Below are 57,671 nucleotides of genomic sequence, written 5' to 3'. Positions count from 1 at the left end.
AATAATTGCAAAACCGATAATTGCCATTACTATTGCCAATGTTAATTGTGCATCACCATCAAATGAAAAGGGAGAAATACTTTGTTCTAACAATGGTTTTATTTCTTGATGACTGTCTAAATACGTTGAAACTGTTTTTTTCCAAGGCCAAACTTTATTCAAAGAACCTAGCATAATTCCTGTTAAAACTACCAACATTTCTTGTTTATAATGTGCAAATAACCATTTTAGCAATTTTGAAAATGATAACAAACCAATAATTACACCAATGGCAATTGCTGATAAAATAGTGATATTTCTCTCCGTAATTGCTGTCATAACAACAGGATAAATTCCAATTAGCAATAAAATATATGAACCAGAAATTCCTGGTAAAATCATGGCACAAGAAGCAATTGCCCCTGAAAAAATTAAAAAAACATAGCTAATATCAGAAGTATTTGTTGCTGGTAAAATGGTAATCACATATCCAAAAACAACACCTATTATTCCTAAAATACCTATTTTAAAATTCCATTTTTCAATTTGCTTTCCAATATATAAAATACTAGCGAACACTAATCCAAAGAAAAAAGACCATAACAAAATTGCCTCATTTTCTAACAACCATTTGATAATTTTTGATAAGGATACAATACTTATAAAAATTCCTGACAACAATGCTGCTAAAAAATTTCCATTTACTTGTCTCCAAGCAGCTTTGATACCTTCGTTTTTCAGAGTTTTAACTAAGCCAAAGTTCACACTACTTATGGTACCTAATAATTCTTCATAAATCCCTGATATAAAAGCAATTGTGCCTCCGGAAACACCTGGAACAACATCTGCAGCACCCATAGCTATTCCTTTAAAACCAATTACTAAATAATCTTTAATTGTTCTACTCATCCTGTATTTTTTGGCTACGAATATAGTTGATTTTAAAGAAAAGTTAACAATGAACTTCTGAGAATATTGGTAGTATAGAAAGAAAAATAAATCTATCAATGTAATTCAGTTGGATTGGTATCCAAAAAACTAATCAGAGAATTATTCTGTAGCTTTCTTAAAATCAGTAATTAACTTGTGAATTTTTAGATTTTCAATGAGAGTTGGAAACAATTCGTTCAAAACTGAATGATATTCAAAATCAATTTTTAACGCATCTATCAAATGTTTCTTCCCAAATTTTTCTTTATTTAAAATAAAGAATATTCCTGCTAATCTATATTCGATTTCTGCAAAATCTTTATAGATTCTTTGGGCTTTGAAAAGTGTTGAAAGAGCTTCATTAAAATCTCCTAAAAACAGTAAAACATCAACTAAAGCAATATAAATTGTAATGTCATCATCGTTCAACGCCAAGCAATTTTCATATCCTAAAACAGCTTCTTCAAATAAGTTTAGTTTCAAATTAATTTCGGCATATTTTCTCCAATACATTGGATTGTCTTCATCAATCTTCAACGCTTTTGCAATGTAATAAGCTGCTTTTTGATAATTTTCTTGCAAAAAATAGAGATTTGTAATCAAAATCCAAGCTTTATCCAACAATGGATCTTCTTGAACCGCTTTTTTGTAATAAGAAATTGCAGCATCGTATTTGTGCAATTTTTCATAACATTCTCCAATTCTGACTAAAGCAAAAGCAGTTGGATCATCCAAATCTAACGTCACTAAATAATGATCAATTGCTTCTTTATATTGCTTTAATTCCTCTAAAGTTTTGGCTTTTTCTAAATACCCACCAATAAATGATTCGTCAATTAAAATGGCATAATCAAAAGCTGTTAATGCTTCTTGAAACATGTCCAACATAAAATATTGTCTTCCCAATTGATGCCAAGCAACTTCACAATAAGGATTTTTATCAATATAATTATTCAAAAACGGAATTGCCAATTCACTTTCATTGCACATATCATAACAATAAATGATGTTGTATAACGCAGAATAGTCTTCTTCATCTTCAATCAAACACTTTTCAAAATAAGATCGAGCGTTTGAATAATCCTCTAAATACAAATATTCCATGCCTAAAAGCGACCAAACATCTAAATTATCATCTGTGTAAACCAATGCTTTTTCTAGATTTTGAATAGCTCCTTCATGGTTTCCTCTTTTTGATAAAATAGCTGCTTTTTGGATAAAAACCTCTTCATTATGAGGGTCAATTTTTTCAATTTTATTCAATAATAAAGTAGCTTTATCCAATTCATCTTCAAATACATACAGCTCCACTTGTAGCAATTTTAAATCTACAGATTGTGGGTGTTGTTCTAAACCTAATTTTACTGCTTTTTTAGCCAAAGAATGTTTACCTGCATCTAAATAATGAATGATAATTTCTTCGAATTCAACCAAATCAAAAAAGTAAACGCTGTTGGTTTTCAGCATAGATTCAAATTTCAATAGAGACATAGCTAATAGAATTGAATAATATCAATAAAAATACTATAACTAACCCTTTTGATTTTGAGCTTCATTTTTTGTTTTCAACAATTTAATTAACAACCAATTTTTAAATTCACACTTTTAAATTTTGCGCATACATTATTTATCCCTAATTTTGATTTTCAATACTATCAACTAAAATTTGGTAGGTTTCTTATGAGCAAAAAAACACTTCTTAACTCAAAAGATATTGAAATAATTCTCCATAGATTGGCTTGCCAATTGATTGAAAATCACAATGATTTTTCGGATACTGTTTTAATTGGTTTGCAACCAAGAGGATCTTTTTTAGCAAACAGATTAGTACAACTTCTTGAAAATGAGTACGGTATTAAAGAATTGAAACTAGGTCTGCTCGATATTACTTTTTACAGAGATGATTTTAGAAGACGTTCAGAGCCTCTTGCAGCAACTTCAACAAAAATCAATTTTTTGATAGAAGATAAAAAAGTAGTCATCATTGATGATGTTTTATATTCTGGAAGAAGTGTAAGAGCCGCATTAACAGCCATTCAATCTTTTGGAAGACCAAAACAAATAGAATTATTAGTGTTTATTGACAGACGATTTAGCAGACATTTGCCCATTCAACCTGATTATAGAGGAAGACAAGTGGATGCGATTAATGAAGAAAAAGTATTGGTAACTTGGAAAGAAACACACGAAATAGACGCAGTTTACTTAGAACAAAAATAACATGAATCATTTAAGTGTAGAACATTTATTAGGCATAAAATATTTAAAACCATCAGATATTGAGCTTATTTTTAAAACTGCAGATCATTTTAAAGAAGTCATCAACAGACCCATCAAAAAAGTTCCTTCCTTAAGAGATATCACCATTGCCAATTTATTTTTTGAAAATAGCACACGAACAAAACTGAGTTTTGAATTGGCAGAAAAAAGACTTTCTGCTGATGTTATCAATTTTTCTGCATCTCAATCTTCTGTGAAAAAAGGAGAAACGTTGATTGATACTGTCAACAATATTTTATCCATGAAAGTGGATATTGTTGTGATGCGTCATGCACATGTTGGTGCAGGTGTTTTTTTAGCAAAACACGTAAACGCAAAAATTATCAATGCAGGTGATGGCACTCACGAACATCCTACACAAGCTTTGTTGGATTCTTATTCGATAAGAGAAAAATTGGGTTCTGTAAAAGGTAAAAAAATTGTCATTATTGGTGATATTTTGCACTCTAGAGTTGCTTTATCAAATATTTTTGCGCTCCAAATGCAAGGTGCTGAAGTAAAAGTTTGCGGTCCAACTACTTTGATTCCAAAATACATTACAAGTTTGGGAGTCACTGTAGAAACCAATTTGAAAAAAGCATTGGAATGGTGTGATGTTGCCAATGTTTTAAGAGTTCAAAACGAACGAATGGATATTAATTATTTTCCATCAACAAGAGAATATACGCAACTTTTTGGCATCAACAAAGAGATATTAGATAATTTGGATAAAAAAATTGTGATTATGCATCCTGGTCCTATCAACAGAGGAGTTGAAATCACAAGTGATGTTGCAGATTCTGACCAATCTATCATTTTACATCAAGTTGAAAATGGAGTTGCAGTCAGAATGGCAGTGATTTATTTATTAGCGGAACAAATAAAAAGATAAGTTTATGAACATCAAAAAAAAGAAAAAATACACTCTTATTTCTTCGGATGAAAATTCATTTTCTGATTTTTATACCTTATTTTTATCCCATAAAAATGATTTTGAAAAGGAACATTTGGTATTGGTAATTTCTGATGCTTTGAAAGTTTCTAAAAAAGAATTTTTACAGTTTTTAGATTTTTCAGAACATAAAAAGGAAAACGGCACATCATTTGTGATTGTTAATTCAAATATAAATATTGATGATTTCCCTGAAAATTTCAATATTGTACCTACTTTACAAGAAGCAGAAGACGTTTTGGAAATGGAAGCAATTGAAAGGGAATTAGATTTTTAAAAAATAGTATATGATTAAAAAATTACTTTTTATTTTTTTCTTTTTAACAATTTCAATCGGTTTTTCTCAAGAAAAAACAATTGAAAAATTATCTGCTGCCCCAAATCCATTTTCTAACTCAACAATTATCACTTTTCATTCAGAAAGTGATTCAAAAACGACACTAACTGTAAAAAATATTTTAGGTAAAGTAGTGTATCAAAAAACTGTGGAAACTATCAAAGGAAACAATTCACTTACTTTTTTAAAAGGCGATTTAACTGCCGGAATTTACATTTATACCATTCAAAATAAAGAAAATAGTATTTCTAAACGATTGGTTATTCAATGAGTTTACGTTTAACTATTTTGGGTTGTCATTCAGCAACTCCTCGTGTCAATGCTTTTCCAACTTCGCAATATTTAGAAATCAATGATCGACATTTTATCATTGATTGTGGCGAAGGTACACAACGCCAAATGAGAAAATACAAAGTTGGATATTCAAAAATCAATCATATTTTTATTTCGCATTTGCATGGAGATCATTTTTATGGTTTGATTGGATTGCTTTCAACATTCGGAATTTTAAATAGGGAAAAAGAATTGCATGTTTTTGGTCCAAAAGGTATCAAAGAAGCCACAGAAATGTTATTGAATATTTCTCAATCTCATGCCAAATACGAACTGATTTTTCATGAATTATCATCAACAAAAAGTGAACTTATTTTTGACGATGAAAAGGTTTCTGTGCATACAATCCCTTTAAGACATAGAGTTTATACAAATGGTTTTTTATTCAAAGAAAAAGAGAAACCAAAAAAATTGCACATGCAAAACATTGGGAATTATCCCGAAATTGACAAAGCAGATTATTTGAATATCAAAGCTGGTAGAGATATTGTGTTGCCATCTGGAGAAGTCATTTCAAATGAAGAATTGACTATTGCATCTGAGAAACCAAAAAGTTTTGCCTATTGTAGTGACACCTGTTTTTTGCCATCTATAATTCCAATTATCAAAAATGCAGATTTGTTGTATCACGAAGCCACATTTTTATCTGACAAAGAAGATTTGGCTAAAAAAACATTGCATAGCACTGCTTCACAAGCAGCAACAATTGCGAAAGAAGCGAATGTAAAACAACTTATTTTAGGACATTATTCTGGTAGATATAAAAACACAGAATTATTTCAAGAAGAAGCAAAAACTATTTTTAGCGAAACACTTCTTGCAGAACCAGGGAAAATAATTGAGGTAAATTAAGTCGTTTTAGTACTCATCAATCGATATCAACACTAACGTACAAGCAACTTCTGCCTTGATGTTGTTGGATTCTAAAAGCCTAGCAAATTCATCATTCTCAGCACCAGGATTAAAAATAACTCTTCTCGGTTTTAGAGAGATGACATATTCATAAAAATCTTTTTGCCTTTCAGGATTTAAATACAGTGTAACAGTATCAATATCTTGATAATCTTTTTTTTCATCATCAATTGTTACTCCTAAAACTGTTCCTTTTTTTTGACCAAGTGCAACTACAGAATATTTTTTATCAAGCAATCTTTTGATAGCAATATTCGAATATCTATTTGGATTTAAAGAAGCACCTAGAACTAATGTTACATTTTTCATACTGTTAATAAACCGTTAAACAATTAAAATACTTGTAACAAATATACTAAATAGCTTGTCTATAAAACATCAACCAAAAAACAAATTTTATCTAATGAAAAAATTAGTATGCTTTGTTATACTTGTTATAACATCCACCATTTCTTTTGCACAAATGCCAAAATCAGCATTGTCTAAACCTGGCTCTATTTCAGGAAAAGTGATTGACAATGCCACCAAACAAGAATTGCCTTATGTGAATATCGTTGTAAAAGACATGTCAAAAAAAATCATCACAGGAGGAATCACTGACGAAAAAGGTGTTTTTGTTGTGAAAGATTTGCCCGAAGGAAAAAGTTTTGTAGAAGTACAATTTATCGGATATAAAACTTTTGATAAAGAAATTTCAATAACTGATAAAAACAAAAACATCAACCTAGGAACAATTTCACTTTCCGAAGAAAGTGCTGAACTTGATGAAGTTGTTATCAGATCTGAAACATCTACCGTTGTTCAAAAAGTTGACCGAAAAGTGATCAATGTTGGAAAAGATTTAACAGCTGCAGGAACCACAGCTTCAGAATTACTAAACAATATTCAATCTGTGAGTGTGGATAGCCAAACAGGGCAAATTAGCTTGAGAGGAAATTCGAATGTTAGAGTTTTAGTTGATGGCAGACCAACAAATGTGCCAATTGCGCAATTATTAAGACAAATTCCGTCAACTTCTATAAAAAGTATTGAATTGATTACAAATCCATCAGCAAAATACAATCCTGATGGAATGAGTGGAATTATCAATATTGTGCTCAACAAAAATGCAAATATGGGATTTAACGGCTCATTAGATTCTGGAATTACTGCAGGACATTATGTACGTTATAATGCTTCAACAAACATGAACTATAAAACTGGAAAAGTGAATTTTTTCATGAATTACGGACATAATAGTGGCGATAATTACAACTATGGTTTTGTAGAAAGACCTGGAGTAAACAACCAAGATTTTATTTTTGTGAATGACAATCGTTCTAATTTGATAAAATTTGGCGCTGATTTATTTATCAATGAAAAAAATACACTTTCAGTATATACAACTCAAAACTGGTTTAATGGATTTGCAAGTGGTAGAGCATTGATTAGAGATGTGAATGGAAATGTAATAATTAACGCACCAAATACTCAAGAAAACACCTCTCCAACAGGAACTTACAACCTAAATTATAAAATTGATTTTGCAAAAAAAGATCACAATTTAGAGTTTGAAGCAACGTATTCTAATACGGATGGCACCAATTTTTTGAACAATTTGAACTTACTTCAAAATTCAACAGATTTTGACTATGAAGTGTATAATTATTACAATAATATCAATACAAAAAATAGCAATTCTCAGATAAATATTGATTATACAAACCCTTTGTCAGAGAAAACAAAATTGGAATTGGGATTGGAATTCAGAGGTGATAATACTGATAACATCAATTTAACCAATCAAGAAATGTATTCAATTAATGGTACAGATTTAATAGGAAGTTCTGATTTTGATTTTAAAAGAAAAATTTACTCTGCTTATACCAATTACGAAACTAGCTTTGATAAATTCACCATGCAATTAGGTGCACGTTTAGAAAATTTTGTAATTGATGGAGTTTTTAAAAGATATACTGACGAAACAAGAAATACATTACAAGATACTGAAAATGTTTCTCAAGATTTATTGAATTTTTACCCATCAGCATTTTTCACATACAGTCCATCTGAAAAAAATCAATGGCAATTAAGTTATAGTAGAAGAATTGACAGGCCAAATATTCAGCAAGTAAATCCAATCAGAGAATGGAGCACACCTTTAATTGTTTCTGTTGGGAATGCTGATTTAAGACCACAATTTACCAATTCATATGAATTAAATTACACCAGACAAATCAAAGGTGGGAATATCACATTAGGAACTTTTTACAGAAAAATAAACGATGTAATTTCAAGAATTACCAATGAAGACCCTGCAAATCCTGGTGTAGGACAAATATTGAGTTTTACAAATTTTAGTGATACGGATGCTTATGGAGTTGAATTTTCGGCAAATTTTAAAATGAATAATTGGTGGAGAGTCAATTCGAGCATGGATTTTTATTCACAAGAACAATTAGGAAACATTAATAATTTAAATGGAAATCCTCAACAACTTTCAGTTCAAAATAATGTTTTTAATGCTAGAATAAGCAACAGTTTTACAGCATCAAAAAATGTCCGTTTTCAATTATTTGCCATGTATAGAGGACCACAAAAAGACATTCAATGGGATGTTGAAAATATGTGGATGATCAATGCTGGTGCAAGTTGGACTGTTTTGAAAGGAAAAGGAACTGTAAACTTTAGAGTAAATGATATTTTTCAGGGTATGAAATTTGCTTTTAATTCAGCAAATCCATTTGTTCAAAATGGTCGTTTTCAGTGGGAAAGCAGAACCACTTTCTTAGGGTTTAATTACAATTTTGGTGGCGGAAACAACAAAGCAAAACAGCGAAGAAATAGAGATTCTAATGAAAAAGATGGTGGTGGTGGATTTTTTTAATATTTGAATTAATTAAAAATTCCGAGATTTTCATCTCGGAATTTTTTTTATTTATGTAAATCCTTTTTACCAACGAATTACCACACTTCCCCAAGTAAAACCACTACCAAAAGCAGCCAAAATAACCAAATCATTGTCTTTGATTTTTCCTTGCTCCCAAGCTTCTGTCAAAGCAATAATTACTGATGCAGCAGTGGTATTTCCATATTTCATGATATTGTTGTGGACTTTATCATCTGATAATTGAAATTTTTTCTGAATAAATTGTGCAATTCTCAAATTTGCTTGATGCGGAATCAACATATCAATATCTTCTTTTTTCAAATTGTTTGCTTCCAAACCTTCTTCAATCGCTTCAGCAAAACGAACTACTGCATGTTTAAAAACAAATTGTCCATTCATATACGGAAAATAAGACACATCTTCAGGATCATTTTCTTTCAATATTTCAGGAACCCATCTCCCTGTTGAAGGACCATCTAACATCAATTCTCTAGCATATTTTCCCTCTGAATGCAAATGTGAAGATAAAATTCCTTTTCCTTTTTCCTCACTTCTTGATACGATTGCAGCTCCTGCTCCATCTCCAAAAATTACAGTAACATTTCTTCCTCTTGTAGAACGCTCTAATCCTCCAGAATGATTTTCGGAACCAATCACCAAAATATTTTTATACATCCCTGTTTTGATAAATTGGTCAGCAACAGACAACGCATATACAAATCCCGAACATTGATTTCTGATGTCTAAAGCCCCAATTGTAGGCATATCTAACATATCTTGCACACGAACTCCTCCTCCAGGAAAATACATATCAGGACTCAATGTTGCAAAAATGATAAAATCGATATCATCTTTAGTTAATCCAGCTCTTTCAATAGCTATTTTTGCCGCTTTTGCTCCCATTGAAGAAGTGTTGTCACCAGTTGCTGGATCAATCCATCTTCGTTCTTCAATGCCTGTTCGTTCTTGAATCCATTCATCCGAAGTTTCCATGAAGGCTTTTAAATCATTGTTGGTAACAATGTTGTCAGGAACGAAGTAACCAAGACCAGTTATTTTTGAATTATACATAGTATGTAGGTGTAAAAATTTGGTTATTAATAATTTGTAACTAACAAAAATAGTAATAAATTAACAGCTTTACAAAAAGACATCAATTACAATTAAAATTAGTTTACAATGAACCGAAAAGATTTCTTGTCACTTTCCACAAAAGCAGCATTGTTTTTAGGATTTTCTACCAATGTATTAGCCAAAGAGGAGACCTTAGAAAAAACAAACTTCTTGCTGAATAAAAAAGCAAAGGGAACTGCTTTTGGATTAAAAGCCCCAAAAATAGACAATGTTAGAGTTGGAATTATTGGTGCAGGAAATAGAGGTCAAACCTTAATCCAAATGTTTGATTGGTTGGTAAAAAATAACAATGCAAACATTATTGCTATTGCAGATTTACGCAAAGAAAAAACAGACAAACTAAACGAACATCTTCAAAAAACACATAATACTAGAGCAAAAGCCTATTATGGGAATCAAAATGAATGGAAAAAATTAGCGGACAGAGATGATATTGATTTACTAATTATTGCTACTCCTTGGGAAATGCACACAGAAATGTGTTTGTATGGAATGGAAAAAGGAAAGCACGTAGCCTCTGAAGTTCCTATTGGATATACCTTAGACGATTGTTGGAAATTAGTTGAAACCGCAGAAAGAACTCAAAAACATTGTATGATGATGGAAAACTGCTGTTTTAATGGTGAGGAATTATGGATATTAAACATGATTAATCAAGGTGTTTTTGGCGATTTAACACATGCTGAAGGTGCTTATATTCACGATTTAAGAAAACATTTGTTAGATAAAACCTATTATGAAAATCAATGGCGCATAAAACATCATTTAAAAAAAGATGGTAATTTTTACACCACTCACGGTTTGGGACCTATCAGTCAATATATGGATATTGGTCGTGGAGATACATACGACCACATTGTTTCGATGAGTTCACGTGAAAAAAGTTTGAGTGATGCTGCAAAAAAAGCCAACTTGCCAGAATTCCAAAATGTAAAATGTGGTGATATGAATACCACACTGATTAAAACCAAATTAGGTAAAACCATTATGTTACAATTTGATGTACATTCTGGCAGACCTTATGATCGCCTAAATACAGTTGTTGGAACAAAAGCGGTACATGAAGGATATCCTTCAAAATTATATATTAATGAAGAAGAATTGGCTTGGTGGGGTCACAAATGGTTAGATAAAGAGAAATATAATGAATACAGAGAAAAATACAATCATCCTTTGTGGGAAAAACTAAAAACACAAATTTCTGATAATTCAATAGGTCATGGCGGAATGGATTTTGTGATGATTTACAGATTAATTAAGTGCTTAAATAAAGGATTACCCTTAGACATCAATGTTTATGATAGTGTTTTATGGAGTGCAATTACGCCTCTTTCTGAGCTGTCTGTTGCACAAAATAGTGCGTCTGTAAAAGTCCCTGATTTTACAGGAGGAACATGGAAAAACAACAATACAACTGAAATGCTAAGAGAAATCTAATTTTTAGTTTTGGGTGTTGAATTTTGAGTAACTCAAAATCCAATACCCAAAAATTCTGACATCTTGTCAGAATAAACCCTTTGGTATTTTTTTTGACTATCCATATTGAAATTTTAATTAATTAAACAACATATATCATTATGAGTAAAGGAAATATCAATGTATCAGTAGAAAATATTTTTCCACTGATTAAAAAATTCTTGTATTCTGATCACGAAATCTTTTTACGTGAATTGGTTTCTAATGCCACTGATGCCACAACCAAATTAAAACACCTCATTTCTATAGGTGAAGCTCAAGTAGAATTGGGTGATGCAAAAATTGAAATCAGCATTGATAAAAAAGCAAAAACCTTGACTATCAAAGATCATGGTTTAGGAATGACCATGGAAGAAGTTGAAAAATACATCAACCAAATTGCTTTTTCTGGTGCTGAAGAATTTTTGGAAAAATACAAAGATGACAAGAATGACACAGGTGTCATTGGTCATTTTGGTCTTGGTTTCTACTCCGCTTTTATGGTGGCAAAACAAGTAGAAATTTTCACAAAATCATACAAAGACGAACCTGCTGCGCATTGGATTTGTGATGGCTCTCCAGAATATACCTTAGTTGAACACGACAAATCTGACAGAGGGACAGAAATCGTGTTGCACATTGCTGATGATTCAAAAGAGTTTTTAGAAGAAGGAAAAATTAGAGGTTTATTAAATAAATACAATCGTTTTAATCAAGTGCCCATCAAATTTGGAACTAAAAAAATAAACGATCCAAACCACGAACCAGCAACCATTACTGATGCTGATGGTAAAGAAACCAAAGAAAAGCAAAAACAACTTGAAGTTGATGACATTATCAACAATACAACTCCTGCTTGGACCAAAAAACCTGCTGATTTAGAAGACGAAGATTATAAAAATTTCTATCGCGAATTGTATCCAATGCAATTTGAAGAATCATTATTTCACATCCATTTGAATGTTGATTATCCTTTCAATTTAACTGGAATTTTATTCTTTCCTAAGTTGACTCAAAACTTAGACATGCAAAAAGATAAAATACAATTGTATCAAAATCAAGTATTTGTAACAGATAATGTAGAAGGAATTGTACCAGATTTCTTACAAATGCTAAAAGGTGTGATTGATTCTCCAGACATTCCTTTGAATGTTTCTCGCTCGTATTTGCAAGCTGATGGTGCTGTGAAAAAAATCTCAGGGTATATTACTAAAAAAGTGGGTGACAAATTGACTTCACTTTTCAAAGAAAATCGCGAAGATTTTGAGAAAAAATGGAATGATATCAAAGTGATTATTGAATACGGAATGTTATCAGAAGACAAGTTTTATGACAAAGCGAAAAGTTTTGCTTTGTATCCAACTGTTGACAACACCTATTTTACGTTTGATGAATTGATTGAAAAAACAAAAGATTCTCAAACAGACAAAGACGGAAATCACGTTTTATTATATGCAGCCAACAAAAATGCACAACACAGTTATATTGAAGCTGCCAAAGCAAAAGGCTATGAGGTATTGATTTTAGATTCTCCAATCATCTCTCATTTGATGCAAAAATTAGAAACTTCTGGAGATGGAAAAGTAAAATTCTCAAGAGTTGATGCAGATCATGTTGATAATTTAATCAAAAAAGAAGATACTGTCATTTCTAAATTATCAGACGAAGAAAAAGACATATTAAAACCAATTATTGAAGCTGCTGTTCCATCTCAAACGTACACAGTTCAACTAGAATCTTTGGATTCAAACGCATTTCCATTCATGATTACTGTTCCTGAATTTATGCGAAGAATGAAAGAAATGAGTGCTACTGGAGGAGGAATGTTTGGTATGGGAAGTTTGCCTGACATGTATAATTTAGTTGTCAATACCAATCACGAATTGATTTCTACGATTTTAAACAACAATGATGAAGCTGAACAAAAACGCCTGATTTCACAAGCATTTGATTTGGCGAAATTGTCACAAAACCTATTACATGGTGAAGAATTGACAAGTTTTATCAAACGTTCTTATGAATTGATCAAATAGTAACAAGACATTTTAAAGATATAAAGCCTCAACGTTGTTTTGAGGCTTTATTATTTTGGTGGATAATTGCTCAAAACTTTAGGAACAATCAGTTGAAAATAAGCTTCTTTCTCTTGTGGTAAACGTTTTTCTTTTACTGTACTTTCTAAAGAAGCTTTCCAAAAAAGCTGCTCATTTATCGGAGTCAAAAATTCAATAATTAGTATTTCTCTGTATTTTTTAGATCCAATAGGAATTCCACCAGAAACCCCAAAAACGCTATTTACTCCCGCATTTCCAAAACCAACAGCTACAGTGTTTCTTGGAACTTCAGCTGATTTTGTAATTGTAAAATCAATAAAAAAATCAGGAGTTTCACTAAATATCAATCCCTTTTGTTGCAATGTTGTATCTATAATTTTAATCAGTCTTTTGATATCTAAATCGTTCAAATCTTTACCTACATTTTCATAAAATCCATAAGTTTTGAATTTTCCAAAATCGGTAGTATCATCAAAATCGCTGACAACTTTTGGAGAAGAACAACCCATCAATACAATCAAAAAAAGAACTAAAAATGGTTTCATCAATTTATTTTTTTTCTTCAATAACTACTCTTGTTGGTGTATCAATTCCTTTAATAATACTTTCTGTTCCTTTTGCAACTGCTTGAATTGTTTGGGTAATCACAGTCATATTCAACGTAGTTGCTTCATCTGAAGCTTGATGATATTCTTTATCAACATCAATAGGTGTTGTTGAAAATGTATGGGATGGAACGCCCAATCTTGCTAAAGAAGCATTATCTGATCTAAAAAATAAATTGAAATTTGCGTATGGATCAGGAAATAATTGATAGCCTGTTCCTACTAAATTTTTCTGGATAATTTTACCAAAATCAGATCGCTCAAATCCTGTTAACCAAGCAGTATTGGGACCAAAACTCGGGGTTTTTCCTATCATTTCTAAATTGATTCCTGCAACAAATTTGCTAGCATCAATGCCTTTTCCAAAATGAGTGGAACCAATCAAACCCATTTCCTCAGCTGTAAAAGCAACAAAAACGATGGTTCTTTCATTGGAATTTTGTTCTTTAAAATATTTTGCCAAAGCCAAAACTGCAGTCACTCCTGAAGCATCATCATTAGCACCATTGTAAATACTATCTAATTGTCCTTCTTTTTTGATGATTCCCAGATGATCATAATGTGCAGAAATAATTACAAATTCATCTTTTTTTGATTTTCCTTCTAAAACACCAATAATATTAGCACTTGTGATTTCTTCTTTGGTTCTTCTGTTTGTAAAAGTGAACGTTTGTCTGTAAGAATCCAATCCTTCAAAAGTTTTTAATCCCAAATTAGAAAACTCATTTTCAATGTATTGAGCTGCTTTTTCAATTCCTTGAGTTCCAGGTTTTCTGCCTTCCATTTCATCAGAAGCTAAAGTGTATAAATGTTTTTTCACCAAAACTGAATCAATAAAAAAAGTATTATTAGCCTTCTTGGAATTTTTAGTTTGTGCTAAAATGTTGGTTCCAATGGAGGAAATTAAAATAAATAATACCAAAAGAAAGTTCAATTTTTTCATAATTTTGAAATTTAAGAGTTGAAAGATAGCAAATATAATTTTGTACTTTTACAGAAATTTTCATCAAAATGATTTTAACAGAAATTCCACAAATAAAACACACAAACGCAAATAATTTTTTCTTACTATCAGGACCTTGTGCAATTGAAGGAGAAGAAATGGCATTGAGAATTGCAGAAAAAATAGTTGCAATTACCGATAAATTACAAATTCCATACATCTTCAAAGGCAGTTTCAAAAAAGCAAATAGAAGTAGAATTGATAGTTTTTCGGGAATTGGCGATGAAAAAGCATTGAAAATATTACGAAAAGTATCAGAAACATTTCACGTGCCAACAGTGACAGATATTCATGAAACTTCGGATGCTGAAAAAGCGGCTGAATATGTAGATGTTTTGCAAATTCCAGCATTTTTGGTGCGTCAAACAGATTTGGTAGTAGCTGCAGCACAAACTGGCAAAGTTGTCAACTTGAAAAAAGGACAATTTATGAGTCCTGCTTCCATGAAACACGCAGTTCAAAAAGTAAAAGATGCAGGAAATCACAAAGCATGGATTACTGATAGAGGCACCATGTTTGGCTATCAAGATATGATTGTTGATTTTCGTGGAATTCCAGAAATGCGTCAATTTGCACCTACCATTTTAGATGTTACGCATTCTTTACAACAACCTAATCAAACAACAGGTGTTACAGGAGGAAGACCAGATATGATTGAAACCATTGCTAGAGCTGGAATTGTAAACAATGTTGATGGATTATTTATTGAAACTCATTTTGATCCTGCAAATGCAAAAAGCGATGGCGCAAATATGTTGCATTTGGATAATTTGGAAAAATTATTGTCAAATTTGGTAGCGATTAGAAAAACGATAAATCAGTTTTAAATTTTAAAACTCACTATAAACTACAATGAGAGAAATGATATTTTCTCTCATTTTTTTTGATAGAAACCCAGATCTTTTCTGTTTTTAATTTCGCTCAAAACAGCAATTAAAATTTCATTATTTATCGATTCTAATGTTTTGTATCGAAGAGATTTTACAACTTTTCTGTTCTCAGAAACCAGAAATTCGTCATACTTTGATACAAAATCTTGCATCCATAAACCAACATCTACATATCCTTTTTTTTCAACACAATTCAAGTAACAAAACGGTTTGTTATCAATTGTAAAAAAAGGAATTTTCCATTTGAACTTTAACTCAACTTCTGGAAAATGATATTGAATTACAGATTGTAAATGCATTAAAATTTCACGAAATGGAGTTGAATGCTTTAAAATGTAATTTTCTGCAGGTTTCATATTTTATTTTCTGAATGAATCAATTTTGTATCTTAGCGAAAGTTATTAATTTTTTATGAATTCAAAACAACCATCATCAAACTTTGCATTGAAAGGATTTACCAGCATCCAAATTGGATTGTATTTTTTGTTATCTTCTTATCTTATAAAAATAATTTTAGAAGGATTTTTGATTGATGACAATCCAATGGGAATGTTGTCTGCGGAAATTTTAGAATATATGATTACTTCAATTTGTATAATTCTTTTTATATTTTCATCATTGGCACTTTTTTTTAGTGCCAAAAGACGCGCAAAAAAACAAGAAATACCTTTATGGAATTCAAGTTCAAAAAGTATTTTTTGGAAATATTTGGCAAGTTTTTTAGTGCTATTTATTGCATTAATTTTTCTGATGAATCAAGGTTTTATTGATGTTATTACTCCTATTTTTTTGATTTTTTATGGATTCATATTGTTGTTAATCAATCCAAAAAGCAATCAAAATATCCAAATTATTGCTGGAATTTGCTTGTTATTAGCCGTCATTTGCTTTTTAATTCCAAATTATTGGTACGCTTCTATTTGCATTTTGGGAATTGCACATATTACGTATGGAATTGTAGGGGACAAATAATTTAAACTATTTTATTGTTTATTTAAAATTTATTCATTTACTTTGCAATTCAAAGTTCTTTAAAGATGAGTTCAAAAGATTATTTAAAAGACATATCAGAAATCAAAAACCTAATGAATAAATCATCCAAATTTATTTCATTGAGTGGTTTATCTGGCATTCTAGCAGGAATTTACGCATTAATTGGTGCAGGATTTGCATATTGGTTAGTGCAACAAAGTGGTAGAGATTACCTAATTTTAGATGGCAAAGTTTTTAGATTGATATTGTTTGATTTGTTAATTGTAGGTGCATTAAGTATTGGAACTGCCATCTTTTTTACTACTAAAAAAGCCAAAAAAAATGACGAAAAAATTTGGGATTCATTAACAAAAAGGCTGCTAATTAATTTTCTAGTTCCATTAGTTGCTGGTGCAATATACATCATCACTATTTTAAATCAACAAAAATATGGACAAACAGGGGCATTAATGCTTTTGTTTTATGGCTTTGCTTTATTAAATGCTTCAAAATATACATTAGGAGACATTAGATATTTGGGGTATACTCAAATAATATTAGGCCTACTTTGTGCATTTTATCCAGGATATGGTTTTTGGTTTTGGGTCATAGGATTTGGATTTATGCATATTATATATGGGGCTTTAATGTATTTTAAATACGATAAAAATAATTGATTTCATTAATTTAAAAAAGTGGTTTGCAAAACATCATTCATAATATAAACAAAGCTTTTGATCATAGAATTAGACTTGGAATCATGTCAGTTCTAATGGTAAATGACAGTGTTGACTTCAATACACTAAAAGAATTACTTGGTGTAACAGATGGAAATTTAGCAAGTCATACAAAAGCATTGGAAAAAGTAGATTTTATAAAAGTAGAAAAACAATTTATTGGACGAAAACCCAATACTAAATATTATGCAACAAAATTGGGGAAAATTGAATTCAAAAAACATATTGACGCTCTTGAAAAATTAATAAACACTAAGAAATAAAAAAATTTAACCTTATACTTTGTTTTTCAAAGTTCTTTTAATATTAAAATAAATAAACACTTAAACACAAATTCAATAATTATGGAAACACAGAATCAACAAGAATCAAAATTTGGTAAATGGATCAGAGAATCTATCACAGCAAGAATGATAATGGTAGGGTTTTTAATCATCATTTTAATGATACCTCTTTCATATATTAAAACTTTAATTCAAGAAAGAATGCAAAGGCAACAAGAAGTCGTAGATGAAATAAACCAAAAATGGGGAGAAGAAGTTTTAATTTATGGACCCATTTTAAAAGTTCCTTATAAAACTTACAAAACAAAGAATACATACATAGAGAAAACTAAAACATGGGAAAAAGAAGAAATTGAATATCTAAATTTCGCCTATTTTTTTCCAGAAAATTTAACGATTGCATCAACAATAAATCCTGAAGAAAAAACTAGAGGAATTTATAAAACTGCTGTTTATCAGAGTAATATTTTGATAAATGGAAAATTTACCAAGCCTGATTTTACTGAAATTGATGCAAATGAAAAGGATATTTTATGGGATAAAGCCAAAATAGTTTTACAAACATCTAACTTAAAAGGCGCTAACAGTTTGTTCAAAATTAAATTTAATAAGAATGATTATCCAATGACATCATCAAAATTTATAAAAGAAAATCATACTAATTTTAAAGATTATAATGAGGTTACTTTAAATGAATTAGAAACTAAATTTATTAAAATTGAAGATATTCCAAACACCAAAGAAACTACATTTTCAATGGATGTAAAAATGAAAGGAAGTGAGCAAATTCGATTTATTCCAATTGGAAAACAAACAGATGTTACTGTAAAATCTAATTGGAAAACTGCTAATTTTATTGGTGAATATTTACCATATAATTCTGAAAAAATAACTGAAACAGGATTTCATGCAAAATGGAAAGTATTAGATATTAATAGACCTTTTTCTCAGCAATTTTTTAAAGAAATACCAAATTTAAATCAATTTTCATTTGGGGTTAATTTTATGATTCCTGTTGATGAATATCAAAAAAGTGAGCGTTCAGCAAAATATGGCTTTCTGGTAATTGGTTTGACATTTTTGATATTCTTTCTAATTCAAACGATGAGTAAAATTACTATTCATCCATTTCAATACTTGATGATTGGTGTAGCTTTAACAATGTTTTACACTTTATTAATCTCAATTTCAGAGCATAGTAGCTTTTTAAAAGCATACCTTATTGCAGGAACTTCTGTTATTATTTTAATATCATTGTATTCAAAATCAATCTTGAAAAATATAAAATTTCCTTTATTAATTGGAATTTCATTAACTGCAATCTATTCATTTATTTTTGTAATTATACAATTAGAAAACTATGCGCTTTTAGTGGGAAGTATTGGATTATTTATTATTCTAGCATTAGTAATGTTCACCTCTAGAAAAATAGATTGGCAAAATGATTAGTTTAATATAATTGGTTAATTTTGAGCAAAATCTCATACAAATAATGAGATTTTGCTCATACTTTTAAAAAAAATATGAAATTCAATTTAAAATATTTTATATCTTTTGCTTTACTTCTCACTATTGAAATCCTAATTGCGATTTATGGAAAAGGATTTATTAGACACACTTTTGGTGATTATTTGGTAGTGATACTTTTATATGCATTTTTTAAAAGTTTTTTAAAAACAGCAACAAATAAAGTGGCATTCATTACTTTATTGATTTCATATTTTGTTGAATTTCTTCAGCTTACCAATTTAAAAAACATGTATCCAAATCAATATTTAAAAACCTTTCAAATATTATTAGGAACTTCATTTAGTTTTTGGGATTTATTAGCATACACTCTTGGATATTTATCAATTTTGATTCTAGAAAAAAAAATTAGTTTTTCCTCCTAATTTCTCGAACCAAATCTTCTAAACCGTTCAATTTCAATTCATACACCAAGCCCAATTGTTGCCCTAATTTTCCAGAAGGAAATCCTTGATTTTTAAACCAAACTATATAATATTCAGGCAAATCAATCAAATACTGATTTTTGAATTTCCCAAAAGGCATTTTTGCTTTGGATAATTCTAGCAGAAATTGTTGATTTTGTATGTTATTCTCTTCCATTTTTGCTTTTGGCTATTTTCCTCAAAACTTTGAATTTTAAATCTTGAATTTTAAACTAAATCCCATCAACATACTCTTGCAAATACGAAAAACGAGGAGTCAATTTTCCGTTTTCAGTAATTTTTGCACGACTTAAAATCCCATTTTTGTCTCCATCAAAAAAAGCTGGAATGACGTTTTCAAGAAACATTTCGCCAAAACCTTCACTAGCATCTTTGGGCAATTCACAAGGCAAATTATCAACAGCCATTACTACAATGGCATGTTCATCAGTAAAATCAACTTCTTTTTCAGTTATTGGATCATATCCATAAATAGGATTTTCAATAGTTGATGCACGAATAGTACTGGCAATTGGACCATCAATATCACAAGAAATATCGGCTAAAAATCGAATTTTATTTTCAGGATGTTTGGCATTTTCTTTTGAAAATAGGATTGGAGACCCATCACCAAAAAAATGTCCTGCAATAAAAAAATCAGTCACTTTTGCAAATCGAAAAAAGTTAGATTCATACGCTTCTGGATGATTATAAAAATCATAAACGTCCAAAAGTTTCCCATCTTTTCGTTTGTTATAATCCAATACATCAATCATACAAAATACTGTTTCTGAGAAGTTTTCTTCCAAATATTCAGTAACAGAAACTTGTTTGATATGCATAGCATCTAACATTTCTTTTGCTCCAAAAGCTACTTTTCCACTACCAGTCAATAAGATTTTGAGATTGGGAAGATTGATTTTTTGTAGCTTTTCAATCAAAGCATTTTGATTGGCTAAAGTAGATGCTTTTGGCAAATGAAAACTATTGTTTTTCAATCCAATAGCTCTAAAACCATTATATGTTCCAACAATTCCAGCATATCTTCCAAAACCAATTAAACGTGCTCCATTTTCTTTTACAATCGTTTCATGGTCATACAATTCAATATTTTTAGCCAAAATAGCTTGCAATAATTTTCGATTATAGGATTGTTTTTTGATGGTGTGACTAAAGAAAAAATATTTTTTATTTGGCAATAACGCATCAACAGGAACTTCTTTTACACCTAATAAAATATCGCAATCAGTTACATCATTCACCACTTCAAAACCAGCAATTTTATATGCTTCATCAGAAAAAACACGAATATCCGAACTTTCTATTTTGATAGAAACTGAAGGGAATTTCTTTTTCAATTCTTGCAGTTTTTCAGGAGAAAAAACTACTCTTTTGTCTGGCGGATTTTTTCGTTCTTTGAGAATTCCAATGGTCATATATTACCTATTTATTATTTATTGATAAAAAAATCAATAAAAATGAAACTAAATTTTGTTCGAAGATATTGGTTTTTTAACAGATTCGCAATGAGTTTTTTTCATACTTTTGCAATCCACTTTTCTATTCAAAGAAAAGTTTCTTTGACATTTTGGGGACGACTGGTTTTGACAGCAAGGTCAGTGAAATTGTAAGCATACCAAGGAATGAAATTATTCTTGTAAAACTTATTTCAAACCTATAAACGGCGAAGATAACTACGCTTTAGCTGCTTAATCCGAAATCAAGTAAGATTAGCCTCGGCTCACAAGGTGAGCAAGCTTTATGTCCACGAAAAGCCTTGGTTTGCGGCGTTTCTTTTTTGGGCATCGTAAAAGTAAACATAGAAAACTTGGCGCTTTGACGGGTTTTCGAAACTAAAAAAGCTAAGTGAAAAGTAGGTTGTTTTTGACCAGCTTTTCAACGAAAAAACAAACAAAAACTAAGTATGTAGAAAGCTTTTTAGCTGCTTGTTTGGACCCGAGTTCGATTCTCGGCGTCTCCACTAAAAACTCTGTAAAATATTAATTTACAGAGTTTTATGTTTTATAAAAAATATTTTTATAAACAAACTTTAAAAAAACAAACAGAAAAAAAACAGGAAATAAAATAATAGAAGTTTGTTGAGTTTTTATCTTTAATTCTTCTTTGTAAAGATCCCAATTGATTTTTTTTGAAACTCCATGTTCATTGCAAAAAGCAATCGTTATTTCTTCCTTTTTTGAAATGATTTTACTTCGAAATAATTTCAAATTCAAATCATAATCGCCTAAAATTTTAAAATCAGTGTCATATTTTTGATTTTCAAAAAGACTTTTGTGGTAAAAAACGGATTGATGATGCAAAGCGTTCTTCAGCCATAAAATTGAAGAAAATTTTGAATTGAAAAATGAATTTTCATAACAAACATTTCCATAAAATAATTGAATTGTTGAATTGAAATTTTTTGAAACTTCATCCAAAATTGTTCCACTATGTAAACAATCTCCTGAACCTAAAAAAAACAACCACTCTCCTTTTGCCAAAGAAATTCCTTTGTTCATTGCTTCATAAATTCCTGAGTCTTTTTCTGTCAAAAACTGAAATGGAGGTTTTAATTTTTGTAAATAATGTTGTGTTTCATCAGAAGAATTTCCATCAATAATCCACACTTCAAAATTTGTAAATGTTTGTTTTTGAATACTTTCAATGGTTTTTTGCAATCCAGAAAGATTGTTTAAAACAGGAATGATTATAGAAATTGTTGGTTTGATAACTGTGTTATTTAAAATAAATATCCAATTTTTGCTGCTCTATTTCCCAGCACAAAACTTGAGCAGCTTTTTGTTGGTTTTGTTGTATTTCTAATACTCTTTTTTCATCATTCAATAAATTTTGGATAGCAGTTGCAATTGATTTTGGTGCATAATCCTCTACTATAACTCCCACTTTATATTCAGTGATAATAGTTGATATTTCTATCAGATTTCCAGCAATGATAGGAAGTTCAGCATGAATATAATCAAATAATTTGTTAGGTAAGGAATATTGAAAACTCAAACCCAAAGGCTCTTCTAAAACCATTCCTAAAGTGGCTTTTTTAGTATAATTCACTAATTTTTCTCTTGAAATTCTACCTAAGAAAAAAACACGATGCTCCATTTTTTTTTCTTTCACAAATTGTTTTAATTCCTCTTCAACTTTTCCATACCCAATAATGATTAAATCTATATTTTCTAAAAATTTTAGGGCTTCAATCATCGGTTTTATGCCTCTTCCAGGGTTTAAAACTCCTTGGTATAAAATGGTTTTATGTTGCGTTGGAAATGTAATTTCTTCATGAATATAAGCTTGATTTTTCAGAGGAATATTTCTGATGACACCCATATTATTTTTATATTTTTTATGGTAAAAATCAGCAATTGACTGACTCACAGTATATGATTTCTGGATTCTTGGAAGAAAAAAATCTTCTAGTTTTCGCCAAAAATTTTGAACAAATTTCCTTCCTTGCAATTCAGGACCTTCAGAAAATAGTTCGTGACTATCAAAAACCAAAGGTATTTTTTTTAGCTTACTTATAAAAAAACAAGCAGGCAACGTATCTAAATCATTTGCTAAAATGCAGTCATATTTTTTGAACAATAAATGAAAAAAAAGACGGATATTAAATTCTGCATAAAACAGAAAATTGTGATTGAAAAAATGTTTTTTTCGGATAATTTTATAATCTCTTTTTACAGAAATAGTGTTTGGCAAAACCCTACCATACACCACTATTTGATAGTTTTTTTGAAGCAAATAAGAACAAACTTTGTGCACTCGATAATCTGTTGAGATATCATTTGTAACTGCAACAAATAGTTTTTTTTTCAAAAGTTGTTCATTTTAAAGCTAGTTCACAAGCTGTTGCACCACCTCAAAAACCTCTCCTCCTTCTACTTTCAAGGTTTTATGTTTGTATTTTACAATCAATTGATAATCATGGGTTGCCATTAAAATGGTTTTGCCACTTTGATGAATTTTATTCAACAATTCCATTACTTCCAAAGATGTTTTTGGATCTAAATTTCCTGTTGGCTCATCTGCTAAAATCAATTCTGGATCGTTTAAAAGCGCTCTAGCAATCGCAACTCGCTGTTGTTCTCCACCAGAAAGTTCGTACGCTTTTTTATTAATAAGCGATTTCATACCCACTTTTTCTAAAACTTCTTCGATTTTTTGGTTGATTTCTTCTTTGTTTTTCCAACCTGTAGCTTTTAAAACAAACTCCAAATTGGCAAAAACTGTTCTATCAGTCAATAATTTAAAATCTTGAAAAACAATACCAATTTTTCTTCTTAAAAAAGGAATATCTCTTTCTTTCAAATTTTCTAAATCAAAACCAACCACAAATCCTTTTCCATCTTGCAAAGGAATATCTGCATACAACGTTTTCATCAAACTACTTTTTCCACTTCCAGTTTTTCCTATGATATAGTAAAAATCACCTTTGTTGATGGTTAAATTTATGTTTGATAAAACGAGTGAATCACCCTGATAAATATTCGCATTTTCTAAATACAAAACAGCATTTTCCATATAAAATCGTTAACACTACAAACTTATAAGTTTCTATTCATTTTACCTCAATAAATCACAACAATTCTTACATTTGATGTATTAAAATTTTATAAATTTTTAAGTTTATTCAAACAAACTAAATATTTATTCGTTATCCATACAACTAAATTCATTGATATGAAAAAATGCTTTTCAAAAAAACATTTGCTCACCTTCTTATTTTTATCTGTGATTACTTTGCAATTTTCGCAACAATCAAGTATTGAAACCAGTTTGTTGACAGATTTCAATAATGCTTTGCAATTATATCAGAATAAAGCCTACACAGCTGCCCAAAAATCATTTGAAAAAGTGGTAAAAAATAGCCATGAAAACTCGAATTTAAAAGCAGATGCTGCCTATTTTGAAGCAATGTGTGCTTTGAAATTACAACAAACTTCAGCTGACCAAAAGATATTGGATTTTGTAGCAACATATCCTAATAGCACCAAAAAGAATCAAGCATTTTTCAATGTTGGAAATTATTATTTTGCCAATAAAAAACCTGCTTATGCTTTAAAATGGTATCAAAAAGTAAATAAAGAAGTCCTTTCTGAGGAAAATCGGAAAGAACTCAATTTTAAATCGGGATATAGTTTACTGGTTTCTGGAGACTTATCATCAGCCAAAAATCTTTTTTTACCGCTTATCAATGATGGAAAATATGGCAATGATGCCAGATATTATTATGGTTTTATTGCCTATAAATTAGAGGATTATGGCATTGCAGAATCTACTTTGAAAGAAATCGCAGACAATGATTCTTACAAAGCTGAAATTTCCTATTATTTACTAGATATCAGTTTTAAATCAGGAAAATTTGAAAGATGTATTGAAGTTGGTGAAAAATTATTGAAAGAAAAAAACAGAAAAGATTTTTCAGATATTTCAAAAATAGTGGGTGAAAGTTATTTCAATTTGGGAAAATATGAAGCAGCAATCCCCTATTTAAAAAACTATAAAGGCACCAAAGGTAAATGGAATAATACCGATTTTTATCAATTAGGCTATGCTTTTTATAAGCAAAATGACTTTGAAAATGCCATTGCATATTTCAATAAAATCATTGATCAAAAAAATGCAGTTTCTCAAAATGCTTACTATCATTTGGCTGAATGTTATTTGAACACTGGCAAAAAAAATGAAGCTTTAAATGCTTTTAAAACAGCAAGTGAAATGGATTTTAACTTGAAAATCAAAGAAGATGCTGCTTTAAATTATGCAAAATTGAGTTATGAAGAAGGAAATCCGTTTGAAAATGTGGCTGATGTACTTCAAAATTATTTGAAAAATTATCCAAATTCTTCTTCATACAAGGAAATAAATCAATTAATTGTGTATTCATTTATCCATCAACAAGATTATGAAGGCGCTTTGAATTATTTGAAAAAGAAAAAAACAGATGACAATACAGCACTCTCTTTAGAAGTTTCATTGTACAGAGGAATTCAATTATTTACTGATAAAAAATATGCAGAAGCATTGCCATTTTTCACCATCAGTAAAAAATCTTTACTCCCTGAAATTTTTCAAAAAGGTTATTATTGGGAAGCAGAAACGCTTTTTAGATTGGAAAAATTTGAAGACGCTTTGACCAAATTTTTATCTACAGCAACCTTAGAAAAAACAAGTAAAACTGCTGAACTTCAATTGATTGATTATAATTTAGGGTATTGTTATTTTAAACTCAATAAATATCCTGAGGCTATTCGTTCTTTTAAAATAGTACTTCAAAAAAAGGAATTGGAAAACAACCTCAAACAAGATGCAACTTTACGATTGGCAGATAGTTATTATGCTATCAGTAATTTTGGAGATGCTATTAAAACCTATCAATTAGTAATTATTGAAACTGGAATGAGAGCTGATTATGCTCAATTTCAAATTGGAATGAGTCATGGTTTGAGAGGAGAAAATTTACAAAAAATTGATGCTTTGAAAAAAGTAGTCAATAATTTTGACAATTCTGATTTAAAAGATGATGCATTGTTTCAATTGGCAATCACTTTTACAGCGTTAAAAAACTCAAAAGAAGCTCATGAAGCGTATGATCGTTTGCAAAAAAACTATCCAAAAAGTGTATTTATTCCTAGAGCTTTGGTAAGACAAGGTTTGTTATATTACAATGGAAATGAAAATGCAAAAGCACTTGAAAAATTCAAATTAACTGCTAGTAAATTTCCAAATTCAACAGACGCGTTAGAGGCAGTAAATAATGCCAAAAATATTTATATTGATGAAGATAAATTGGATGATTTTGTAGCTTGGACAAAAACGTTGCGTTTTGTAAATGTAAGTGAATCCGAGCTTGAAAAATCTGCTTTTACAATTGCTGAAAGAAAATATTTTGAAGATAACAACAATCAAAATACGATTTTAAGTTTGACCAAATACTTAAAAAATTATCCTGATGGAGTCAATGATTTAAAAGCAAATTATTATTTGGCAAGTACCTATTTTAAAGAAAAAGAATTTGACAATGCTATTCCGTATTTTGAAAAAGTAATCAAAGCTGGGCAATCTAATTTTAGTGAAGACGCTTTAGCAAAACTAGCTGAAATTCAATTATCAAAAGAAAATTATGACGCTGCAATTCCATTATTAGAGCGTTTAGAGCAAGAAGCGTATGCCACAGAAAATGCAGCATTTGCGCAAAGTAACTTGATGAAAGCCTATTTTTCAAAAGAGGCTTTTGAAAAATCGTTGACTTTTGCTAAAAAAGTATTGTCAAAAGAGAGTATTTCTGCAGCATTAGAAATGGATGCAAAAACCATTATTGCAAGAGCTTCTTTTAAAATTAATGATTTTGAAACAGCTACAGAATACTACAAAACAATTGAAAATAAAGCAGTTGGAGAATTGAAAGCTGAAATTTTATACTATGAAGCGTATTTTCAAAATCAAGAAAAAGCGTATGAAAAATCAAACGAAATAGTTAAAAAATTGATTGCAGAATTTGCTTCTTACAAATATTGGGGTGTAAAAAGCTATGTAATTATGGGGAAAAATTATTATGGTTTGAAAGATGCGTATCAAGCAACTTTTATTTTGGAAAATGTGATTAAAAATTTCCCTCAATTTGAAGACGTTGTCAGAGAAGCAAAAACCGAGCTCATCAAAATAAAAGACACAGAATCTAAAACGAATAATTCTATCAATCCACAAATTAAAAATTAATGAAAAAATATTTTTTTATAATAGCATTATTGGCTGCTTTCAATGTGTTTTCTCAGAAGAAAACAACTGACAAAGTGAAAGATACTGTAAAAACAGAAGTGGTTGAAGTGATCACAACTTACAATCCAAAAATTGCTGATGCTAATAAAATCAGTATAAACCCAACTATAAATTTGCCAGAAAAAACAAAAAAACAACCTCTCAAATACACTATTTTTTCAGTGCCAGTTGCCTCTACTTTTATTCCTAAAAGTGGTGTCATAAAAGGAATTGATGTTGGTGTAAAAGAGAGAGTTTATGACAATTTTATAGCTGCTGGTTTTGGCAATTACACTTCTCCCTATTTCGAAACTTTTTTACATAAACACACCCGTTTTCAGAGTGAATTTGGGTTATCAGCAAAGTACAATGCCTCTTTTGACAACATAGAAAACACGCTTTTAGATAGTGATTTTTCAAATCTTGGAATGAGTCTTTTTTACAAACAAGATGAACGCTATTTTGACTGGAAAGTAACTGTAAACTCGGAAAGAAATCATTACAATTGGTATGGAATTGACCCCAATTTCATTGATAATTCTATACTAAGATTTATCAATGAAAGACAAGAATACAATTCCTTTAATGCGATAGGAGAAATGGATTTTTTAGATGCTTATATTGACAAAAGTAATTTGTCATTTTCCTATTTTAATGATGATTTTAATAGCGAAGAAATTTTGATGCGTTTAAATACTGATTTAGATATTCCAACAAGTTTTTTACGAGAGAATTTAAAAATCGGAACCAAATTAGAATATTTAAATGGTTCATTTGGTTCAAATTATGCAATTACAAATGTTTTGAATTACTCTATTTTTACTGCAAAAATTGCTCCTGAATACAATACCATTTATAAAGATTTTTCAATAAAATTAGGAGCTAAAATTTTTGCTTCTTTTGATGGAGAAAATAGTGTAACTAATTTCTTAGTGTATCCAGATATTAAAATTCAGAAAGAAATCTTGAAAGAAAATTTACACATTTTTGGAGGAGTTTCTGGAGATTTAAAAACAAACACTTACAAAGATTATGTGGATGAAAACCCATTTGTTTCGCCAACCATTTTTATGACACAAACTGCTGAAAAATTCAATGCTTTTGTTGGGTTTAATGGAATTCTAAACAATACAATAAGTTATACAGTTTCTGCGAGTTTCAAAAACGAACAAGACAAACCATTATTTATAAAAAATAACTCAAAATCTGATGGAATAACCACTTCTTCAAACGGAATTGTTTTAAGAGGTTATGAATATGGAAATTCATTTGGAGTCGTGTATGATGATGTGAAAACGACTTCAATTTTTGCAGAATTGAACTATGAATTTAGCAAAAGAATCAACTTTGAAACGCATATTCAGTTTGATAATTATAAAACAACCAATCAAAATGAAGCTTGGAATTTACCCACATTTCAAGCAAATTTCATAGCAAAATACAAACAAGAAAAATGGTATGCAACCTCCACTTTACTATTTGTTGGGAACAGAAAAGACGTAATCTATACTGATATTTTCCCTTCAACAGCTGCCTCAACTCAGTCAATTCCCTCCTTTTTAGACATCAATTTGAATGGAGGTTATCATTTTAATGATAAGTTTACAGCATTTTTAAAAGCAAATAATATATTGAATTCCAATTATCAAAGATTTGTAAACTTTGAAGTGCAAGGGTTTCAAATTTTAGGAGGAATTACATATAAATTTGATTTTTAAAAAATGTAGATTTTTCTTACTATTAATTTTTGTAGATTTATAAAATCAAATAACAACCTACAAAATGAGAAAAATATCACTTTTAATTTTCACTTTATTTCTACTATTTTCTTGTGCTCATAAACAAGAAAAAGCAATCATTTCTGATGAATTAACCTCAGAAGAAAAACAAGATTCTGTTAGCATTAAACAGCTATTTGACAGCGCTTTAACTGAAGGAAAATCCTATGAATGGTTGCGCGATTTAACACAGAATATTGGTGGAAGATTGTCTGGTTCTGTAGAAGCTCAAAAAGCCGTTGAATGGGGAGAAAAATTAATGAAAGAAGTAGGTTTAGATTCTGTTTGGTTGCAACCAGTGATGGTGCCACATTGGGTTCGTGGTGAAAAAGAAATTGCCAATTATAAAGTCAATGGAATCCAAAAAAATGTTCCAATTTGCGCTTTAGGATTTTCAATAGCAACACCTTCAGAAGGAGTTTTAGCACCAATAATTGAAGTAAAAAGTTTGGAAGAAGCCAAAGCTCTTGGTTCAAAAATGGAAGGCAAAATTGTGTTTTTCAATAGACCTTTTGACAATACTTTGATTCAAACTTTCAAAGCCTATGGAGGCTGTGTAGATCAACGTGTAAATGGCGCTGCAATTTGTGGGCAATTTGGAGCAAAAGGCGTAATTGTGCGTTCAATGACCAATTCAATTGACGATTTTCCACATACTGGAACTATGAGTTATGGTGATTTACCTGAAGAGAAATACATTCCTGCAGCAGCCATTAGTAGCAAAGCTGCCGAAATTTTAAGTGCTGATTTGAAAGAAAATCCGAACTTACTATTCTATTTCAAACAAAGTTGTGAAAATTTACCAGATGCACCCTCATTCAATGTCATTGGAGAAATAAAAGGAAGTAAAACTCCTGAAAATATTTTTGTTGTTGGTGGACACTTGGATTCATGGGATTTAGGAGAAGGCGCTCATGATGATGGAACAGGCATTGTACAATCCTTAGAAGTTGCTTATTTATTCAAAAAAAATAATATCAGCCCCAAAAATACGCTCAGAGTTGTCTTTTTTATGAATGAAGAAAATGGAACTAGAGGTGCAAAAAAATATGCTGAATTGGCAACATTGAACAAAGAAAATCATATTGGAGGTTTGGAATCAGATTCTGGAGGTCACACTCCAAGAGGATTTTCAATTGATGCAAATGATGCAAATACGACACTATTACAAAGTTGGAGAAAATTGCTTTCTCCTTATGGTTTGCACGATATTGACAAAGGTGGTTCTGGCGCAGATATTAGCCCTTTAAAAGGAGAAAATGTCACTTTGGTTGGTTACAAACCTGATTCTCAGCGATATTTTGATTATCATCACACAAGTAGAGATACTTTTGACAAAGTACACAAACGCGAATTAGAATTAGGAAGTGCTTCCATGGCTGGAATTATATATTTGATGGACAAATATTTATACAATGACACACCTGTAAAACCATAAATTATGGAAATAACTGTGTTCATTTTAAAAATTATTTATGGTGGATTTTTCTGTTTTGCAGGAATGATGCACATCATCAAACCTGATTTTTTCAAACATTTTATTCCTGATTTTTTACCTAAAAAATTAGTGAATTATGTAGTTGGAGTTGTAGAATTTGGTCTTGGACTTGGGTTGTTTTTTTCTGAAACCAATAAAATTGCTTCCTTAGGAATTTTCATATTATTGATACTTTTAGTACCCATTCATATTTGGGATGTCACCAAAAAAAGACCTGCTATTGGTTCAAAAAAAATAGCAATCATCAGAATTCCGTTACAATTTTTGCTGATGTACGGAATTTATGTAGTGTATTTAAATTCATAATCTCATGAAAAAAATTATTTTTATATTCTTCATTTCTCTCTTTTTTACTGCTTGTCAGAAAGAAAAAGTGGATACCATTGTCATCAATTCAACCACTTATACTGTCAATGATTCTTTTGAAATTGCAGAAGCTTTTGCAATAAAAGATGGAAAATTTGTAGCTGTTGGTTCAAATGCTGAAATTCAAGATAAGTATCAATCAGAAAATTTGATTGATGCCAAAAATCAAACCATTGTTCCAGGTTTGATTGATGCGCATTGTCATTTTTATAGAATGGGTTTAGATCAGCAAAAAGTGAGTTTAGAAGGCACCAAAAGTTATGATGAAGTCTTAGAAAAATTAGTTGCTTTTCAAAAAGAAAAAAACGTCAATTTTATTACTGGTCGTGGTTGGGATCAAAATGATTGGGAAATCAAAGAATTTCCAACGAAAGAAAAATTAGACGCATTATTCCCAACAATTCCAGTTGCTATTGGCAGAGTTGATGGTCATGCACTTTTGGTAAATCAAGCTGCTATAAATTTGGCAGGAATTGATGAAAACACCAAAGTTTCTGGTGGAGAAATCATTTTAAAAAATGGGAAAATGACAGGTATTTTGATTGATGCTGCAATGGATTTTATCAAAATTCCAGAACCAACAAAACAAGAAGCTATTAAAGCTTTATTAGATGCTCAAAAAATCTGTTTTTCTTATGGCTTAACCACTGTTGATGATGCTGGAATTGACCAAAAAACGATAGAATTGATAGACAGTTTACATCAAACAAATGATTTAAAAATGAGAATTTATGCGATGGTTTCTGGAGATAATCAAGCACAAATTGACTATTTTATCAAAAAAGGAATCATCAAAACTGAAAAATTAAATGTTCGTTCTTTCAAGGTTTATGGTGATGGCGCTTTGGGTTCAAGAGGTGCTGCAATGCGCAAATCGTATGCTGATAGAGAAAATCATTTTGGAGCCTTGATTTATTCCCCAGAAAGATATCAAGAAATTGCCAAACAAATTGCGGCTTCAGAATATCAAATGAACACTCATGCCATTGGAGATTCTGCAAATACTTGGTTGGTAAAAATTTATAAAGACGTACTTAAAAACAAAAAAAATAGACGTTGGAGAATTGAGCATGCACAAATTATTTCGCCAGAAGATTTTAAAAATTTTGACAATATTTTACCTTCAGTTCAGCCAACTCATGCAACATCTGACATGTATTGGGCTGAAAATAGAATTGGAAAAGAACGAATGAAAGGAGCTTATGCTTTCAAAGATTTGCTAAAAAATTATGGAAAAATTGCCTTAGGAACAGACTTTCCTGTAGAACAAGTGAATCCTTTTTTGACATTTTATGCAGCAACCATTAGAAAAGATATCGCAAATTATCCTGAAAATGGATTTCAAATGGAAAATGCTTTGACGAGAGAAGAAACTTTGAAAGGAATGACCATTTGGGCAGCTTATTCCAACTTTGAAGAAACTGAAAAAGGCAGTATTGAAGTCGGAAAATTTGCTGATTTTGTGATTTTAAATCAAAATATTATGAAATTTGATGGGAAAGAAATTCCGAAAACTAAAGTAATTTCAACATTTTTAAATGGAGAAAAAGTATTTTAGGTGTTAAAAATGAATATAAACTAGATTCCTAAATTCTTGTATTTTTAAAAATTAACAAAATTTATATCTTAAAAAAAACATAATACTGTATTTTTACCTTATCAAAGATTAATTCAATTTTCAAATTATAAATTTTTTCAATCATGAAAATCTTAAAAAAAATATTTTTTATTGCTGTAATTCTAATTTCAGCAATTACTTTTTCTCAAGAAAAGGAAGAAACTATTAAACTAAATTTGACTATCAAAGATTATAATAACAAACCTGTTCCAGGAGCAGTTATTTTATTGGATAATGTGAAACAAGATAGAGTTGCGAACGCATCTGGGACCTTTAAAGCAATTATTAAAAAAGCACCTATCGAAATTACTGTTTACTCTCCAATGGTTGGAGTTCAAACAGTAAAATATTTAGGAAATCCAAATATGATTATCAATATTAAAAAACCAACAAACGACGATGTTGTTGATACAGCAAATGAAAAAATTGCAGATCCAATACAATTTAGAGATATTTATGATTATTTAAGAGGTAAAGTTGCAGGAGTTGAAGTAACTCCAAGAAACTCAATCATCATTAGAGGTGCAAGTAATTTTAGAGAATATAAATCTCCCCTGTTTATATTAAACGGAGTTCAAGTAGATGAGGAAACTTTTGCACAAATTGTACCTGTAACGATTCTTAAAATAAAAATTTTAAAAGGTCCTGAAACAGCCATTTATGGAATTCGTGGCGCAAATGGGGTTATTGAAGTAACTACAATGATCTAGAAATCAATTTTATAAAGATAAAAAAGCGAAACTAAAATTAGTTTCGCTTTTTTTTTATTGCAAATCAGATTAATTATTTCTTATAGAACTTATAAATTCATAAATTTTATCAATCCCTTTTTCTTCTAGAAAATTGATAAATGCGGAACCTATAATGGCTCCATTGGCATATTCACACGCTTTTGAAAATGTTTTATGATCAGAAATACCAAAACCAATGACCAAATTACCCTTTAAATTCATGGATTTGATTCGCTGAAAATAATCAATTTGCTGTTGAGAAATTTCTCCTTTTGCTCCTGTAATTGAACTTGAAGCAACCATGTAAATAAAACTTTTAGAATAGGAATCTATTTTTCGGATTCTATCTTCAGTAGTTTGTGGCGTAATTAAAAAAACATTATTGATGCCATATTTTTCAAACAAATGTCTATAATGATTTTCATATTCTACCATGGGTAAATCTGGTAAAATAACGGTATCAATGCCACAATCAACTACCTTTTGACAGAATTTATCTTCACCATATTTCAACATTTGATTCAAATAACCCATCAAAACTAAGGGTGTTTTATTAGAGTTTTTAATGGTCATTAATTGCTCAAAAACAATATCTAAATTGATACCATTTTGCAACGCTTTTTGACTGCTATTTTGAATTGTTGGACCATCTGCTAATGGATCAGAATATGGCAAACCAACTTCGATAAAATCAACTCCAGCTTTTTCCAATTCCTCAATAACAGTTTTTGTATCTTCTAAATTTGGAAAACCTGCAGTAAAATAAATAGATAAAACCTCCCTATTTTTTGTCTGAAAAATATTTTTTATTGAATTCATGGTCTATTCTTCTAAATGTTTGATAAAAGTCTCCAAATCTTTATCTCCTCTTCCTGATAAATTAATGACAATTACTTGGTCTTTTCTGAGTGTCATTTTTGGTAAAACTGCCAATGCATGAGCCGTTTCTAGAGCAGGAATGATTCCTTCAATTTTTGTTAATTCAAAAGCGGCATCCAACGCTTCTTTGTCAGTTGCATTCATGAATTTTGCTCTGCCACTTTCAAACAAAAAAGCATGCAAAGGTCCTACTCCAGGATAATCCAATCCAGCAGAAATTGAATATGGTTCTACAATTTGTCCATATTCATCTTGCATCAAAATGGTTTTACTTCCATGAATAATTCCCACTTGCCCTAATTGTGAAGTTGCAGCACTTTCTCCAGAATTCACGCCCAAACCAGCAGCTTCAACTGCAATTAATTCAACCTCTTCATCATCCATATAGTGATAAAAAGCGCCAGCAGCATTGCTTCCTCCTCCAACACAAGCAATAATGGTATCTGGATTTTCATTGCCAGTTTTCTCTTTTAGTTGCCATTTCATTTCTTCGGAAATCACAGCTTGCAAGCGAGCAACCATATCTGGATGTGGATGAGGACCCACAACTGAACCTATCAAATAAAACGTTTCTGGATGTTGAATCCAATATCTAATTGCTTCATTTGTAGCATCTTTCAGCGTTTTTGAACCACTTGTTGCAGGAACTACTTTCGCGCCCAACATTTTCATTCTTGCCACGTTTGGAGCTTGACGAACAATGTCTTTTTCACCCATAAAAACAGTACATTCTAAACCCATCAAAGCGCAAACTGTGGCAGTGGCAACACCATGTTGACCTGCACCAGTTTCAGCAATAATCTTGGTTTTTCCTAGTTTTTGAGCAATTAAAATTTGACCAATAGTATTATTAATTTTGTGAGCTCCTGTATGATTCAAATCTTCTCTTTTCAGATATATTTGAGCGCCATATTTTTCAGACAAACGTTTCGCAAAATACAATGGACTTGGGCGCCCAACAAAATCTTTCAATAATGATTTGTATTCTTTTTGAAACTCCTCAGATTCAATAATTTGAATGTAATTATCCTCTAATTCTTTTACATTTGGATATAACAATTCTGGAATAAATGCGCCTCCAAATTGTCCAAAATAGCCATTTTTATCTGGTTGAAATTTACCTTTCATTTTTTTGTTTTTTGCTGTCATTGCGAGTAACAAAGCAATCCGTTTTTTAATAAGCAGATTACTTCACTACGTTCTTAATGACGTTATTTTTAAACTTTTTTAATGCTTCAATATTCTTTTTTCCTGGTTCAATTTCGAATTTACTATTCACATCTAACGCGTAAATTGGCAAATTAAAATTCAGGATTTCTTGCAACTTTTCAACATCATCCAAACCAATTCCACCACTTAAAAAAAATGGTTTTGAAAATGGATAATTTTTCAAGATTTGCCAATTAAAATGAATCCCATTTCCACCTTTTTCATCACCTTTTGTATCGAACAAAAAATAATCAACATCATCTACATAAGAATTTAAAATTTCAAAATCAAAATGGTCTTTGATGCTAAAAACTTTGATAATTTCAATGGCCTTTTTTTTACCTAATTTAGAATTTTCATTTTGATATAATTCTTGACTTAATTCAAGTTGGCTTTTCAATTCTTTGATGTATTCCACAAATTCTTCTCCATGTAATTGAATAGCTTCCAATTGATATTCCTCCACCAAAGAAACCACAATTTCTATGTATTCATTGACAAAAACACCTGTTTTTTTGATGTTTTTTGGGAGTTCAGGAATGATGCCTTCAAAATTTCTTTTGGATTTTTCATAGAAAATAAAACCCAAATAATCAGGTTGCAATGCAGCAACTTGTTGGATATTTTCAGTGAATTTCATTCCGCAAACTTTTAGAAAAAGCCCCCTTTCCCCTAAAGGGGGAAAAACTGAAATAGGAGTTTTATTTTCTTTTTTATTATTCAAAACTTATTCTTTTTTTAAAAATATTTTATCAAGTGTTGGAATTCCTTCCCTTTGGGAAGGTTAAGATGGGCTTTTTATCTAATTTGATTGATAAATTCTTGGCAAGCTTCTCCAGGATTTTCTTCTTTCATGAAATTTTCGCCAATCAAAAATCCTTGAAAACCATATTCTTTCAAACCTGTAATAATTCTTGGGTCAGAAATGCCACTTTCTGAAACTTTGATAGAAGAATCAGGAATTTGATTGGCCAATTTGATAGAATGTTCTAAATCAACTTCAAAAGTTTTCAAATTTCGATTGTTAATTCCGATGATTTTATGATCTAAATCACCCATTTTATCTAAATCTTCTTGGGTATGCACTTCATACAAAACCTCTAAACCAAGTTCTCTTGCTAACTTTCCGAAATTTTTCAATTCAAGAGGCGTCAAACAAGAAGCAATCAACAAAATAACATCTGCGCCAATGGCTTTTGCTTCCACAATTTGAAATCCGTCCACTACAAAATCCTTTCTTAAAATTGGTTTTTCCTGATTGATGACTCTTGCTTCCATCAAATCTGCCATGGTTCCTCCAAAAAAAGAGATATCAGTCAAAATGGATTGTGCTGCAACATTGGCATCCAAATAACCTTGCGTTACTTCAGCAATACTCACTTTATCATTGATGATTCCTTTTGAAGGCGATTGACGTTTGAATTCGGCAATAATTCCTGTTGAATTCAAATCGAGTAATGATTTTTCCAATGAAAAAACTTCCCTGTTAAAATTTGGACTTTCCAGTAACTTTTTCAAAGGAACTTCTGCTCTTATTTTGGCAACTTCCTTTTTTTTGAATGCGATGATTTTATCTAGAATTGTCATTTTTGAATACTTACTAGTTTTTCTACTATTTTTTTTGCTTTTAATCCCAAAAGCGAATTTTTTGCTTCTTCAAAAGCGGTTTCAAAAGTCTTGTTTTCATCCACAATTTGAAGTGCAAAAGCGGCATTTGTCAAGACAACATTATTTTGTGAATCTGTTCCATTTCCATCTAAAATAGTTTTAAAAATAGTGGCAGCTTCAGAAACAGAATTTCCTCCAAAAATGGCTGACTGTTGAATTCTTTTCATTCCTAAATCTTCAGGAGAAATCATTTTTTCGCCAGTTTTAGTGAAGATTTTGAAAGCACTTGTCAATGAAATTTCGTCATAACCATCCAATGCATGAATGATTCCATAATTGCTATTTTCTTCTTGTAAAATATAATGATACAAACGTGCCACTTCTAAATTATACGTTCCTAAAAAATGATTTTTTGGAGAACTTGGATTCACTAAAGGACCTAAAATATTAAAAAATGTTTTTAACGCTAAGGCTTTTCTAGTGGGTCCTACAGCTTTCATTGCTGGATGAAATTTTGGCGCGTGTAAAAAACAAATATTCGCTTTTTCTAGTTGATTTTTCAAAATATGTTCATCATTCGTGAATTGATAACCAAAACTTTCCAACATATCAGAAGAACCAGATTGTGAAGAAAGAGAATAATTTCCATGTTTTGCAACTTTTTGTCCAGTTCCAGCAACCACAAATGACGTCAATGTAGAAATATTAAACGTATTTTTTCCATCACCACCAGTGCCAACAATATCAATCGTGTTAAAATCTGAAAAATCGAGTTGAATTGCCAATTCTTTCAAAGCATCTCTAAAACCCGCAAGTTCCTCAACCGAAATTGGACGCATCATAAAAACCGTCATAAAAGAAGCCAAATGTGCTTCATTAAATTTCTCAGCAGCAATGTCTTGTAAAACTTGTTTCGCTTCCGATTTTGATAATCTTTCGTGATTGTATAATTTGTTTAATATTTCTTTCATTATATAGCTTTTGGCATTCGGATTTTAGCTTTTAGCTTTTGCATTGTCTATAAAATTTCGAACCAATTGCTCACCAACATCTGTCAAAATTGATTCTGGATGAAATTGTACTGCGCTCATATTGAATACTTTGTGTTCTAAAGCTTGAATTCCCCCATCTTCATCTCTTGCAGTAATTGTTATTTCTGCTGGAAAACCTTCATCAGAAGCTGCCCAAGAATGATAACGTGCTGCCATAAATTTTTCAGAAACGTCTTTAAAAATAATTGCTGATGAATCTGTCACTGTCATTTCTGTGGCAACTCCATGAAAAACATCATCCAAATTGACAATTTTTCCACCAAAAACTTCTGTAATTGCTTGTAATCCCAAACAAACTCCAAAAATTGGTATTTTTCCAGCATAGGTTTTGATGACTTCTTTTAAAATTCCTGCTTCATCAGGGATTCCAGGTCCAGGAGACAATACAATCATATCATAATTGCCCACATTTTCAATACTGATTTCATCGTTTCTAAAAACTGATGGAAAATTCCCAGTAATTTTTTCAACCATGTGAACTAGGTTGTATGTAAACGAATCGTAATTGTCTAAAATTAATATGTTCATAAGCCCATCCTAACCTTCCCAAAGGGAAGGAACTATTCCGTTTTTTATAGTTAATGTTAATTTTCTATTCTTAATATTCAAATTTATTTCCAATCCAAACTCTTCCCCTCTGGGGAAGTTGGAAGGGGCTTTTATATTTTCTCCGCCAACAGCAACGCTTTTTTCAAAGCAGCTAACTTATTATTTACTTCTTGCAATTCTTTTTCTTCATCTGAATGAATGACAATTCCTGCTCCTGCTTGATAATACAACACGTTATTTTTACTCACAAATGAACGAATTGCAATCGCCAAATTTACAGAACCATCCAAAACAATGATACCAACTGCACCTCCATAAAATCCACGAGATTGATTTTCATAAGTATCAATTAATTGCATGGCTTTGTATTTTGGAGCGCCACTCAAGGTTCCTGCAGGAAAAGTATCCGCAACAATTTCAATCGGATTTCCTTTCAATTGTCCTGAAACTGTGGAAACTAAATGAATTACATGACTAAAATATTGTACTTCTTTAAAAACCTCAACAGTCACATTATCAGCATGTTTACTCAAATCATTTCGTGCCAAATCAACCAACATTACATGCTCAGCAGTTTCTTTTTTGTCTGCAGCTAAATTTTTTCCAAGCTGAATGTCTTTTGCCATTTCACCTGTTCTTCTAAAAGTTCCTGCAATTGGATTGATGATTGCTTTTCCGTTAGCAATTTTGATTTGCGCTTCAGGAGATGAACCCATCAATTTGAATGAACCATAATCAAAATAAAACAAATAAGGTGAAGGATTTATGGAACGCAAAGCCCTGTAAACATTGAATTCATCACCTTTAAATTTTTGCTGAAATTGACGCGATAATACCAATTGAAAAACATCTCCTCTTTTGCAATGTGATTTTGCTTTGACCACATATTCTTTAAAATCTTCATTAGTACAATTGGAAGTTTCTTCACCTTCAACTGTAAATTTTTGAGTATTAAATGCTTGTGCATCAATAACCTTTTCGATTTCAGAAAGATTGGATTGTTGTCCATCTTCTATATTTTCTATTAACGTCATTTCGTCATTAAAATGATTAATGGCAATGATAAATCTGTAGAAACTGTATTGTAATAAAGGAATTGCAGATGGAGATTCAGCAACATTGAGTGCAATATTTTCAAAATATTGAACTGAGTCATAGGTTGTATAACCATACAAACCATTGAAAGATTTTAACTCAGCTGAACAATCTAATTGAATACTTTTACTGTATTTTTCAAAAATTTGATTGAAGTTCTTTCCAATTTCTTCATTCGCTAATTCAACTTCTCTGTGAGAAAAACTCAAAAAATGATTTTTTGCTTGAATGGAAATCACAGGTTCAATACATATAAAAGAAAAGCTCTCTTCTTTGCTGTGATAATCAGAACTTTCTAACAATAACGTATTGGCGAATTTATCACGAAAACGCAAATATAACCCTACAGGAGTTATAGTATCTGCTATTTTTGTTTTAAAAATTGTTTTAAAATGGATGTCTTGTATCATATCATCAACTTAATTTCAATATCATTAAAAAAGGCTTATCGTGAGATAAGCCTTTTAAATATTTTTATATATAGGATTTTTCTCACTTAATTTTTAAGAGAGTTCCACCACCATATGTTTTTTTGATTCTTCATTGAGCAACAAATGTAGAAAGGCTTTTTTATTTGAACAAATTTTAAAGAGATTTTTTTTGAAATCTTACTGAATTTAAAATTAAGAATTTTTAATATTACATATTTATACATATTATAATTTTTTAGTTACAATTTATAATCATTTTAGTATATTTAGTTTACAGTAATGCTATAAATACGGTCATTTGCATTTCAAAACATGTGTTTGATTTGAATTTACTGAATTAATCTACGCACCAATAATTTTTTTATTAAAATTGTTGGTGTGTTTTATTTGTAGAAACTTTATTCACTCACAAAACTTTTGTAGTTTTGACCGCCGAAATTAAAAATAAAATGGAACGATGAGTAACTTAATGACTGTGGATATTTTATCGAGTATCAAAGGAGCAAAATCCTCTGAAACAATCTCAAAATTATTTGAGGTAATAAAAAATGCCAACATTTCATCAAATAATTTCTCTTCGAAAAACATTCAAAATGCAGTTTCTTTGGAAGAATTAAGAGACGATATTGTGTTGGAAAGCACTGAAATTGAAAAAAAAATCATTATTGAAAACTTCCCAAAAGAGAAAAATGGATATTTAGTGGTATCCAGAGTGATTGAAGAATAATGTATGGAATCGCAAATTAGAGAAATTCATCAACTATTGGTTGATCAAAAAATATCTTGTACTTCTTTGATACAAGAAAAATTAGCTACTTTAAAACCAAATTCGCACAATACTGTCAATTCACTTTTAGAGGATTTAGCTTTGGAAAAAGCAAAAAAAGTGGATGAGAAAATTAAAAATGGTGAAAAAATTGGCTTATTGGAAGGTATTCCATTTGGTTTAAAAGACGTGTATATGTTACAAGGAACTATGACAACTGCTAGTTCTGAGTTTTTAAAATCCTATAAATCAGCATATACAGCAACAGCCATTCAAAAATTAATTGATGCTGGAGCTATTCCAATCGTCAAAGAAAATGGTGATAGTTTTGGTCATGGTTCTTCCTCCGAAAATACCATTTTTGGTGCCGTAAAAAACGCTTTCAATAAAGAGTTAGTTGCAGGTGGTTCAAGTGGTGGCTCAGCAGTTAATGTGTCAAAAAACTACACTGTTTTTTCAATTGGTGGAGATACAGGAGGCTCTGTAAGACAGCCTTCAGGATACAACAAAGTATATGGTTTGAAACCCACTTATGGAAGAATCTCACGTTATGGTTTGCTTGCTTATGCCTCTTCAACAGATTGTGTTGGACCCATTGCAACTTCTATTGAAGACCTCAGAATTGTGTTAAATACAATGAGTGGTAAAGACGTAAAAGACCAAACAACCTATGTTTCTGATGAAATTTCTGAAGAAAATATTTCAAAAAATGACACTATAAAAACCATTGGATACTTTAAAAATTTCATTGAAAATGATGCAATTGATGCAAGCATAAAATCAGATTTTTTAACATCCATAGAAAAAATAAAAGCAACAGGAATTAATGTAAAAGCATTGGATTTTTTTGATGCTGAAACCTTAATTTCAACCTATTACACGCTTGCTATGGCAGAAACTGCCTCCAATTTATCAAGATTGGATGGCACTAATTATGGCAATAGAATGGAAGGTAAAAATTTAAAAGACAGCTATTCTATTACGCGTTCTGAAAATTTTTCTGAAGAAACAAAACGCAGAATTGTAGGAGGAAATCAAGTTTTGTCGCAAGGTTTTGCAGATGATATTTATCTAAAAGCATTGAGTATTAGAGACGAAATTTCAGAAAATTTCGAAAAAGATTTTCAAGAAGTTGATATTATTGTATCACCAGTAACTCCAAATTCTCCGCCTAAAATTGGAGACAGTTTAAAAAATCCTTTAGCCATGTATTTGTCTGATGCTTATACTGTTGGGTTTAGTTTAGGACAATTACCAACCTTAACAATTCCTCAAGGAACCTTGACAGGAGTTCAATTGACTGCTGCAAAAAACAATGATGATTTGCTATTAAAATTCGCAAACTTCCTAAAAGAAGTAATCTAATGGAACTGGAACAACTAAATGATTTACTCAAAAAACATGAATTAGAGCTTGTAATTGGCTTAGAAACTCATGTCAGATTAAACACAAAAACGAAGTTGTTTTGTTCTTGTCCAAACCAAGAAATAGAACAACCAAATCAACATATTTGCTCAGTTTGTACTGGACAAATGGGTATTTTGCCAGCCGTAAATAAAGAAGCAATTAGAAAAGCTATTTATTTTGGAAAAGCGGTAAAATCAACCTTTTCTAATGAAATAATTTCTTGGGATAGAAAACATTATGAATATCCTGACAATCCAAAAAATATTCAAATTACGCAGTTTCATAATCCCATTATTCCTGATGGACAAGTTTCTTGTTTCAGAAATGATGGTTCGCAATTTACGGTCAATTTAACGCAAGTTCACATTGAAGAAGATGCTGCAAAATTGATGCATGAAAAAGATATTTCTCTGGTTGATTTTAACAAAGCTGGAGTTCCATTGATTGAAATTGTGACTGAGCCTTGCATTCGTCATATTGAAGATGCTTCCATTTATGCGCAATACATCCAAAGAATTGTTCAAAATTTGAAAATTTCGGAAGCAAATTTAGAGAAAGGAGAATTCAAATCAGATGTTTCTGTATCTCTTAGAAAAAAACACAGCTACCATTTGAATCCAAGAACGGAGATCAAAAACCTCAATTCGTTCAAATTTATGGTGGAAGCTTTGAAAGAAGAAGTTGAAAAACAACTCAACTATTTCATTGAAAATAAAGGATTTAGACCCGATCAAACCACTGTTTTGTGGGATGCAGATTTGAAGCAAACAAAAACGATGCGTAAAAAGGAATTTGAAGCTGATTATCGTTTTATTGCAGAACCAGACATTCCTTTTGTTCATATCAAAAAAGAAATTGAGACGATTGAGGTAGATATTAGTTCATTGCCTTTTGCAGTGGAATCAATTCTGATAAAAGGAGGTGTTTTACCACAAGATGCGAAATTTTTTACAGCAGATTCTTTGCGTTCTGAAACTTTTGTTGCCATCAATAATGTGATCCATGATCCTTTGTTTGTGGCAAAAACCTTAGTAAACAATATTGGAGCAGATGAGTATAAAAACATCTATAATGTTGCTCATTTGACCGAAATTTTTCAACTTTTTAAAGAGGAGAAAATTACAGCGGTTTTAGTTCAAAACGCGATTTTGAATTATTTGAAAGACCAAACTTTTGACTACACTAAGTATTTTGATGAAAATACAATTTCAAAAGAAAAAATAAAAAATGCTGTTCAAAAAGTCATTTCAGAAAATGACCTTATTGCCAAAGAAATTCAATCTGGAAATGAAGGAAAAGCAGGAATTTTAGTTGGAAAAATAATCAGTATTATTGGAAAAGGTGCCTCAGGAAAAATTATTCGTGAAGAAATTTTAAAAGCTCTTAGCAATTCGCCTTTAGCTGTTAGCAACCAACTTACTGCTGATAGTCAAAAGTTAAAACTGAATAGCCAAAAGCCAACAACTAATAGCGAAGAAGTCCTTCCAGAAATTCCAATCGTTATAAAAGACGAATATAGAACTCATAAAATAACTGAACTTTCGGAAAAATCAATTCATCAAGAAGTTACTTTATCAGGCTGGGTTTCAAGTGTTCGTGATCATGGAGAATTGATTTTTATTGATTTGAGAGACTCAAGTTATGAAATTTTTCAGGTAAGATTGAGCAGAGAATCATTCCCAAATTTGGATGAATTGGTCAAATTAAAACCAGAAACAGTCATTTTAGTTTCGGGAAAAGTGGTTCAAAGAAATGAAGATGATTACAATCCAATTTTGCGTTCGGGAAAAATTGAACTGGAAACAGCTACCTTAGAAATATTAAATCTTTCAAAAACATTGCCTTTTGAAATCAAAAAAGCAATCAAATCGAATGAAACCATTCGTTTTCAATACAAGTTTTTAGATCATAGAAATGAGGAAGTTCGCAGGGCAATCATCAATCGTCATAAAGTCATAAAATTATTGCGTGATGTATTGGATTCTGAAGAATTTTTAGAGATTGAAACTCCTATTTTAACAGCTGGAACTGATGAAGGTGCAAGAGAATTTATTGTGCCCACAAGAAAACAAGCTGGTTCATTTTATACCTTGCCGCAAGCGCCTCAGCAATTCAAACAAATGTTGATGGTTGGTGGATTTGAAAAATATTTTCAGATTGCGCGTTGTTTTAGAGATGAAGATTCACGTGGAGATCGTCAACCAGAATTCACTCAATTGGATATGGAAATGGCGTTTACAAGCATGCAAAAAATCATTGATTTAAACACCAAATTATTTAATGAAGTCGTCACTAAAATTTATGGAAATCAATGGATTTTGCATCCATTTGAAATCATCACTTACAAAGATGCCATGGATAAATATGGATGTGACAGACCAGATTTGCGTTATGGATTGCAAATGCAAGACATTACAGAAATCGTAAAAGAAACTACTTTTCAAGTTTTTAGCAAACCCATTGAAGCTGGTGGAATTGTAAAATGTATCAAAGTTTCTGCAAAAGACCAAGGATTTAAACGAATGTCAAAAGGGCAAATTGAAAATTTGACAGCCATTGCACAACAACATGGTTTGGGAGGTTTGGCATATATTATTGTGAATGAAAACGATTTGCAATCACCTATTATAAAGTTTTTAGGCGAAGAAATTGCCGTAAACATCATCAAAGCAACAAATGCTCAAATTGGCGATATTGTATTTTTTTCAGCTTCAGATTATGCAAAAGCAAACAAAGCATTGGATGCAGTTCGTCAAGAAATGGGACGAATATTAAAACTCATCAATCCAAAAGAATTAAAACCTGCTTGGGTTATTGACTTTCCAATGTTTGAAAAAAATGATGATGGCAGATGGACATTTACCCACAACCCTTTCTCAATGCCAGCAGTCAAAGATTTGGAAAAACACATGCATGGAAAAGAAGATGAAATTGGAAGCATTATCGCGCAACAATATGATTTGATTTTAAATGGATATGAAATTGGAGGAGGTTCCATTCGTGCGCACAAAGCAGAAATTTTAGAAGCCACTTATAAAAACATGGGATATTCTAAAGAAGAAATGCTGAAAAGTGTAGGTACAATGTACAAAGCATTCCAATATGGAGCGCCACCTCATGGAGGAATTGCTTGGGGAATAGATCGTTTGATGATGATTTTAGAGAAAAAAGCTTCTATCAGAGAAGTGATGGCTTTTCCAAAAACAGGAACTTCAGAAGACTTATTATTTGGAAGTCCTTCACCATTATCTGACAAAAAAGTAGAAGAAATGAATGTAAAAGTGATCAAAAAATAAAAAAATCATTTACAACCAAATTGAAAAATCTCGTTTATACGGGATTTTTTTATTTTACAACTATTTCAAAATAAAAAAAATAATGAATTTAGATTTTAAAGCTATTTTTAGACGATTTAAGACACTTTTCTGTTTTTAACAAATGTTGATAATTTCAGAAGAAAATTGCTAAAAAGTCTTGAAATGAATCTATAAAATTGTAAATTTGAGTTTGTAAAATTTTCAAAAGAAGATTTTTTAGAACCTTAAAATCAAAATTCATCTTATAATGAGCGAAGAAAAAAAATACGAATATTCAGCAGACAGTATTCAGGCTTTAGAAGGAATGGAACACGTGAGAATGCGTCCTTCCATGTATATTGGAGATATTGGCGTGCGTGGATTACATCACTTGGTATATGAAGTTGTAGACAACTCCATTGACGAAGCAATGGGAGGTCATTGTGATACTATTGAAGTTACTATCAACGAAGACAATTCTGTTACTACCAAAGATAATGGACGTGGAATTCCTGTGGATATTCACAAAAAAGAAGGCGTTTCTGCATTGCAAGTGGTAATGACAAAAATTGGAGCTGGTGGAAAATTTGACAAAGATTCTTATAAAGTTTCTGGTGGATTGCATGGAGTTGGAGTTTCGTGTGTGAATGCTCTTTCTGATCATTTAACAGCTACTGTTCATAAAAACGGTAAAATTTGGCAACAAGAATATGAACGAGGAAAAGCATTATATCCTGTTAAAACAATTGGTGAAACCGATTTTACAGGAACAATTGTTACGTTTTTACCTGATAAATCAATTTTTCAACAAACTACCGAATTCAATTATGAAACGCTTGCCAATAGAATGCGAGAATTATCATTTTTGAACAAAGGTGTAACCATAAAATTAACAGATAGAAGAAAAACAGATGATGAAGGAAACTTCACAACCGAAATTTTCTATTCAGATGAAGGACTACCTGAATTTGTAAAATATTTAGATTCTACTAGAGAAAGTTTGATTGCAAAAGTCATTTCCATGGAATGTGAAAAAAATGGAATTCCAGTGGAAGTTGCCATGGTTTACAACACTTCTTATGCTGAAAATTTGCATTCTTATGTAAACAATATCAATACGCATGAAGGAGGAACACATTTAGCAGGTTTTAGACGTGGATTGACAACGACGCTAAAAAAATATGCAGATGATTCTGGATTGTTAAAAAATGTAAAATTCGAAATTGCAGGTGATGACTTTCGTGAAGGATTGACAGCTATTATCTCTGTAAAAGTTCAAGAGCCACAATTTGAAGGACAAACAAAAACAAAATTAGGAAACAGAGAAGTAACTTCTGCAGTTTCTCAAGCAGTTTCTGACATGTTGACTATTTATTTGGAGGAAAATCCAAATGACGCAAGAGCCATTGTTCAAAAAGTAATTTTAGCAGCAACAGCAAGACATGCAGCCAGAAAAGCACGAGAAATGGTTCAGCGTAAAACGGTAATGACCATGGGAGGTTTGCCAGGAAAATTATCTGACTGTTCTGAAACAGATCCTGCTCAATGTGAAATTTTCTTGGTTGAGGGAGATTCAGCAGGTGGAACTGCAAAACAAGGACGTGACAGAAACTTCCAAGCAATTTTGCCATTACGTGGAAAAATTTTGAATGTAGAAAAAGCCATGCAACACAAAGTTTTTGAAAATGAAGAAATCAAAAATATGTTTACAGCATTGGGCGTTTCCATTGGAACAGAAGAAGATCCAAGAGCGTTAAACTTATCAAAAGTTCGATATCATAAAGTAGTGATTATGTGTGATGCTGACGTTGATGGTTCGCATATTGCCACGTTAATTTTAACCTTCTTTTTCCGATTTATGAGAGAAATGATTGAGCAAGGATATATTTATATTGCCACTCCTCCATTATATTTGGTGAAAAAAGGACAAAAAAGAGAATATGCTTGGGATGACAATCAGCGAGATTTAATCGCTCAAAAAATGGGTGGTGGTGTTACGATTCAACGTTATAAAGGTTTGGGAGAGATGAATGCAGAACAATTGTGGGACACAACCATGAATCCTGAATTTAGAACTTTGCGCCAAATTACGATTGATAGTTTAACTGAGGCTGACAGAGTTTTCTCCATGTTAATGGGAGATGATGTTCCGCCAAGAAGAGATTTTATTGAAAAAAATGCGAAATATGCTAAGATAGACGTTTAAGATATTTATCAAAAAATTAATTTAATACACACTTTTTAAAAAGGTGTGTATTTTTTTTTATCTTTACTTTAAATTTAAGAAAAAATTAACCAAATCTTTAAATCAATGAAAAAGTATATTTTAATTTTTATAGGCGTTTTTTCCTTGTCTTTTAATACAAAAGCACAAGATGGTTTTGAAAACATATTACTTGCAGAAGGTAGTGATGTAAACAAAATAATGCAAGGGTATTTTGCTCCTGCTATGGAAGGTTTTATTTACGGAATGAATAATGGCTGGTCTCATACTGCTAAAGTTCACAAAGTTTTAGGATTTGATTTAACATTGGGATTGAGTGCTTCTATGGTACCCTCAGAGAAAGAAATTTTTAGTCTAGTAGGACTTTCTTCAATTTCTGGAGCAAGTTCTGCACCATCATTTGCAGGTGTTGGAACTCAAACAAACCTAACTGTAACTAGAACTTTAACAATTCAAAACCCAAATTCTCCTGTTTTTGGGCAATCACAAGTTGTGACTGCTGGTTTAACACTTCCAGGAGGAATAAAAGATGATTTACCACTAAACGCTGTCCCTGCTCCAATAGCACAATTAAATGTTGGATTACCTTGGAAACTAGAAGGAATGTTAAGAATTGTTCCAAAAATTGATTTAGGTGATGATGGAGGTAAAGTGAATATGTTAGGTTTAGGATTGAAAAAAGAAATCACCAATTGGTTTGGCCCAATGGAAAAAACTCCTTTACATGTTGCTTTATTAGCTGCCTATACAACTATGGATGTTACTTACGGAATTGAAAATCAGAATTCTGGAAGTTTGATAATTAATAATGCTTCAGCTGAATTTGAATTAAAGGCATTTACAGTTCAAGCAATGGCTTCACTTAACTTTCCAATTATTAACTTGTTTGGTGGTTTTGGTTATAGTAGCGGAAGCTCTTCCTACAGAATGCCAGGAACATATCAAGGTAGTTATGACTACACTGTAAATGGTCAACAATATTCAGAAACTATAAATCTTAGTGCTCCAAATTTAGATTTTAATGTTAATGGTTTTACAACAACCATTGGAGCTAGATTAAGTTTAGGATTTTTCAAAATATTTGCTTCTTATACTTTGCAAGAATACAATGCATTATCCGCAGGTATTTCTCTTGGTATTAGATAAATTCCATTAAAAAAACATTTTTTAAGACACCTTTTTGGTGTCTTTTTTTATGATAATTATCACAAATAAAAAACATAAAATATCGTACTTTTGTGTTTCAAAAAAATAATTAACTTAAAACATAAAAATATGAAAGTTTCAGTTGTTGGTGCAGGTGCAGTTGGCGCAAGTTGTGCAGAATATATTGCGATTAAAAATTTCGCTTCGGAAGTTGTTTTGTTAGATATCAAAGAAGGATTTGCTGAAGGAAAAGCAATGGATTTGATGCAAACAGCTTCTTTAAATGGTTTTGATACCAAAATTACAGGAATCACAAATGATTATTCAAAAACTGCCAATTCTGACGTTTGCGTGATTACGTCTGGAATTCCAAGAAAACCAGGTATGACTCGTGAAGAATTGATTGATATCAATGCAGGAATTGTAAAAACGGTAGCTTCAAATTTATTAACATATTCTCCAAATACCATCATTATTGTAGTTTCAAATCCAATGGATACCATGACGTACTTGGTGCATAAAACTACCAATATCCCACAAAATAAAATTATTGGAATGGGTGGTGCTTTAGATTCTGCTCGTTTCAAATACAGATTGGCTGAAGCTTTAGATGCTCCAATTTCGGATGTTGATGGAATGGTCATTGGTGGTCATTCTGATACTGGAATGGTACCTTTGACAAGATTGGCAACAAGAAATTCAGTGCCAGTTTCTGAATTTATTTCTGCTGAAAGATTAGAACAAGTAAAAGAAGATACCAAAGTTGGTGGTGCAACATTGACCAAATTATTAGGTACTTCAGCTTGGTATGCTCCAGGAGCAGCTGTGAGCAGTATGGTTCATGCAATTGCTTGCGATCAGAAAAAAGTGTTTCCTTGTTCAGTGTTATTGAATGGTGAATATGGTTTCACAGATATTTGTTTGGGAGTTCCTGTTGTAATTGGCAAAAATGGAGTTGAAAGTATTGTTGAAATTACTTTAAATGATGCAGAAAAAGCAAACATGATTGAATCTGCAAAAGGAGTTACTTCAGTAAATGAGTTGTTAAATTTGTAGGCTTTTGGCTTTTAGACAATAAAAATAAAGAAATCCAGCTTAGGCTGGATTTTTTATTTGTAGTAGAAAAATCAGAAAACCATTGCCTTTTTACCAACATCCAAAATCTATAAACCAACGTTATTTTTACGATAACCCAGAAATCACTCCATCTTTATCAATTTTCATGTTTTCTGATGCTGGAATGACAGGTAATCCAGGCATTCTCATCATTTTTCCTAAAATTGGAATCACAAATTGAGCACCTGCTGCAATTTCAATTTCTCTTACTGTTACTGTAAATCCTTCAGGTCTTCCTATTAAAAATTCATTATCTGAAAAAGATTTTTGAGTTTTTGCCATGCAAATAGCAAAATCATTAAAACCTAATCTGTCAATCCTTCTCAAATCAATTTGGGCTTGTTTGCTGTATTCTACATTTTTTGCACCATACATTTCTTTAGCAATGATTTCAATTTTTTCTTTGATAGGACTTTTCCAATCGTACAATGGTTTGTATTGAGTTGCCTTATGTTCAACCACATCAACCACAGCTGCTGCTAAATTTTTTGTTCCTTCACCACCTTTAGCCCACCCTTCTGAAAGCACTGCTTTCACGCCTAAATTGGCACATTTTTCAATCACAAAATTTACTTCCTCTTCAGAATCTGAAATGAACGCATTGATAGCAACAACTGGTTCAATATTGAATTTTCGAATGTTTTCAATGTGCTTTTCCAAATTGTTAAATCCATTAGAAACTCGTTCTAAATTCGGAAAATTATACTCTTCCATTTTTGCTCCTCCATGATGACGCAAAGCTCTAATTGTAGCTACTAAAACCACACATTTTGGATTCAATTTGGCAAAAGCAGATTTGATATTTAAAAACTTTTCAGCCCCTAAATCCGCTCCAAAACCAGCTTCTGTAACTACATAATTAGACAAAGAAAGTCCCGCTTTTGTAGCGATAATTGTATTGGTTCCTTGGGCTATATTCGCAAAAGGCCCACCATGAATAATTGCAGGATTTCCTTCTAATGTTTGTACTAAATTGGGTTTAATCGCTTCTTTCAATAAAATTGCCATCGCATTTTCCGCTTTCAAATCTCTAGCAAAAACGGGTTTATTATCAAAAGTAAATCCGATAAAAATATTTCCCAAACGTTCTTTTAAATTTTCTAAATCTGTTGCCATACACAAAATCGCCATGACTTCAGAAGCTGGAGTAATATTAAATCCATCTTGTCTTGGAATACCATTTGTTGTTCCTCCCAAACCTATAATGATTTGTCTCAAAGAACGATCATTCATATCCATAACACGTTTCCAAAGAACGGTTCTTGGATCAATATTCAAATTATTTGTCTTGTTTTGGATATTATTATCAATCAAAGCTGATAATAAATTATTCGCTTTTTCAACCGCATTAAAATCGCCTGTAAAATGCAAATTGATTTCTTCCATTGGAATTACTTGAGAAAATCCTCCACCTGCAGCTCCACCTTTCATTCCGAAAACAGGCCCTAAAGATGGCTCTCTTAAAACAACAGTGGCTTGTTTTCCTATACTGTTTAATCCTTCTGTCAAACCAATTGAAACCGTAGTTTTTCCTTCTCCAGCAGGAGTTGGAGTCAATGCAGTAACTAAAACCAGATTGTTTTGAGCTATTTTTTCATCATCAATCAAAGATAAAGGGAGTTTTGCTTTGAACTTGCCAAACATTTCTAAATCATCTTCTTTGATTCCTAGTTTTTGAGCAATTTCTTTGATGTGTAAAGGCTTTTTTGCCTGAGCAATCTCAATATCAGATAAGTAAGTCATTTTGTGAATCTATCGAAATTAGTGCTTAAATATAACGAATTTTGGATGTTTTTTAGGTTTGTTTTTTTAAATGTTTAAAAACAGTGTTTAAATTAGCACAATAAATGTGATAAAATAATTGCTTAGCCTACTATGAAATACTATATTTGCACGTTTTAAAAAAAAGAAGTCGACATAAATTAAAGAAGATGCAAAACAAAGGACTTATTAAATTATTTGCTATCCTTTTTGGATTAGTAAGTTTATATCAATTATCATTTACATTTTTAGCAACCAAAGTAGAAAAAGATGCTTCTGCTTATGCTAAAAGTATGGATAAAAATAACAATGCACGAGAAAAAGCTGCTTTTGAAAAAGCGTATTTAGACAGCGTTGCAAACAAAGAAATTATTGATTTATGGGTAACGAATTATACCTATAATGATGTGAAAGACAAGGAAATGAACCTTGGTCTTGATTTGAAAGGTGGAATCAACGCAATTTTACAAGTTTCTGTAAAAGAAGTATTGAAAAGTTTGTCAAATGATTCTAAAAACGAAGTTTTCAATAAAGCACTAGCTGCAGCTGATGAAAGACAAAAGAATAGCAATTCTAATTATTTAGACCTCTTTTTTGAAGAATTTGAAAAAATTGCAGGTACTACAAAATTAAGTGATCCTTCCATTTTTGGCACAAAAGCATTGAGTGAAAAAATTTCATTGAATGAGGATAATGCCACTGTAAAAAAGACTTTGCAAGAAGAAATCAACAGTTCTATTGGTACTGCTTTTGAAGTTTTAAGAAGTAGAATTGATAAATTCGGAGTTACACAACCAAATATTCAACGTATTGGAACTTCTGGAAGAATTCAAATTGAATTGCCAGGTGCAAAAGATATTGAACGTGTTACAAAATTAATCACAAGTAAAGCTGAATTGCAGTTTTGGGAAGTGCATTCAAATGTAGAAGTTCAAAACTTTTACTTTGAAGCGAATGCAGTTGTTGCAGAAATGTTAAAAGACAAATCTACTGTTGAAAAAGACACTGTAAAAAAAGGAAATATTGATGATTTATTAGGAGAAACTAAAGATTCTACTACAGTTCAAAAAAATCTTTTTACTTATTTATTCCCAAATGTAGCGCAATCACAACAACAAGTTAGTTCGTTAGTTGGGCAAGCTAGAGTGTTGGATACAGCAACTGTAAACAATTTATTAGCTAAAAAAGAAGTAAGAGCATTATTGCCAACCGAATTACGCTATGTAAAATTCTTATGGGATTATAAATCTGAAAAAGGTAAAGACGGAACAGAATTGATTGGATTATATGCAATCAAAGGAAATAGAAATGATGTTGCTCCAATTGAAGGTGACGTAATTTTAGATGCTTCTCAAGTGTTTGACCAATTGAACAAACCAGAAGTAAGCATGACAATGAATAGTACAGGAACCAAACAATGGGCAAAAATGACTGCAGATAATGTAGGTAAATTTGTAGCTGTAGTATTAGATGATTATGTGTATACAGCACCATCTGTAAACCAAGCAATTACTGGAGGAAGAACTTCTATTTCTGGAGGAACTATGACCATTGCTGAAGCTGAAGATATTGCTACTGTATTAAAAGCAGGAAAATTACCAGCTGCTGCAAGAATTATTCAAGCAGAAGTTGTAGGACCATCTTTAGGACAACAATCTATTGATGCATCTGTAAACTCATTCATGATTGCCATCTGTTTGGTATTACTTTGGATGATTTTTTACTACGGAAAAGCCGGAATTTTCTCAAATATTGCGTTGGTAGTAAACATTCTTTTCATTTTTGGAATTTTAGCATCTTTCAATGCTGTGTTGACATTGCCTGGTATTGCAGGTATTATTTTAACCATTGGTATGTCTGTAGATGCAAACGTAATTATCTTTGAGAGAATCAAAGAAGGTTTGGCTGCAAAAATGGGCTTGAGACAAGCTGTTGAAGAAGGATTCTCTATCAAAGGAGCACTTTCTGCTATTATTGACGCAAACATTACCACCTTATTAACAGGTATTATTTTATATGTTTTTGGAACAGGACCTATCAAAGGTTTTGCATTAACATTGATGATTGGTATTGCAACCTCTTTATTTACAGCAGTTTTCATTACAAGATTGTTGGTTGATAGTGCAGTAAACAAAAAAATGAATTTAACTTTCAATACCAATTTTTCAAAAGGTTGGTTTACGAATATCAATGTTGCGTTTATCAGAAAACGTAAAGTTGCGTATGTAATATCAAGTACTTTAGTGATTATTAGTTTGATTTCGATTTTTACAATTGGACTAAAACAAGGAGTAGATTTTAAAGGAGGTCGTTCTTATGTAGTTCGTTTTGATCAAGAAATGACTCCTACAAAAGTTGCTCAAGAATTGAAAGCCGTTTTTGGAAGTGCGCCAGAAGTGAAAACCTATGGAAATGCAAATCAGTTGAAAATAACCACTGTTTACAGAATTGATGAAGAAGGACAAGAAGTTGATGAAGAAATTCAAGAGACATTATATAATGGTTTAAAACCATATTTGGCAAAAACTTCTTACGAAAACTTTAAACCTGGATTTGAAAAACAAGGAGCTGGAATCATGAGTTTCTTGAAAGTTGAACCAACGATTGCTGATGATATCAAAACCTCAGCATTATATTCTGTATTTGGTTCATTATTGATTGTTTTCTTATACATCTTATTGCGTTTTAGAAAAGTATCTTTCTCATTTGGAGCTGTTGCTGCAGTTTTCCATGATGTGTTGATTGTGTTGGGAGTTTTCTCTTTGACATATACTTTTATGCCATTTGACATGGAAATTGATCAATCTTTCATAGCTGCAATTCTAACAGTTGTTGGATACTCTCTGAATGATACTGTAATTATTTTCGATAGAATTCGAGAATTCACCAACGAAAGAAAAGGAAAACATAACGAATTAATCAATAGTGCTATCAATCTTACATTAGGAAGAACCATCAATACATCATTAACAACATTGTTAGTTTTATTAGCCATCTTTTTCTTTGGAGGAGATTCTATCAAAGGATTTATGTTTGCGTTGATTGTTGGTATTGTTGTAGGAACCTATTCTTCAATTTTCGTAGCAACACCAATTATGTACGACACTACTAAAAAAGAAGATAAAAACAAGTAATTTTTTTTAAAAATTTATAAACCGTTTTTAAAACTGATTTTCAGATTAAAAACGGTTTTTTCATTTCACAGATAGGCATTATATTTACATCCTGATGAAAATTATAAAACTACACGATTTATACTTTAGTCCTTTTATAGAAAAGGATGAAATTGCTGCGATTGTAAAAAACCTTGCGTGGCAAGTAAAAGATGATTTACCTGAAAATGAAATTCCGATTTTTGTAGGAATTTTAAATGGTTGTTTTTTATTTGCTGCTGATTTTATTAGAGCTTATCAAGGAAACTGTGAAGTATCTTTCGTTAAATTAGCTTCTTATGCTGGTACAAAATCAACAGATGAAGTAAAACATTTGGTAGGAATTAATGAAGATTTAACAGGAAGAACCGTTATTATTTTAGAGGATATTATTGATACAGGCAGCACTTTACAAGAAATATATAATATCTTTAGAAACAAAAATGTAAAAGAATTAAAAGTAGTTACTTTATTTTTTAAACCCGATGTTTTCAAAAAAGAACTACCTATCAATTATATTGGAAAAAGTATTGAAGACAAATTCATAGTTGGCTATGGCTTAGATTACAATGGTTTAGGTAGAAATTATCCAGCAATATATCAATTAACAAACAAACCAAAAATGAAAAATATTGTATTATTTGGTCCTCCAGGAGCAGGAAAAGGAACACAAGCAATCGTTTTAAAAGAGAAATATAATTTAGTACATATTTCTACAGGAGATGTTTTTAGATTCAATATTAAAAACGAAACTGAGTTAGGAAAATTAGCAAAAAGCTATATTGATGCTGGAGATTTGGTACCTGATGAAGTGACCATTGACATGTTAAAAGATGAAGTTGAAAAAAATAGCGATGCAAGTGGAATCATTTTTGATGGTTTTCCAAGAACAGCTTCTCAAGCAACTGCTTTGGACGAATTTTTAGCTGAAAAAGGATTGCAAATTGATGCTATGATTGCGCTAGAAGTTCCTGAAGATTTACTAGTGGAACGCATTTTGGAAAGAGGAAAAACAAGTGGAAGATCAGATGATACTGATGAAGAAAAAATCAGAAATCGTTTCAATGAATACAATACAAAAACGGCTGTTTTAAAAGATTTTTACGAAGCTCAAAACAAGTATTTTGGCATCAATGGTGTTGGAACTATTGAGGATATTACACACCGAATTTCAACAGTATTTGAAACGCTTTAGGTTTAAAGTTCAAGGTTCAAAATTCAATATTGAACCAGAAACTTTGAACAATAACTCAAAACTAATAACTTAAAACTCATAACTTAAAACCGCCATGACTGAAGGAAATTTTGTAGATTACATAAAAATATACGCTACTTCTGGAAAAGGTGGACAAGGTTCTACGCATTTGCACAGAGAAAAATTTGTCGAAAAAGGTGGTCCTGATGGTGGTGATGGTGGACGTGGAGGACACATTATTTTACGTGGTGATAGAAATTTATGGACGTTGTTTCATCTAAAATTCAAACGCCATTTTAGAGCAACTCAAGGTGGTGCAGGAAGCAAAAGTAGAAGTACTGGCGCTGATGGTGAGGATGTTTATATTGATGTTCCTTTAGGAACGATTATCAGAGATGCTGATACTGACGAAATTATTGTTGAAATTACGGAAGATAAAAAAGAAGTTATTTTACTAGAAGGTGGAAAAGGTGGACTTGGAAACTGGAATTTTAGAACGGCAACGCATCAAACTCCAAGATTTGCACAACCTGGAATTGACGGACAAGAAGGATGGTATCGAATTGAGTTGAAAATTTTAGCCGATGTTGGTTTAGTTGGTTTCCCAAATGCAGGAAAATCAACCTTACTTTCTGTTGTTACTGCTGCAAAACCAAAAATTGCAGATTATGCTTTTACCACTTTAAAACCCAATTTAGGCATTGTAGAATATCGAAATCATCAAACATTTGTGATGGCAGATATTCCTGGAATTATAGAGGGTGCTGCAGAAGGAAAAGGTTTGGGTCACCGATTTTTACGCCATATTGAACGGAATTCAGTGTTACTATTTTTGATTCCTGCCGACAGCAATGATATTTGTAATGAATACGAAATATTGCTAAATGAACTGAAAAAATACAATCCTGAGTTGCTTGATAAAGAGAGATTATTAGCCATTTCAAAATCTGATTTATTGGATGAAGAACTAAAAAATGAAATAAAACAAACGCTTCCAAAAGGAATTGAAACGGTTTTTATTTCGTCAGTTACTGAAATTGGTTTGACAGAATTGAAAGACAAATTGTGGAAAATTCTTCACTAAGAAAAGAGTATTCTGTTGTTTCATAAAATAAATTCCAAATAAAATTATAGTTTTTATTTTTTGATTTCAGTAGGTAATTCAATTTTGAAATTGATTCTTATGGTTTGTAAACATTTTTTTAATCATTTGATTTGAATTCTTCATTTTCATTATCTCTTTATGTAAGCTTCCCCAAAATTCGGCCATTTAAAAATAGAATTCGACAAGCGACGCAGGAGCGCGTTCAGTAAAAATTATTAAATTTAAAGCCGAAAACTTATGAAGACAACCCAATTTACCGAAAACCAGATTGTTGCCATTT

General features: G+C 31.1%; 49 protein-coding genes and 1 other RNA gene (1 of these 50 running past the window's edge). 30 read left to right on the top strand and 20 right to left on the bottom strand.

Annotation, left to right across the window (positions count from 1 at the left end; genetic code table 11):
- Positions 1-888 carry the 5' portion of a DUF368 domain-containing protein gene (locus IU405_RS06325; RefSeq protein WP_197437766.1) on the bottom strand. It extends 36 nt beyond the left edge of the window, so only the first 888 of its 924 coding nucleotides appear in the window; it begins with the start codon at positions 886-888; its stop codon lies off the left edge, out of view.
- Positions 889-1,029: 141 nt separating this feature from the next.
- Positions 1,030-2,400 (bottom strand): tetratricopeptide repeat protein, encoded by a 1,371-nt coding sequence (locus tag IU405_RS06320; RefSeq protein ID WP_197437765.1) that lies wholly within the window; start codon positions 2,398-2,400, stop codon positions 1,030-1,032.
- Positions 2,401-2,589: 189 nt separating this feature from the next.
- On the opposite strand from IU405_RS06320, the gene pyrR reads away from it, so the two are divergent.
- From pyrR to IU405_RS06295, 5 genes are read left to right on the top strand one after another with little or no spacing between them, the layout of a single operon-like run.
- Positions 2,590-3,129 (top strand): bifunctional pyr operon transcriptional regulator/uracil phosphoribosyltransferase PyrR, encoded by a 540-nt coding sequence (pyrR, locus tag IU405_RS06315; protein WP_197437764.1) that lies wholly within the window; start codon positions 2,590-2,592, stop codon positions 3,127-3,129.
- Between the two features lies 1 nt (position 3,130).
- A complete protein-coding gene (locus IU405_RS06310) occupies positions 3,131-4,060 on the top strand; it encodes an aspartate carbamoyltransferase catalytic subunit (protein WP_197437763.1) in 930 nt (309 codons plus the stop codon).
- Positions 4,061-4,064: 4 nt separating this feature from the next.
- Entirely contained in the window at positions 4,065-4,397 is a 333-nt protein-coding gene (locus IU405_RS06305) for a hypothetical protein (RefSeq protein WP_197437762.1), read from the top strand.
- 10 nt (positions 4,398-4,407) lie between these two features.
- On the top strand, positions 4,408-4,728 hold the full coding sequence (locus IU405_RS06300) for a T9SS type A sorting domain-containing protein (protein WP_197437761.1): 321 nt from the start codon (positions 4,408-4,410) through the stop codon (positions 4,726-4,728).
- Positions 4,725-5,642, top strand: coding sequence for a ribonuclease Z (locus tag IU405_RS06295; RefSeq protein WP_197437760.1), 918 nt, complete (start codon positions 4,725-4,727; stop codon positions 5,640-5,642). Before IU405_RS06300 ends, IU405_RS06295 begins: the two co-directional genes overlap by 4 nt.
- 6 nt (positions 5,643-5,648) lie before the next feature.
- Here the strand turns inward: IU405_RS06295 and IU405_RS06290 are convergent, their stop codons facing one another.
- Entirely contained in the window at positions 5,649-6,011 is a 363-nt protein-coding gene (locus tag IU405_RS06290; protein WP_197437759.1) for a CoA-binding protein, read from the bottom strand.
- 94 nt (positions 6,012-6,105) lie between these two features.
- Here IU405_RS06290 and IU405_RS06285 point away from each other — a divergent pair, with 94 nt between their 5' ends.
- Entirely contained in the window at positions 6,106-8,568 is a 2,463-nt protein-coding gene (locus tag IU405_RS06285; RefSeq protein WP_197437758.1) for a TonB-dependent receptor domain-containing protein, read from the top strand.
- Positions 8,569-8,634: 66 nt separating this feature from the next.
- Here the strand turns inward: IU405_RS06285 and IU405_RS06280 are convergent, their stop codons facing one another.
- Entirely contained in the window at positions 8,635-9,642 is a 1,008-nt protein-coding gene (locus IU405_RS06280) for a 3-oxoacyl-ACP synthase III family protein (RefSeq protein WP_197437757.1), read from the bottom strand.
- 108 nt (positions 9,643-9,750) lie between these two features.
- Between IU405_RS06280 and IU405_RS06275 the strand changes: the two genes are divergently transcribed.
- Together IU405_RS06275 and htpG are read left to right on the top strand one after the other, a co-directional pair.
- Complete coding sequence (locus IU405_RS06275) at positions 9,751-11,142, top strand: Gfo/Idh/MocA family protein (protein WP_197437756.1); 1,392 nt, start codon at positions 9,751-9,753, stop codon at positions 11,140-11,142.
- A gap of 140 nt (positions 11,143-11,282) precedes the next feature.
- Entirely contained in the window at positions 11,283-13,193 is a 1,911-nt protein-coding gene (gene htpG / locus IU405_RS06270) for a molecular chaperone HtpG (RefSeq protein WP_197437755.1), read from the top strand.
- 50 nt (positions 13,194-13,243) lie between these two features.
- Here htpG and IU405_RS06265 read toward each other — a convergent pair whose 3' ends face one another.
- Together IU405_RS06265 and IU405_RS06260 are read right to left on the bottom strand one after the other, a co-directional pair.
- Positions 13,244-13,759 carry a DUF4136 domain-containing protein gene (locus IU405_RS06265; protein ID WP_197437754.1) on the bottom strand — a complete coding sequence of 172 codons (516 nt, stop codon included), beginning with the start codon at positions 13,757-13,759 and terminating at the stop codon, positions 13,244-13,246.
- Positions 13,760-13,763: 4 nt separating this feature from the next.
- The gene (locus IU405_RS06260) at positions 13,764-14,762 is read right to left on the bottom strand and encodes a M20/M25/M40 family metallo-hydrolase (protein ID WP_197437753.1); all 999 of its coding nucleotides are present in this window, start codon (positions 14,760-14,762) and stop codon (positions 13,764-13,766) included.
- 68 nt (positions 14,763-14,830) lie between these two features.
- On the opposite strand from IU405_RS06260, the gene kdsA reads away from it, so the two are divergent.
- Entirely contained in the window at positions 14,831-15,649 is an 819-nt protein-coding gene (gene kdsA, locus IU405_RS06255) for a 3-deoxy-8-phosphooctulonate synthase (RefSeq protein ID WP_197437752.1), read from the top strand.
- Between the two features lie 47 nt (positions 15,650-15,696).
- Here kdsA and IU405_RS06250 read toward each other — a convergent pair whose 3' ends face one another.
- Positions 15,697-16,068, bottom strand: a complete 372-nt coding sequence (locus IU405_RS06250; protein WP_197437751.1) for a DUF1801 domain-containing protein — start codon at positions 16,066-16,068, stop codon at positions 15,697-15,699.
- A gap of 55 nt (positions 16,069-16,123) precedes the next feature.
- Here IU405_RS06250 and IU405_RS06245 point away from each other — a divergent pair, with 55 nt between their 5' ends.
- From IU405_RS06245 to IU405_RS06225, 5 genes are all read left to right on the top strand, one after another.
- Positions 16,124-16,684, top strand: coding sequence for a hypothetical protein (locus IU405_RS06245; RefSeq protein WP_197437750.1), 561 nt, complete (start codon positions 16,124-16,126; stop codon positions 16,682-16,684).
- 65 nt (positions 16,685-16,749) lie between these two features.
- Positions 16,750-17,361, top strand: coding sequence for a hypothetical protein (locus tag IU405_RS06240; protein ID WP_197437749.1), 612 nt, complete (start codon positions 16,750-16,752; stop codon positions 17,359-17,361).
- A 23-nt stretch (positions 17,362-17,384) separates the two neighbouring features.
- Positions 17,385-17,684, top strand: coding sequence for a winged helix-turn-helix domain-containing protein (locus tag IU405_RS06235; protein ID WP_197437748.1), 300 nt, complete (start codon positions 17,385-17,387; stop codon positions 17,682-17,684).
- A gap of 81 nt (positions 17,685-17,765) precedes the next feature.
- Positions 17,766-19,154 (top strand): cell envelope integrity protein CreD, encoded by a 1,389-nt coding sequence (gene creD, locus IU405_RS06230; protein ID WP_197437747.1) that lies wholly within the window; start codon positions 17,766-17,768, stop codon positions 19,152-19,154.
- Between the two features lie 74 nt (positions 19,155-19,228).
- Positions 19,229-19,597 carry a DUF2809 domain-containing protein gene (locus IU405_RS06225; protein WP_197437746.1) on the top strand — a complete coding sequence of 123 codons (369 nt, stop codon included), beginning with the start codon at positions 19,229-19,231 and terminating at the stop codon, positions 19,595-19,597.
- Here the strand turns inward: IU405_RS06225 and IU405_RS06220 are convergent.
- Positions 19,581-19,814 carry a DUF3820 family protein gene (locus IU405_RS06220; RefSeq protein ID WP_197437745.1) on the bottom strand — a complete coding sequence of 78 codons (234 nt, stop codon included), beginning with the start codon at positions 19,812-19,814 and terminating at the stop codon, positions 19,581-19,583. The two genes, IU405_RS06225 and IU405_RS06220, sit on opposite strands and share 17 nt — an antisense overlap.
- Before the next feature lie 55 nt (positions 19,815-19,869).
- Positions 19,870-21,072: an NAD(P)-dependent oxidoreductase gene (locus IU405_RS06215; RefSeq protein WP_197437744.1), complete on the bottom strand. Its 1,203-nt coding sequence runs from the start codon at positions 21,070-21,072 to the stop codon at positions 19,870-19,872.
- A gap of 154 nt (positions 21,073-21,226) precedes the next feature.
- On the opposite strand from IU405_RS06215, the gene ssrA reads away from it, so the two are divergent.
- Positions 21,227-21,620: a transfer-messenger RNA gene (gene ssrA / locus IU405_RS06210) on the top strand.
- A 31-nt stretch (positions 21,621-21,651) separates the two neighbouring features.
- Here ssrA and IU405_RS06205 read toward each other — a convergent pair.
- From IU405_RS06205 to IU405_RS06195, 3 genes are read right to left on the bottom strand one after another with little or no spacing between them, the layout of a single operon-like run.
- Positions 21,652-22,341 carry a glycosyltransferase family 2 protein gene (locus IU405_RS06205; protein ID WP_317193352.1) on the bottom strand — a complete coding sequence of 230 codons (690 nt, stop codon included), beginning with the start codon at positions 22,339-22,341 and terminating at the stop codon, positions 21,652-21,654.
- Between the two features lie 31 nt (positions 22,342-22,372).
- A complete protein-coding gene (locus tag IU405_RS06200) occupies positions 22,373-23,467 on the bottom strand; it encodes a glycosyltransferase (protein ID WP_197437742.1) in 1,095 nt (364 codons plus the stop codon).
- A gap of 18 nt (positions 23,468-23,485) precedes the next feature.
- Positions 23,486-24,172: a cell division ATP-binding protein FtsE gene (locus IU405_RS06195; protein WP_197437741.1), complete on the bottom strand. Its 687-nt coding sequence runs from the start codon at positions 24,170-24,172 to the stop codon at positions 23,486-23,488.
- Positions 24,173-24,331: 159 nt separating this feature from the next.
- On the opposite strand from IU405_RS06195, the gene IU405_RS06190 reads away from it, so the two are divergent.
- The 6 genes from IU405_RS06190 to IU405_RS06165 all read left to right on the top strand — a co-directional run bounded on the left by IU405_RS06190 (position 24,332) and on the right by IU405_RS06165 (position 33,379).
- On the top strand, positions 24,332-27,370 hold the full coding sequence (locus tag IU405_RS06190) for a tetratricopeptide repeat protein (RefSeq protein WP_197437740.1): 3,039 nt from the start codon (positions 24,332-24,334) through the stop codon (positions 27,368-27,370).
- Complete coding sequence (locus IU405_RS06185) at positions 27,370-29,127, top strand: TonB-dependent receptor (RefSeq protein WP_197437739.1); 1,758 nt, start codon at positions 27,370-27,372, stop codon at positions 29,125-29,127. Before IU405_RS06190 ends, IU405_RS06185 begins: the two co-directional genes overlap by 1 nt.
- A 64-nt stretch (positions 29,128-29,191) precedes the next feature.
- Positions 29,192-30,625 (top strand): M20/M25/M40 family metallo-hydrolase, encoded by a 1,434-nt coding sequence (locus IU405_RS06180; protein WP_197437738.1) that lies wholly within the window; start codon positions 29,192-29,194, stop codon positions 30,623-30,625.
- Positions 30,626-30,628: 3 nt separating this feature from the next.
- On the top strand, positions 30,629-30,991 hold the full coding sequence (locus IU405_RS06175; RefSeq protein WP_197437737.1) for a DoxX family membrane protein: 363 nt from the start codon (positions 30,629-30,631) through the stop codon (positions 30,989-30,991).
- Between the two features lie 4 nt (positions 30,992-30,995).
- Complete coding sequence (locus tag IU405_RS06170; protein ID WP_197437736.1) at positions 30,996-32,609, top strand: amidohydrolase; 1,614 nt, start codon at positions 30,996-30,998, stop codon at positions 32,607-32,609.
- Positions 32,610-32,752: 143 nt separating this feature from the next.
- Positions 32,753-33,379, top strand: coding sequence for a TonB-dependent receptor plug domain-containing protein (locus IU405_RS06165; RefSeq protein ID WP_197437735.1), 627 nt, complete (start codon positions 32,753-32,755; stop codon positions 33,377-33,379).
- Positions 33,380-33,448: 69 nt separating this feature from the next.
- On the opposite strand, the gene trpA is transcribed toward IU405_RS06165, so the two are convergent.
- From trpA to IU405_RS06130, 7 genes are all read right to left on the bottom strand, one after another.
- Positions 33,449-34,219, bottom strand: a complete 771-nt coding sequence (gene trpA / locus IU405_RS06160) for a tryptophan synthase subunit alpha (protein WP_197437734.1) — start codon at positions 34,217-34,219, stop codon at positions 33,449-33,451.
- 3 nt (positions 34,220-34,222) lie between these two features.
- A complete protein-coding gene (trpB, locus tag IU405_RS06155) occupies positions 34,223-35,407 on the bottom strand; it encodes a tryptophan synthase subunit beta (protein WP_197437733.1) in 1,185 nt (394 codons plus the stop codon).
- 58 nt (positions 35,408-35,465) lie between these two features.
- A complete protein-coding gene (locus IU405_RS06150) occupies positions 35,466-36,128 on the bottom strand; it encodes a phosphoribosylanthranilate isomerase (RefSeq protein WP_197437732.1) in 663 nt (220 codons plus the stop codon).
- A 158-nt stretch (positions 36,129-36,286) separates the two neighbouring features.
- Complete coding sequence (trpC, locus tag IU405_RS06145) at positions 36,287-37,075, bottom strand: indole-3-glycerol phosphate synthase TrpC (RefSeq protein ID WP_197437731.1); 789 nt, start codon at positions 37,073-37,075, stop codon at positions 36,287-36,289.
- Positions 37,072-38,067 carry an anthranilate phosphoribosyltransferase gene (trpD, locus tag IU405_RS06140; RefSeq protein ID WP_197437730.1) on the bottom strand — a complete coding sequence of 332 codons (996 nt, stop codon included), beginning with the start codon at positions 38,065-38,067 and terminating at the stop codon, positions 37,072-37,074. Before trpD ends, trpC begins: the two co-directional genes overlap by 4 nt.
- Before the next feature lie 24 nt (positions 38,068-38,091).
- Positions 38,092-38,676 (bottom strand): anthranilate synthase component II, encoded by a 585-nt coding sequence (locus tag IU405_RS06135; protein ID WP_197437729.1) that lies wholly within the window; start codon positions 38,674-38,676, stop codon positions 38,092-38,094.
- Between the two features lie 131 nt (positions 38,677-38,807).
- Positions 38,808-40,199 carry an anthranilate synthase component I family protein gene (locus tag IU405_RS06130; RefSeq protein WP_197437779.1) on the bottom strand — a complete coding sequence of 464 codons (1,392 nt, stop codon included), beginning with the start codon at positions 40,197-40,199 and terminating at the stop codon, positions 38,808-38,810.
- 481 nt (positions 40,200-40,680) lie between these two features.
- On the opposite strand from IU405_RS06130, the gene IU405_RS06125 reads away from it, so the two are divergent.
- From IU405_RS06125 to mdh, 6 genes are all read left to right on the top strand, one after another.
- The gene (locus tag IU405_RS06125; RefSeq protein ID WP_197437728.1) at positions 40,681-40,950 is read left to right on the top strand and encodes a hypothetical protein; all 270 of its coding nucleotides are present in this window, start codon (positions 40,681-40,683) and stop codon (positions 40,948-40,950) included.
- Positions 40,951-40,953: 3 nt separating this feature from the next.
- Positions 40,954-42,354 (top strand): amidase family protein, encoded by a 1,401-nt coding sequence (locus IU405_RS06120; RefSeq protein WP_197437727.1) that lies wholly within the window; start codon positions 40,954-40,956, stop codon positions 42,352-42,354.
- On the top strand, positions 42,354-45,692 hold the full coding sequence (gene gatB/aspS / locus IU405_RS06115; RefSeq protein WP_197437726.1) for a bifunctional amidotransferase subunit GatB/aspartate--tRNA ligase AspS: 3,339 nt from the start codon (positions 42,354-42,356) through the stop codon (positions 45,690-45,692). The genes IU405_RS06120 and gatB/aspS overlap by 1 nt, the downstream gene beginning before the upstream one ends.
- A 268-nt stretch (positions 45,693-45,960) precedes the next feature.
- The gene (gyrB, locus tag IU405_RS06110; protein WP_197437725.1) at positions 45,961-47,898 is read left to right on the top strand and encodes a DNA topoisomerase (ATP-hydrolyzing) subunit B; all 1,938 of its coding nucleotides are present in this window, start codon (positions 45,961-45,963) and stop codon (positions 47,896-47,898) included.
- A gap of 105 nt (positions 47,899-48,003) precedes the next feature.
- Complete coding sequence (locus tag IU405_RS06105) at positions 48,004-49,062, top strand: DUF6588 family protein (RefSeq protein WP_197437724.1); 1,059 nt, start codon at positions 48,004-48,006, stop codon at positions 49,060-49,062.
- A 129-nt stretch (positions 49,063-49,191) separates the two neighbouring features.
- Positions 49,192-50,118 carry a malate dehydrogenase gene (gene mdh, locus IU405_RS06100; protein WP_197437723.1) on the top strand — a complete coding sequence of 309 codons (927 nt, stop codon included), beginning with the start codon at positions 49,192-49,194 and terminating at the stop codon, positions 50,116-50,118.
- Positions 50,119-50,244: 126 nt separating this feature from the next.
- Here the strand turns inward: mdh and IU405_RS06095 are convergent, their stop codons facing one another.
- Positions 50,245-51,921, bottom strand: a complete 1,677-nt coding sequence (locus tag IU405_RS06095) for a formate--tetrahydrofolate ligase (protein WP_197437722.1) — start codon at positions 51,919-51,921, stop codon at positions 50,245-50,247.
- A gap of 188 nt (positions 51,922-52,109) precedes the next feature.
- Between IU405_RS06095 and secDF the strand changes: the two genes are divergently transcribed.
- The 3 genes from secDF to obgE all read left to right on the top strand — a co-directional run bounded on the left by secDF (position 52,110) and on the right by obgE (position 57,370).
- Entirely contained in the window at positions 52,110-55,073 is a 2,964-nt protein-coding gene (secDF, locus tag IU405_RS06090) for a protein translocase subunit SecDF (protein ID WP_197437721.1), read from the top strand.
- Positions 55,074-55,167: 94 nt separating this feature from the next.
- Positions 55,168-56,286 (top strand): adenylate kinase, encoded by a 1,119-nt coding sequence (locus IU405_RS06085; protein WP_197437720.1) that lies wholly within the window; start codon positions 55,168-55,170, stop codon positions 56,284-56,286.
- A gap of 94 nt (positions 56,287-56,380) precedes the next feature.
- Complete coding sequence (gene obgE, locus IU405_RS06080; protein WP_197437719.1) at positions 56,381-57,370, top strand: GTPase ObgE; 990 nt, start codon at positions 56,381-56,383, stop codon at positions 57,368-57,370.
- Positions 57,371-57,671: the final 301 nt, after the last annotated feature.

The organism is Polaribacter sp. BAL334 (assembly GCF_015767435.1).
In the GTDB taxonomy this organism is placed as follows: domain Bacteria; phylum Bacteroidota; class Bacteroidia; order Flavobacteriales; family Flavobacteriaceae; genus Polaribacter.
This window is presented reverse-complemented; position numbering and strand designations above follow the sequence as displayed.

Bases quoted from the DNA above. Each gene is read 5' to 3' on its own strand.
- IU405_RS06320 (WP_197437765.1), bottom strand. From the start codon at position 2,400: ATGTCTCTATTGAAATTTGAATCTATGCTGAAAACCAACAGCGTTTAC.
- pyrR (WP_197437764.1), top strand. From the start codon at position 2,590: ATGAGCAAAAAAACACTTCTTAACTCAAAAGATATTGAAATAATTCTC.
- IU405_RS06310 (WP_197437763.1), top strand. From the start codon at position 3,131: ATGAATCATTTAAGTGTAGAACATTTATTAGGCATAAAATATTTAAAA.
- IU405_RS06305 (WP_197437762.1), top strand. From the start codon at position 4,065: ATGAACATCAAAAAAAAGAAAAAATACACTCTTATTTCTTCGGATGAA.
- IU405_RS06300 (WP_197437761.1), top strand. From the start codon at position 4,408: ATGATTAAAAAATTACTTTTTATTTTTTTCTTTTTAACAATTTCAATC.
- IU405_RS06295 (WP_197437760.1), top strand. From the start codon at position 4,725: ATGAGTTTACGTTTAACTATTTTGGGTTGTCATTCAGCAACTCCTCGT.
- IU405_RS06290 (WP_197437759.1), bottom strand. From the start codon at position 6,011: ATGAAAAATGTAACATTAGTTCTAGGTGCTTCTTTAAATCCAAATAGA.
- IU405_RS06285 (WP_197437758.1), top strand. From the start codon at position 6,106: ATGAAAAAATTAGTATGCTTTGTTATACTTGTTATAACATCCACCATT.
- IU405_RS06280 (WP_197437757.1), bottom strand. From the start codon at position 9,642: ATGTATAATTCAAAAATAACTGGTCTTGGTTACTTCGTTCCTGACAAC.
- IU405_RS06275 (WP_197437756.1), top strand. From the start codon at position 9,751: ATGAACCGAAAAGATTTCTTGTCACTTTCCACAAAAGCAGCATTGTTT.
- htpG (WP_197437755.1), top strand. From the start codon at position 11,283: ATGAGTAAAGGAAATATCAATGTATCAGTAGAAAATATTTTTCCACTG.
- IU405_RS06265 (WP_197437754.1), bottom strand. From the start codon at position 13,759: ATGAAACCATTTTTAGTTCTTTTTTTGATTGTATTGATGGGTTGTTCT.
- IU405_RS06260 (WP_197437753.1), bottom strand. From the start codon at position 14,762: ATGAAAAAATTGAACTTTCTTTTGGTATTATTTATTTTAATTTCCTCC.
- kdsA (WP_197437752.1), top strand. From the start codon at position 14,831: ATGATTTTAACAGAAATTCCACAAATAAAACACACAAACGCAAATAAT.
- IU405_RS06250 (WP_197437751.1), bottom strand. From the start codon at position 16,068: ATGAAACCTGCAGAAAATTACATTTTAAAGCATTCAACTCCATTTCGT.
- IU405_RS06245 (WP_197437750.1), top strand. From the start codon at position 16,124: ATGAATTCAAAACAACCATCATCAAACTTTGCATTGAAAGGATTTACC.
- IU405_RS06240 (WP_197437749.1), top strand. From the start codon at position 16,750: ATGAGTTCAAAAGATTATTTAAAAGACATATCAGAAATCAAAAACCTA.
- creD (WP_197437747.1), top strand. From the start codon at position 17,766: ATGGAAACACAGAATCAACAAGAATCAAAATTTGGTAAATGGATCAGA.
- IU405_RS06225 (WP_197437746.1), top strand. From the start codon at position 19,229: ATGAAATTCAATTTAAAATATTTTATATCTTTTGCTTTACTTCTCACT.
- IU405_RS06220 (WP_197437745.1), bottom strand. From the start codon at position 19,814: ATGGAAGAGAATAACATACAAAATCAACAATTTCTGCTAGAATTATCC.
- IU405_RS06215 (WP_197437744.1), bottom strand. From the start codon at position 21,072: ATGACCATTGGAATTCTCAAAGAACGAAAAAATCCGCCAGACAAAAGA.
- IU405_RS06195 (WP_197437741.1), bottom strand. From the start codon at position 24,172: ATGGAAAATGCTGTTTTGTATTTAGAAAATGCGAATATTTATCAGGGT.
- IU405_RS06190 (WP_197437740.1), top strand. From the start codon at position 24,332: ATGAAAAAATGCTTTTCAAAAAAACATTTGCTCACCTTCTTATTTTTA.
- IU405_RS06185 (WP_197437739.1), top strand. From the start codon at position 27,370: ATGAAAAAATATTTTTTTATAATAGCATTATTGGCTGCTTTCAATGTG.
- IU405_RS06180 (WP_197437738.1), top strand. From the start codon at position 29,192: ATGAGAAAAATATCACTTTTAATTTTCACTTTATTTCTACTATTTTCT.
- IU405_RS06175 (WP_197437737.1), top strand. From the start codon at position 30,629: ATGGAAATAACTGTGTTCATTTTAAAAATTATTTATGGTGGATTTTTC.
- IU405_RS06170 (WP_197437736.1), top strand. From the start codon at position 30,996: ATGAAAAAAATTATTTTTATATTCTTCATTTCTCTCTTTTTTACTGCT.
- IU405_RS06165 (WP_197437735.1), top strand. From the start codon at position 32,753: ATGAAAATCTTAAAAAAAATATTTTTTATTGCTGTAATTCTAATTTCA.
- trpA (WP_197437734.1), bottom strand. From the start codon at position 34,219: ATGAATTCAATAAAAAATATTTTTCAGACAAAAAATAGGGAGGTTTTA.
- trpB (WP_197437733.1), bottom strand. From the start codon at position 35,407: ATGAAAGGTAAATTTCAACCAGATAAAAATGGCTATTTTGGACAATTT.
- IU405_RS06150 (WP_197437732.1), bottom strand. From the start codon at position 36,128: ATGAAATTCACTGAAAATATCCAACAAGTTGCTGCATTGCAACCTGAT.
- trpC (WP_197437731.1), bottom strand. From the start codon at position 37,075: ATGACAATTCTAGATAAAATCATCGCATTCAAAAAAAAGGAAGTTGCC.
- trpD (WP_197437730.1), bottom strand. From the start codon at position 38,067: ATGAAAGAAATATTAAACAAATTATACAATCACGAAAGATTATCAAAA.
- IU405_RS06135 (WP_197437729.1), bottom strand. From the start codon at position 38,676: ATGAACATATTAATTTTAGACAATTACGATTCGTTTACATACAACCTA.
- IU405_RS06125 (WP_197437728.1), top strand. From the start codon at position 40,681: ATGAGTAACTTAATGACTGTGGATATTTTATCGAGTATCAAAGGAGCA.
- IU405_RS06120 (WP_197437727.1), top strand. From the start codon at position 40,954: ATGGAATCGCAAATTAGAGAAATTCATCAACTATTGGTTGATCAAAAA.
- gatB/aspS (WP_197437726.1), top strand. From the start codon at position 42,354: ATGGAACTGGAACAACTAAATGATTTACTCAAAAAACATGAATTAGAG.
- gyrB (WP_197437725.1), top strand. From the start codon at position 45,961: ATGAGCGAAGAAAAAAAATACGAATATTCAGCAGACAGTATTCAGGCT.
- IU405_RS06105 (WP_197437724.1), top strand. From the start codon at position 48,004: ATGAAAAAGTATATTTTAATTTTTATAGGCGTTTTTTCCTTGTCTTTT.
- mdh (WP_197437723.1), top strand. From the start codon at position 49,192: ATGAAAGTTTCAGTTGTTGGTGCAGGTGCAGTTGGCGCAAGTTGTGCA.
- IU405_RS06095 (WP_197437722.1), bottom strand. From the start codon at position 51,921: ATGACTTACTTATCTGATATTGAGATTGCTCAGGCAAAAAAGCCTTTA.
- secDF (WP_197437721.1), top strand. From the start codon at position 52,110: ATGCAAAACAAAGGACTTATTAAATTATTTGCTATCCTTTTTGGATTA.
- IU405_RS06085 (WP_197437720.1), top strand. From the start codon at position 55,168: ATGAAAATTATAAAACTACACGATTTATACTTTAGTCCTTTTATAGAA.
- obgE (WP_197437719.1), top strand. From the start codon at position 56,381: ATGACTGAAGGAAATTTTGTAGATTACATAAAAATATACGCTACTTCT.